The organism is Spiroplasma endosymbiont of Panorpa germanica (assembly GCF_964019765.1).
Classification (GTDB): Bacteria; Bacillota_I; Bacilli_A; order Mycoplasmatales; family Mycoplasmataceae; genus Spiroplasma_B.
In genome coordinates, this window is record NZ_OZ026461.1 from 230,686 (window position 1) to 288,356 (window position 57,671).

Here is a 57,671-nt window from a genome sequence, read left to right on the forward strand (position 1 = left end):
AGAGATTTTATCTGGTCAATTATATGATAAAAAAGGGAAACCATATAAATTAAAAGAAAATCAAAGAGCAATCTTTGACATAGATGGAAATCAATTAACAAATAAACAAGGTGCGCCGCTTATTGAAAAGTCTTTGGATTCTAAAATTGCTTCAGATGATAAAATTCTAGTTAAATTTGAAGAACCAATTGCTCCAGCAGGGACTCAGTTATTTTCAAAAAAAGGGGAACAACTATTTAACAGTGAGGGACAATTATTTGTAACCGATGGTAAACTAAATCCAATTTCTGATAAATTATTTAATGAACATGGAGATTTAGTAATTGATCCAACTAACAAGTTACAGGATGCTACTTTGTTTGATAAAAACAATAACAAAGTCTATAACGAAAATGGAGATCTTATTACAGAAGATAAATTTTTAGAGGTAAGTTCAGATAATTTAGCTAAAAAAGTTTTAGATAATGGTGATACAGTTGATGTAATTAAGAGACCAATAGTTAAAATGAATGAAAATTTATTCTTAACTGATGGAACAGAATTATTTGATGAAAACCAAAATCCAATCACTTTAAATTCAGTTAATCAAAAAGCACCTGAAAGAATTTTCTCAAAAAATGGCAGCGAAATTAAATACCCAGACAACAACAAAACTATAATTGATAGTAATGGATTAGTAGCTTTTGATAAAAAAGGTAACTTAAAATTCAATGAAATCCCATTTGAAAAAGTGGAAAGTAATAAAAATGATGTAGCTTTTGATATCGAAAAAACAAATGAAAATCTTTTTGAAGAAAAACCAAATCAGACAGTTGAAAATCAAAAATTATTTTTATTAGATGGAACAGAATTATTTGATGAAAACCAAAACCCCATTACTTTAAATTCAGTTAATCAAAAAGCACCTGAAAGAATTTTCTCAAAAAATGGTAGCGAAATTAAATACCCAGATAATAACAAAACATTAGTTGACGATTCTGGAATAGTAGCTTTTGATAAAAAAGGTAACCTAAAATTAAGTCAAAATTATTTTGATGAAACTTATGGTTTAAAAGATAACAAAAATTCTAAACAAGATGGAAATGAATCGGGTGAAATTAAAAACCAGGAACAACTAGAAGTGGTTGAAAAATTAATTAAGAAACCAATGGCCCAAGAAGGCGAACAATTATTTAATAAAAAAGGAAAACCCGTTTACAACAAGGACGGAGAAAAAATTACTTTCGATGCTATTAATGAAAAATTTGATGGGGAAATCTTTGATAAAAATGGTAAATCAATTTCAGATAAAAAAGATTCACAGTCAGATAAAACTCTTTACAATAAAAAAGGAACTAAAGTCTTTGATGAAAACGGAGATGCCATTTTTAACACTGAAGTCATTTCTATAAATCCTGATAAAATAAAAATCAAAGAGCTGGAAGATGGCAATACAATTGAAATACTTTCAGAACCATTAATTAAAAATGAAGAATTATTATTTACACAAAATGGAGAACCTGTATTTGATGAATATCATCAACAGTTAAGAACTTCTCAAGACGAAAATGATCAATCTCCTGAAACTGTTTTTGACAAAAAAGGGAGAGATATATCACATAAATTGGATAATATCCGTGTATTGTTTGATAAAAATGGTAACCCAGCTTATGACCGAAGTGGTGATCGTTTAAAAGATGAAAAAATTTTAAATGACTTAGCGGAAAACAAAACTAAATCAGATAATCTATCACAAAATATCAAACCACAAAAAGAGACAGAAGAAGTTTTAGTGACAATACAAGAACCATTGGCACCAAAAAACACGCCCCTATTTACTAAAGATAAAAAACCTTTATTCAATAGAGAGGGTGAACAAATTTTAACTGACGGAAGAATGGAAAAATTTAGTCAGCCTGTTTACAGCGAAAATGGTGAAATTGTATTTGATGCAGCGGAAGAAAACATCGATAAAACTTTATATGATGAATTTGGTAAGGAAATATTTGATAAAAATGGATCACCGATTTTATTATCTAAAAATATCAATGTAAAACCTGAGGAAGTAAAAACTAAAAAAACATCAGATGGCAGCGAAGTGAAATATATTCAAAAACCTTTAGTAAAAAATGATGAGCAACTTTATTTAACTAACAAAGAACCTGTTTACAAATCTGATGGTACACCTTTATTATTCAAAGATGATTTATCATCGGCACCTGAAGAATTATATTCACAAGATGGTAAATTATTAAATAATCTAATTGATTCAAAAACTTTAGTAAATAAAGATGGAATAATAGCGTTTAACCGAAACGGTGATTTAAATATTATTGAAACTCCAGTTGTGGCATTAGAGAAATCAATATCAAATGAAAATGTAAGTACTGATTTGGAATTAAAAGAATCAGATTACAAAAATTCATATTCACAAGATTCTTATGACAACAATCCAAATCAAGATATCACTGAAGGTCAACAAATATTTTTAGCTAACAATCAACCAGTTTATAACCGAAACGGTGATATTTTAAAAACCACAAAAGACATGGAACATTTTTCAGATGAGATGTTTGACGAAAAAGGAAATTCAATTCCCGAAGCACCCAATCAATCACTTTACATAAGTGATGGAACTAAAGTTTTAGACAGAAGAGAAAATGCTAAAAATATTAGTCCCGAAAAATCTTTTGTCGAAAAACCATCAGAAGATAAAAATTTAGAAGAAAATGTTATAGCTGAAATAAAAGTCACTTCAGTAAGCCCAGGAGCTCAGTTATATACAAAAGATAAACGCCCAGTCTTTAATTCTAAGGGTAAACAGTTGCTTAACAATGGTAAACTTTCAAAAATTAATGAGACAGTTTTTGACGAAAAAGGAAAAATAATTTTTGATCCTAAAGACGAAAATTCTGATAAATCACTTTTTGATAAAGATGGAAATCAAGCTTACAAGGAAAATGGTAAACCATTACTTAAAAACAAAGAGGTTAAGATTAAATCTGGCGATATCAAAAAAACGGTTCTCCCTTCTGGAGAAAAAATTAAATTTATTGAGAAACCTGTAGTTGATTTCAATGAACCGCTATATCTAGATGACAATACTCCAGTATTTAAATTTGATGGTAGTCCACTTATATTCAATGATGTTTTAAGTGAATCCCCAGAAAATTTCTATTCTTCTAACGGAATAAAAATCAAAAATGATGACGAAACTAAATCTTTATTTGATAAAAATGGTTTAGAGGTTTTTGATAAAAATGGTAAACTTAAAACCGTTAAAGAACCAATCGTCAAAATATTAGATAGTGAACATGAAAACAATAAATTTGAAAATAAAGAACTTGAAAACAATGAAATTGAAAACAATGAACTTGAAAACAATGAACTTGAAAACAATGAACTTGAAGATGAGCAAGAAGAAAAAAATGAGCGAGAAATTGAATCAGTTAAAGTGGAAAAAATAATAAATAGTCCAGTAGCGCCTATTGGTACTTTGTTATTCTCAAAAGATAATACTCCAATTTACGAATTAAGTGGAAAAAGATTAAAATTATCAGAAAATAAAAATCCTTGAGAAGAGGGAATTTATAATTCAAATCTTCAACCAATTTTAGAATTAGATAACAAAAATCTTTATGATGCTGAGGGTAATGAAATTTTCAACAGCGATGGTAATTTGATTTTAAAACATAAAAAAGTTCTTGTTGACAAAAAAGATATCGAAACTAAAGTTCTACCTAACGGAGAAAAAGTTGAAACAATTAAGTCTGCAAATGTGGACAAGGGACAGTTTTTATTCTTGAAAGATAACACACAAGTTTACGATAAAAATGGAAGTCCAATATTATCAACTGGTACTGATGAACCTTTAAGAGGTGATGTTTTTGATAGAAGTGGTAAAAATCTTTTCAAAGATCCAAAGTATTACGAAAACGGAAAATCACTTTTCACAAAAGAAGGCGTACCAGTTTATGATATGAGTGGTTCAGCTGTTACAAATGAAAGTCAGATTATTGACGAGGCTGATATAAATAACAATTTGGAAGCTAAAACTGCCAAAATTCCAGATTTAAAATCTGAAAAAGTGAAAGCTAAAATAAAGACTCCGATTGCAAAAGTTGGAACCCCATTATTTACAAAAGATCAAGAGCCAGTATTTACTAGCGAAGGTCAACCATTGAAATCTGATGGACAGGTTTCAAGAATAACCTCACCAGTTTTTGATAAATCAGGTAATTTGTTATTTGCATTAGATGATCAAGAAAAAGACAAATCATTGTTTGATAAAGAGGGTCGTAAATTATATTCTGAAACAGGAAAACCTGTTTTAGAAACAGTTGAGTTAGAAATTAACCCTGAAGAAGTTAAAACTAAAAAATTACCTTCAGGAGATACTGTCAACTATATTGAAAAACCTCTTGTTGAAACAGGGCAACAGTTGTTCTTGAAAGATGGAACCCCAGTTTATAAAGCTGATAAAACCCCATTAACAATGGAAGATTTTATGACCAAAACACCAGAAAAAATATTTGATATTCAAAGTCGTGAAATTGATCAAAAAGACAACAAAGCTTTATTTGATAAAAACCAACAAATGGGATTTGACGATAAGGGTAATCGTAAAACAATTAAGAGCCCAATTGTAAAACTTTTAGATGAAACTAAAAGGGAAACAGATACACCAAAAGCAAAAAATGATTCCAAAGAAGATAAAAATATTTTAAAAACTCATGAAAATGAAGAAATTATTTTATTGGAACCAACCGTTGAAGAAGGAACTTTATTATTTGATAAAAAAGGTCGTCCGGTATTTGATGTCAATGGAAATCAATTAACTCAAGGAAAAGTTAACGAAGTTGTTGCTAAAGAAATCTTTGATGTGAATGGTGAAATTCTAAATAAAGATGCTCAGGAAAAAAATATCAAACCTTACTTGTTTGATGAATCAGGTAAAAAAGCTACTGAAATCGATGGAACACCAATTGTCAAAGAGGTTTTAATTGATTTAAGTAATCCAATTCAAAAAGACAAGGAAATTGAAATTATTATCGTACCTATTGCTAAAATAGGAACTAAACTTTACACAGAAAATGGTTCACCAGTATTTTATTCTTCAGGCCAACCCGTAGTTGTAAATTATGAAATAGAAAAATATGATTTCTCAGATATTTACGACAATGATGGAGAGTTAGTAGCTGAACAAAATGAAAATCAAGAACTTTTTGATTTTGAAGGAACCCACGTTATTGAAGATGGAGAGCTTATCAAAGTTAAAAGAGCTGTTAAGAAAAACAAAGAAATCAAAAAAGACGATAAAGCAAATCGAAAAGCTAAAGTTAAAGAAAATATAGATAAGTTTAAAAATTCTCAAAAACATGCAAAGAAAGATTTAGACAATGTTTTTGATGAGGCAAATAGTAGACTTGAAAAAATCAAAGAAGAATTAAAAGAGATTACTGATAATACTCAAGCTAAACGTCAACCTAAATCAGTCTTTGATAAATTAACAGAGGAATATGAGGATGACTATGATACTGAATATGACTTATTAGAATCAAGAAGAAAACCTAATAAATCCAAATCAATAAATGATGATTTAGAGCCTTTACCAAGTATGCAACAAAGCTTTGTTCCAAAAGAAAACAATTTCTTTAATAAGATTGAGGATAGAATGAATTCAATTGAACAAATGCTAGCAATTTTAACAAATCAAGATAAAACTATGGATTCAAGCAAAATTAGAATATTAAAAGATGATATCGACAGAATCTATGCAGATATAAATAATATTAGTTCTAGCGTTCCAAGTTTTACTTATAATAATCAGTTTAATCGCAAACCTCATGATTTTGATATTTGCGGCTGCAAAAATGATTGTGGATCTTCAAAAAGAAGACACCATGTTTATAATTCTGGAAACAACTTTTCACAAAGAGGTAATGATTTTAAAGTAGCTAACTTTAGTCACCACCATAATTGTCACCACAAAAAAAATGATGGTCATCAAATTTGTGAACACTGTGGAAACAACTTTAATTATTAATTTAAATAAAATCTTTGAGTATAAATAAATGTTCGCCCGTTTATTTTATACTTAGAGATTTTTTTATTATGATTTTAAAGTGTTATAATTATTAAAAGAGGTATTTATGAAAAAAGATTTTAATTTTATTAAGTGAGATAAGGAAGGTAGACAATTTAAGGTAACAGGTAAAACAAATGATTCATTTTTAAAATCTTTTATAAATCAAGACAACTTTACAATGACAACAACCCAAGATATTGTTAATGGTTTATTTCCATATATTGACTTGAAACTAAAAGAAGAGCAAGTGCTAAATTCCATCGAAAGAGAGACTTGCGTCAAAAAAATTTTACAAGATTCAATTTCTAAAAAGACTAAAACAATTCCATTCGTTCTAAATGAATGTGAGGATAAATTTCATCAGCAAATTGCTAAAAGAATAATTACAGAGTTCAACCAAATTATCTATAAATATGATGTTAGTAAAATTGAAACAGATTTTATAAACATATTGGAAGGGGAATGCCCTTTTATCGGAATGATTCCTTTTATTTTCCAAACAAAATATGGTGATTTAATTGTTGATATTCGAGCGGGACAAACACATTTTGAAGAAAGAACTACAGCACTTTGTTTTTTGTATGAGCAGTTATGAATTAATAATACTAATTCAAAAGTAATTAAAAAAATTATTATTAACCCACGTTGAGAAAAAGCTGTTCAGGAGTTAGAAAATCCCAGCAAAAGCATCGCTTGAAAATTACTTAATTTTTGCTAAAAAAATTTGAAAATTCGAATCGCACTAAAATTACATACAAGTTAGCCCTCAAAAGAATGATACCAGGTAATTTTTTAAAAGGGGATTTTGTTTTTAATTTGACTTAAAATTTTTGTCAAATAAATGATTGTAAATTTGGGCAATAACTTGTTATATTTTGTCATCTTAAACCCGAAAAATTCCTCAAATAATCGTATAGTTATTAATAAATTTAAATATTTAAAATTTAATGTAATTATATATTGCATTCAAGTAGGTTTAATCATTTATAATTGAACTATAAGAAAGAAAAAGAGGTTCAATATGAAAAAAAGAATTTTAGGTAAAAATTTAGAAGTTAGCACCATAGGTTTGGGTTGCATGGGATTAAGCATGTCTTTCCCCCCATTTCCAGAAAAAAACGAAGCAATAAAATTTTTAAAAGAAGCATATGAGCAAGGAATAACATTTTTTGATACTGCTGAAATATATGGTCCATTTAAAAATGAAGAGCTTTTAGGAGAAGCTCTCCAAGATATTAGATCAAAAGTTATAATTGCTACTAAATTTGGTTTTAAGTATGATGGTGATAAAGTTATTGGATTGGATAGTTCTCGTGAGAACATCCTAAGAGCAATTGAGGAAAGTTTAAAAAGACTAAAAACTGACTACATCGATTTATACTATCAACACCGAGTAGATCCCAGTGTTCCCATTGAAGAAGTTGCTTTAGTAATGAAGGAATTAATTGAATCAGGAAAAATTAAACATTGAGGTTTAAGTGAGGCTTCTGCAACCACTATTAGAAAAGCTCACAAAATTTGTCCAGTCACTGCTGTTCAAAGTGAATATTCAATGTTTTGAAGAGAACCAGAGGAAAAAATATTTCCCACTTTAAAAGAATTAAACATTGGATTTGTTCCTTTCAGCCCTTTAGGAAAAGGTTTTTTAACAGGAAATGTTAAACCAGGTAAAGTATTTGGGGAAGGAGACTTTAGAAATACCATTCCTAGATTTAATAACATTGAATATTTTAAAGCTAATCTTAAATTAGTTGACTACATCAAAGAACTAAGTGTCACTAAAAACACAACTCCCGCAGCGGTAGCAATTGGATGAGTTTTAGCTCAAGGTGAATGAATTGCTCCAATACCAGGAACAAAGAATATTAACAGATTAAAACAAAATAACTTGGCTTGTGAAGTTATTTTCAGTGAAAAAGAGTTACTAGATATTAAAGAAAACCTTGATAAAATTAAAATACTTGGGAATAGATATTCTGAGGTTAACGAAAAACAAATTGATAAGTAAAATCAGACAAATAAAAATCCAGAAATATCTGGATTTTTTTTGCACTTAAACCCTATACCAATATTGTAAAAATTTGGTTTTGGTTTCTAGCTATTAGCCATTAGTTGCTACAATTGTTGAATTTGAAAACAATAAAATGCTTACTTTTTTTATTTTTTAAAATAGTTATTTAATACAAGATTATTTAGCTATTTAAATATGTTTTCTTAATAAGAAAGTGAGGGAAATATTAAATATTAATTTGATTTACCATTTTTATCAAAAAAAATTTTCAATCATGAATGATTGAAAATTTTATGTATAAATATTAATTTGATTTTTGTTTCGGAAAACCTCAAATAGCGGAAAAATCAGTGGTATAAACAGTGTTTATAAAGTCCATCCTACCTGAAACCTTAGCAAAAACTCAATCATCATTTTCATTTTCTAGAACTTCTACGTTTAATTTATCCCCCCATACCTTAAATTTATAAAATTCGTAAATAGGACCGTGATGACTACTCATAAAAGTCCCGTATGGATTACCCATATTATTAAGATCTTTTCGAATTCTTTCCTCAGCACCCCTTATATTGTCTTTTTCCAAATCTTCTGCCACTCCTTTAAAACTATCAGTAGTTTCCACAAAGCCTTTAACTCACTTAAAACGTATATTTTTATCGTTATTAATACCACCAAATCAGTATTTTAAAAATCTTTCCATGACTTTTTCGTTATCGCTTTTTTCCTTAATGGTATTTGTTTGTTTAAAATTAAACTTTAAACCATCTAGTTCAGTAATTTTAGTTCCATCAGCATCTTTAACTATTATGGGCTCGTAATTAAAACTATGATTTTCTCCGCTTTTAATATTGCCTCTCAAACCTGATTCTCTAGTCTTACTAAGATCAATATCGTAAAATTTTGCGTCTGAAAGATTTATGGTTTTTGACATTTCCTCTAGGATGGTCTCTATGAATAATGAGTTTAAAATATCTTTTGATGGTCTTTCCGGATTAAAATCCCAATCCGGATTAGTTGTTGGTTCATCGATAAAAATAAAATCTCCTTCATAAGTAAATTCTTTATTTTCAGCAAAGAATTCTTCCACATTTGCGATGTTTAATTCTAATTTTTCAACTTCGGGACTCCCGCACGATACTACACTAATTGTTGAGGTAGTTAATAGCGATAATGATCCCAATATACTTAGTAATTTTTTCATTTTGTCTCTCCTTTTAAATAATATATAATATCACCTTTGCATATTATATACTATAAATGAAAGATAATAAATATTGTGAAATCAAGAAATAACAATAAACAAAAAGTGTTAACAATAGGAATGTTGCTATTTTTATTAACCAGTTCAGCACTTTTAGTACCTCAAAAAAGTGGTTATTTTTACAATTTTGAAGGGCGAAGTTTTTCAAATCAATCACAAGTTGTTGATTATGCTATGACCAAGGCTAATAAGAAAATTGAACAAGAAGACCACTACTACTATAAATACAATAATAAAATTTACTCTTTAGAAGAAAAAAATCGTGCCCTAGAAGACATGATTAATGATGCTAAAATAAAAAAAGAGCTTACATATAGAAATCCTTCAGATCATATTATTTCAAATTCGGGGGAACTTTCTGCTCAAGTTAGACAAGCTTACAACGACAAGTTAGTTAACGTTTATAAGGGTAAAAACGGTAATTCTTATATAGATTTAGATGAAGCAGTTCAATCATATTTTGATTATGACGAAGTTTTATTAACTGAAAACCTAAATAAAGATTCAAGTGTTCCAATTGAATTCTATAATGAAAGTGAAATGATTCAGTATTTGGAAAATAACAAAAGAGAATCTTCAGAACAAGGAGAGAAAAGTGACTGCTACTTAGTTGGAGGACTTTGTCAAGATGAAAGTTCAGTTAAAAAATGATTGAAAAGTACCTCTGATTACAAATACCGTTACAAGGATTATGAATGAAGCAACTTTTTTCCTGCAGAAATAGAAAAAATTGATTTAAACACAAAAGACAAAGTTTATATAGATAATATTTTCAAGCATGATGCTAGTAAAAATGCTTATTGATTAGGTATTGATAATAAAAACAAGACATCTTTTCTTAATGAAATTTTATTTTCAGGATTAGACTAGTATTTTTTTTCGAAGATTGATCACGCCACTTAGACCACCTCTTAGTGACTGCCAACATCATATGTAAATATAAGTCCTTGATTTTTAAATCTAACTCTTTCATTCTTAATTGTTAAGCTTTTTGGATTATTTAGAAGGGGGCATTTCAATAATAAAGTAATCGTTATTATATTTTATAGTTAGTTTTTTTACTCAAATTAAACTTATTTTTAATTAAAATATCTTCATTTCATAATTTTAATTAATTCCAAAAAATATAATTTGGTTATGATACAATATAAATGTTATTAAAAAGGAGAAACATCCATGAGGAAATTATTATCAATTTTAGCTGCCCTAACTCTAGTGGGAACTTCAGCTAGTAGTGTAGTTGCTTGCGACATGTTTGGAGGCGGTGGCGAAACTACCGAACCTGAACCTGAAGAAGAAGTGGAAGAAGTGGAAGTTGACGAACCAATTGGAAGAGAATTAAACATCAAAAGTTTTGAAAGATTTTTGAGAGAAACTGAAATAAAATATGAGGGACCATATATCTTTGCTAAAAACCAGGATGAATGACTAATAAACAATAGTACTGCAAAAAGAATAATAGATCATAAATTAGAAGTTTATATTCTTGAATTATTAAATGAGCAATTTGATTTTGACTTTGACGATCGATATGAGATTGCAGTTAATATTTCCGGAGAAGATAAAAATCAAATCACTAAACAAAAACCATTTGAAGTAAATAAAGAATATAGATTTAAATATTATGCTAGCATTCGTTCAGCACAATCAACTAATTGACAAGATGCTGTAGATATATCAGATTTATATTTTACTTTCAAACAGACCAATGAACCAGAAAGAAATAATATCACAAATGAAATCCTAAATGATTCTATTAGTACTTATAAAGGTATGAACATTAATGAAGAAAACTATTTTAATTGGGATAATAAAACAAATGATAAATATTATAGAAACATAAGAGAATTAATAAAAAAAGATTTCTCTGAACAATTACGTTCAGAATTGATTTTCATAGTTGAAAATGAATTTGATGAAAATACTAAGGCTAGTCATTTTGAGTCACTACCTTATCATGAATTAAAATCTTCAAATGAAGTCACTGAAATTGAAGTTGTTGATAAACCTATGAAACACGGAGAAGTGATAATTAAAATATATAACACCTCAACCTTTTTCAACTTAGAGGATAAACCCACAATTTCTTGATCAACCTATTGAATAATTTAAAATTATCATAATTAGCAAAATTTGAATAATCCTTAAACTCTAAATAGTTTAAGGATTATTTTTATTTAATAGTAGTTCGGTCTTTTTATAAAACAAATAAGCTATTAATGACTCCTAAAGATAATAACTGGTCTAATGACACTAAATATTTTTCAAGGGGTAACGTTTTTATTTCTCAAAATTATAAAAAACACGGAAATTTTATAATTTTAAGATGTTGCTTTTAAGTGTTATTTTTTGTATAATGAAAATGGGATTAGCCCCAATAAAAGGAGTCAATATGAAAAAATAATATCTCTATTAGCTGCTTTCGGTTTAACAACTTCAGCATCAATCAGCGCTGTTGCTTGTAATACAGATTCAAAAAATCCTGGTGAACCCGGTCTACCAGATTCAGTTGAAGATGAAGCTTACTTAGAATATAAAATACCAGAAACTTTAGAAGAAATTGAGAAACTTTTATCAGAATACAACACCAAAATAAATAATGTTGTAAAGGAGTTGTGTTTAGAAGTTTATGGTCAAGAATCATTTCCAAAGGATGCAACTGCAGAACAAAACAAAACTTTCGTAAATCACGAAAATGCTCAGTTGTATTTAGCGAATCAAATTATTAAATATCACATGGAAGGTTTAAAGTTTATAATTGAGGGCAACAAGACTCAAGCTTCAAATACCGTTATTGCTATGAAAAGTTTGCCAGGAAAATTAGGATTAAATAATCCAGATGATGAAGATCAATTAATCTTATTTGTCTTTTCTGAATCAAACAAAGTTAATTTAACCAAATTAACAAACGACTTAGAAAATAGAATATCTAAAATATAGATACTAAAAACTAATAAGCGAATATATTGTTTAAAAAAGGCTTTCAACAGCCTTTTTTTATATGTTTCTTTGAGCACTTATTTTAAAATAGCTATGGTATTTTCATATGTTTATGCGATTTTGTTATTATATCTAATAATTATCACAGGTGGGGTTAATTAGGAGAAAATTATTATCAATATTAACTGCTTTTTGAGTTAGCTATATCATTTGTATTTAATGTAGCTAAGTGATGATTGTTTGAGGGTAGTGGTTAGATATTTGGATTAAAAGAAGTGAGAAAAATAGAAGAACAATTTGAAAAGAATTTAGTATTTGAGACTAGGAAATATTTTTGAGAGAAACTTAAATAAAGTTAGAGAAACCTAATGCCCTTACTAAAAAATGATGAATGAAAAATAAACTACATAAGGTTTCAGATTACAGGACAAACCTACAACTTTTTTACCCACTTATTTGATATTTTAAAATTATTTCAAACAAGAAGTTTTTAATAACCCTTAAACTATTTAGATTTTAAGGGTTATTTTTATTTAATAGAGTCGCTGACTTTGTAAAACTAATAAGTTGTTTAATATATTAACACTTAAAGTGTTAATATATTTATGGAGCTAGAATTAACTCCAGAAAAGAGGAATTTAAAGTTATGAACATTTGAGCAATTGCTGCAGCAGCTTCGCTGAGTGTAGGCACTCCTGTAAATTTTTCAAATAACTTATTAATTACAACCAGAGATAACAATAGTATTTTTATTGATAAAATGGATTTATCAAAATATCAAAATACTTTGCTAGATAATAAAGATATTATAGTAAATTTAGATGAGGACTATTCACTTAAAGGAGTCACAAATCAATTTAAAGACAAAATTTTATTTGAGATTGAAGATCTTTTAATTTCCAAAGGTAACTATGAAGCATCGGGCGCTTTTATTGACCACAAAAATGATTTTGAGTTTAAAGTACTTTATGAAGAGAATTTCAAAAATCAATATTCAAAAAAAATGATTCTTCAAATAGAGGCAAAACAAACAAATAAATACTTTTTTGAAGGGACAAGTCTAGAATTTTGATTTAATTCTAATTTTATAAATGAATCAAAAATTTCATCTCATGGATATTTGGATTTCCACTATAAACTTAAAGCAAATTGGTCTACAAAATATCAATATGATTTATCAGGATCCAAAAAAGATATCATTTATTATGAGGATTATGCTTTGGATAAAACAGACTTTCTTCGAAAATATAAAAGTGTGGCTGTATACTATAATGCATATGCAATTAACTATAAAAATGAAAGTGTTTTAAAGTATCCAAATGAGGTCAACAGAGTTCAAGGTGTTAGAAACCCAGCAAGTACTAATCCTGATGACAGCAGTTTTTTAATTGCAGATTCGGAATTAAAATCCTGAGGACTTCAAAGTGGTTATAAAATCGTTATGAGCATTCCCATTATTGTTGGAAATACATATATTTCCATAGACACAAGAGCTCGTGGTTATGTAAAAGGGTATGGGGCGCCGTGAAAAGAAATAGAAGTAGGAATTTATGTTAATTATTTTAGATTACAAACTTAGGTTAATAACATGCTAGAGATAAAAAATATAACAAAATTATTTAAAAACGGAGCTGGTATCAAAAATGTTTCGTTTCAAATCCCAGAAAAATCAATTTGTGGTTTTGTTGGTGATAATGGAATGGGTAAAACAACTACTATTAGATGTATTTTTCAAGAGTATCAAACTTCCCAGGGAGAAGTTACCTATAAAGGCAAAACTTTAAAGAGTCGTAATAATTTAATTAAAATCGGATTGTTTCCCGACACAAATTCAATCCCCTTGGACTACCAGCTAAAAGATTATGTTACCTATTTAGCGTTGCTATACAAGATTCCTCCCAAAGTTGCGATAGAAAAGCTAAGTGAATTAACAAAAATATTTAATCTTGAAGGTTATGAAAATAAAAAATTAAAAACTTTATCAGCGGGTATGCTAAAACGCGCCATGTTATTGGCTATTATGATATTGGACTTAGAAGTTATTATTTTAGATGAGCCTACAGCTAATTTAGATGTTAATAGCCGACAAGAGTTTATGGAAATTTTGTTATTTCTAAACAGTCAAGGGAAAACAATCATAATAACAAGTCATATTATTGAAGAGCTACAAGAAATAATCGACTTTTTAGTATTTATTGACAATGGGGAAATCAAATACTCAAAACCAATAGATAATAAAAAAGAGTCTATTAAGGAAATCTATAACAAATATCGCTCCCAAAATATTAGTACTAGAGTGGGGGATTTAAAAAAATATGTTAAATCAAGTCAAGAAAAATAATCAACCCCGCTTAAATAAAATTACTGAAAACTTCCCAGTATTTAGTTTTAATTGAAATTGAATCTGAAAAAGTATTACTTTGTGAATTGTCAATGCAGTTTTTGGAATCATGATTGTTATTTTTTCAATATTGTTCGCCCTAGGAATGAAACAAAATATGGTTGTCTATAATGGCGTGTACCAGGTGCACCAAAACTGAGGACAAAGTTTATGAGCTTTTCAGACCATAAAAACTAGTTTGGTTATTTTATTTATCACGGTTTGAATTGTATTATCAACTTATGAATTATTTGTAAAACAAAAAAAAGCCCTGATGTTTCAACTAGAAATTAGAACGGGAAATAGGTTATGGATTTCATATTGAAGTCGCTTTCTAATTATCTTTTTAACATTAATAATTATTATAACCTTCTTGTTAATTTGTGATTCATTTATTGCCCTTAGTTTTAAAAATTTTGGAAAACCGTTTTTTGAGGCTTTTGGATTGGCAAATTATCCGTTCTTCTATCTTTTAGCTATCGTTTTATTTAGTTTTTCATTGTTTTTCAATGCAGTTTTAAATCCCGTTCTTTCAACTCTATTTTTAATGTCGATAATGAGCTTTGTATTCATTAACCCATTTGGTTGAGTTCCAATTTTTCAAGGAGTCATGTCTGCAAAAAATGTTTACAGTTTAAATGATAAAATTAGAGGGCTGAATTTTGAGTTTAGCTTTGCTAAAAACTTTAATGATTATTTTGCAAATAAAACGGAAATTGACTATTTGCAAAAAGACTTAAAAGAAATGGACATTTACAACTATTATTGATTCTTTGAACAAGATAATATATTTGAAGCAAACGAAGAAAATATTATGGATCCTTATTTATCTGCTAAGTCTTATGAGACATTATTAAAATGAAATGATAAAATAAAATCTCCTGATAATAAAATAGCAGATTTTACTAACTTAACAAATCAATTAATTAAATCTGAAGTCGACGAAAATTTGAAAGATTTTTTAGAATTTTACAAAATTTGAGGTGAAAAATATTTGACCGCCTCAATTTTTGACGGTACATATATTCATTCAAATACAGCTAGACAAATTTTTGGACCTGGTAAATATTTTAGTTTCTTGTTAAATGTCCTTAAAAACAGTATGCAAATTAATAAAAATAACATTTTGAATTTAGATGATTATAACAAAACAATTAATTTTAACGAAAGTAATAACCACTGAAATCCGATTAATCATTTTGAATGATTAAAACGCGGCAAAATTTACAATACAGAAGACATCTTTTTAAGAGAACTTGTCTTTCCTACAATTTATGGAACAAATTGAACTATCGCCTCATTTGATTGAAACATTACTAATCAAACAGAATTTGATAAAATATTGAATAGTCAGGACTCATTGAGACAAATCAAAGATACAAGTGAGTATGAATCTGTAATTCAAATAGGGAAAGTTATTAACAACCCTTTATACGAACTATTTTATTCATTATGACTTCTAACATCGGCTTTATTCTTTGCACTAGCCTTTTTAATATTTAAAAAATTTTACTTTAACTAAGAATTAAATAATAACTACTAATTAAAATAAGTCAAAAACTAGAACTTAATACTTTTAGTAGATAAAACAAAAAAACATTCATATTGTTTAAGACAATTTGAATGTTTTTTTGATGATGAAATATCGGGTTTTTACCTATTTTTAATCTTATCTTCGTAAAACTGCTTTTTATATTCAATAAAATCAATTTGCTCTTGAATATCTTTTTGATTTTTTAAGACTACTTTTTCTTGCTTTAAAATCATTGCTTGACGTTCTGCTAAGCTTTCATCTCCAAGATCTACCAAACCTATGTATTTTATTATTTCCTTTAAGGGCATACTTGTCTTTTTTAAACAAATAATTGTTTCTACAAAACGTAAGTCATCTTCTAATAAATAACGATAGTTGTTTTCATCTCGTTTGAACTTATTAATTACGCCTTTTTCATCATAAAACCTTAGTTGTGACTCTGAAATATTGAATTTCAAAGCAATGTCTTTTAAATAATACTTTAAAATCATAGCAATCATCTCCTAAATAAATTATAAACCATTATTTGGATCTTTTAATCTGCAAATAGGGAACAAACAAAGTTGAATTTCAGCGAAAAAAAATGACTTTAAAAAGTCATTTTAAATGTTTTTTAGTTTCAGTTTGATTTACTTTTTGATGGCTTACTACTTCCAAAACTTCTTTTTGGTTTAGCTGCTCCAAAGTCGCGTTTACGACGGTCTTTTCCAGCCGCCCCTTTATCAAATGAGTTTGATTTAAAATCTCCTGATTTTGCAAATGGTTTATCAGCAGAGAAACCTTCTTTTCTTGGTCCAGAATTGCGTTCTGAACCACGATTATTATCTGAAAAACTTCTTGAGCGATTTCCATTTGAAGAACCTCTTCTAAATCCGTCGCCTCTTGAAGATCCACCACCACTACGACGTTCAACAATCGGTAGTTCTCAACTGTCAACATCCATTTTTTCAATTTCTTTGTTTTGGTATTTTTCTAAATCTTTCATATGGAAAAAGTTGTTACGATTTCCTACTAATGAAATTGAATTTCCCTTTGAACCTGCACGAGCAGTTCTACCGATTCGGTGAATGTAATATTCGTGATCATGAGGTAAGTCGTAATTGATTACATAATCAATTCCAGGAACATCAATTCCTCTAGCAGCAACATCGGTCGCTACTAATACTTTAGTTGCTGATGTTTTAAAAGCTTTTAAAGCACGATTTCTTTCGCTTTGTCTTTTGTCTCCATTGATAACAAATGATCTGACTCCATTTTTATAAAGTAGATTACTAATTTCCTCTGTTTGAGATTTTGTATTAGCAAAAATAATGCTTAATTCAGGTTTAATGTTATTATAAATTGCTACAAGCGCATCTTCTTTATTGTGAGTTTTTGTATCAATAAAGTATTGCTTAATATTAGAACCACTTAAAGCAGTTCTCTCTACTGAAATTTCTACAGGATCTTTTAGGTATTTGTTTGCTATTTCAATAACTTGTTTATTCATAGTTGCTGAAAATAAAAGTGTTTGATGTTCTTCGGGAACTACTCTAAAAAGATTGTCAATATCTTGTTTAAATCCCATTTTCAGCATTTCATCAGCTTCGTCTAATACAACAGTTCTAACTTGGTCAAGTTTCAGCACTTTTCTATTTAATAAATCAGTGATTCTTCCTGGTGTTCCAACAACAATGTTGGTTCTCTTTAAAGCTTGAATCTGGCGAGAAATATTAGCTCCCCCAGTTACACCAGTTGAGGTAATTCCCTCTAAATACATTGATAAGTCGCGTACTTTATCTAAAACCTGTAAAGATAGTTCTCTAGTTGGTGTTACGATAATTGCTTGAACAAAGTTCACATTTGGAGTGATTCTTTCAAGAATTGGTAATAAAAAAGCGGCTGTTTTTCCAGTTCCGGTTTGAGATTTTCCAATAATATCTTTATTTTCTAAGGCAACAGGAATTGTTTTTTCTTGTATTTCTGTTGCTATAGTTAAGTTGTGTTTTGCAAGAGCTTTTTGCAATTGCGGTTTTAAGTTTATTTCGTTAAAATTCATTTGAATTTCCTTTCTGTCAGTTGGAGGAATAAGGTATGACCATTTTTAAAATTTAAAAATCCTTAATACTTGAAAAAATTCTCAGACCAAACGAACAGAAATCAAGTTTTCTACAACTTATTAAGTATAGTTTATTTAACTCCTTATGTCAAATGATTAATCACCTTTTTTACAAAAAATATTGCACATAATCGACAAAAAGTTTGGAAAATATAGCTAAAAATAGTAAAATAATAATGATTTGGTTTACCAAAGATTAGATAAGAGGAAGCGAAATGAGCGATAATAAATATAAACCAGTTGATTATGCTGAGATAATTATTTCAGAAGTTGATTCAGCATACAAAAATTTTATAAAAAATAATTCTAAATTATTTGTTTTACCCGAGGAAATTGCAACTTTCATTAAAAACACTAAAAAAATCAGTGACCGTGAAAACCTAGAAAGATATACAGTTGTTTTAGAAAAGAATTTCATAAAAATTACTTGTAAGCCAGAAAAAGAAAATTTTGCTATTTTCTTAAACCACCATTTCTATTTGGTTAGAAACTCACTGATAAATATAAAATCAATTGATGCTAATTTAGAGGAGCAAAAATTAGAAACTTCAGTAATTAGCGAACCAATGGGAATGGATATTGTAGCACTTACAGCAGTTCATATGCTAGGAGCTAATGCATCTCAACTGCAAGAAACTTATAAAAAATTAGAATTGCAAAATGATGATCAATCAGTTTACAAAAGTCTAATTAAATTTCTTGAGGACACTTTGAATTTAGATGGAGAATCTGCTTTTAAAATGCTTTTAGATAACATTGCAAATTACCTACAAAAATATAATGAAGTATACAAGGTAATCTCAGATTTACCCGAAGATGAAATGAGTGCAAAGAGAATCGAAATGTTCATGTACTGCACTGATGCTTACTTCCTTTTAGGAATTATTTACAAAATTTTACTAAAAACACCATTAAATAGCGGTGTAATTGACCAAGATATTTACGATCGATTATCACCAGAACTTGATGCTTTTAAAAATATTTAAATAATCAATTAACTTCAAAGAAATTTGAAGTTTTATTTTACAAAATTTGCCAAAAATATTGCATTAACAGGGTATTAAATGTATTATATATTAGTGTAACTTCGATACACACGGTATTGTGGAAAGGAGGCTGAATATGCCAACAATTAACCAATTAGTTAGAAAACCTCGTAAAGCGAAAACTTGAAAAACAAAAGCGCCCGCTTTGAATCGTGGAGTAAATACTTTGTTAAAAAAAGTAACTAAAGTTTCTTCACCTCAAAAAAGAGGGGTTTGTACGCGTGTTGCAACAATGACACCTAAAAAACCCAACTCTGCGTTACGTAAATACGCAAGGGTTCGTTTAACAAACGGAATGGAAGTAACAGCTTATATTCCGGGAGAAGGACATAACCTACAAGAACATAGTGTTGTTTTAATCCGTGGGGGAAGAGTAAAAGACTTACCTGGGGTTCGTTACCATATCGTTCGTGGTACTTTAGATACAACTGGAGTAAACGGAAGAATGCAATCACGTTCACTATACGGAACTAAACGTCCAAAAGAGAAAAAATAAATATTAAAAAATAAATAGAAAGGGTTAAAATATGAGAAAACATCAAGCCGAAAAAAGAGATGTACTTCCAGATCCAGTTTATAATTCAAAATTAGTAACACGTGCTGTTAATAAAATTATGTTAGATGGAAAAAGAGGAACAGCTCAAGGGATTCTTTACGGAGCTTTTGACAAAATCAAAGCAAAAACTGAACAAAATCCAATCGATGTATTCAACAAAGCGATTGATAACATTCAACCACACTTAGAACTAAAAGTTCGCCGTATTGGGGGAGCTAACTATCAAGTACCTGTTGAAGTGAGCAATGAGCGTAGAGTAACATTAGCTTTACGTTGATTAGTTAACTACTCACGTTTAAGAAATGAAAAAGAAATGGTTGACCGTTTAGCTAACGAAATTATCGATGCTTCAAACGCAACTGGAGGATCTGTTAAAAAACGTGAAGATACTCACAAAATGGCAGAAGCAAATAAAGCGTTTGCTCACTACCGTTGATAGAATTTATCAATCATTTTTAAATATAAAGGAGAAAATAAAATGCCAAGACAATTTAGTCTAGAAAAAACACGTAACTTTGGTATTATGGCCCACATCGATGCGGGTAAAACCACTACCACAGAACGTATTTTATTCCATACTGGTAAAATTCATAAAATTGGTGAAACTCATGAAGGAGCTTCGCAAATGGACTGAATGGCACAAGAACAAGAACGTGGAATTACAATTACATCAGCTGCAACAACAGCTTTTTGAAGAGATTTACGTTTTAACATAATTGATACTCCTGGCCACGTGGACTTTACTGTTGAAGTAGAACGTTCATTACGTGTTTTAGATGGAGCTGTAGCTGTTTTAGATGGTCAAAGTGGGGTAGAACCTCAAACTGAAACTGTTTGAAGACAAGCAACAACTTATAAAGTACCAAGAATTGTTTTTGTTAACAAAATGGATAAAACTGGAGCAGATTTCATCTACTCTGTTAAATCAATCGGGGATAGATTGGGAGCTAAAGCTTCACCAATTCAACTACCAATCGGAGCAGAAGATGCTTTTGATGGAATTATTGATTTAGTAGAAATGAAAGCTTACCACTTTGATGGAAAAGCTGAAGAAATTGCAAAAGAAATAGAAATTCCTGCTGATTTAAAAGATCAAGCAGCACAATTGCGAAACGAGTTAATCGAATCAGCTGTTGAATATGATGAAGCTTTAATGGAAAAATTCCTTGATGGAAAAGAATTAAGTGTAGCTGAAATCAAACAAGCGATTCGTAAAGGGGTGCTTTCAGCTGAATTCTTCCCTGTATTAGCTGGTTCAGCATTTAAAAACAAAGGTGTTAAATTATTATTAGACGCTGTAACTGATTATTTACCATCACCATTAGATGTACCAGCAATTAAAGGTATTCTTCCAAATGGTCAAGAATCAGAACGTAAAGCTGATGATAAAGAACCTTTCTCAGCATTGGCTTTCAAAATTATGACTGACCCATTTGTTGGAAAATTAACTTTCTTTAGAGTTTACTCAGGAGTACTACATAAAGGAAGTTACGTATTAAACGCTACAAAAGATAAAAAAGAACGTGTTGGACGTTTATTAAAAATGCATGCCAATGACCGTGAAGAAATCGAAGAAGTTTACGCTGGGGATATCGCCGCAGCGGTTGGACTAAAAGATACTACTACTGGGGATACACTAACTGATGAAAAACATGAAATCATTTTAGAGTCAATGGTTTTCCCAGAACCAGTTATTAACCTAGCTTTAGAACCAAAAACTAAAGCTGACCAAGAAAAAATGGGAATCGCTTTGAATAAACTTTCAGAGGAGGATCCAACATTTAGAACATTTACTGATGAAGAAACTGGACAAACAATTATTGCTGGTATGGGTGAACTACACTTAGACATTATTGTTGACCGTATGCGTCGTGAATTTAAAGTAGAAACCAACGTTGGAGCTCCACAAGTTTCATACCGTGAAACTATTAAAACCCCAACTCGTGCGGAAGGTAAATATGTAAAACAATCAGGAGGACGTGGACAATATGGTCACGTTGTGATTGAATTTGAACCAAACCACGATAAAGGTTTTGAATGAGTTGATAAAATTGTTGGGGGTAAAATCTCAAAAGAATATATCAATGCTGCCAAAGCTGGACTTCAAAATGCCCTACAAAACGGGGTAATTGCTGGATATCCAATGATCGATGTTAAAGCAACAATCGTTGATGGTTCATACCATGATGTCGATTCAAATGAGATGGCATATAAAATCGCCGCTTCAATGGCTCTAAAAGAAGGTGCTAAACGTATGCAACCAGTTCTATTAGAACCAATTATGTCAGTTGAAGTAACAATTCCAGATGAATACTACGGAGATGTAATGGGTAATATTTCATCAAAACGTGGTCTAATCGAGGGAAGTGAACAAAGAGGTAATGCTCAAACTGTTAAATCAAAAGTTCCATTAAGTGAAATGTTTGGTTATGCAACAGAATTAAGATCATTTACTCAAGGACGTGGTAACTACACTATGCAATTTAGCCACTATAATGAAGCACCAAAATCAATTGCAGAAGAAATTATTAAAAAATCTGGAAAATAGAAGATATTTTTATAAAGTTAAAATACTTTATTTCCAGTGCAAAACTATTGTATTTAAATCTATTTATAATACAATTATAAATGACATTTGTCGTATTACTATAAATGAAGGGAAATTAAAAAAATGGCAAAAGAACAATTTGATCGTAGTTTGCCCCATGTTAACATCGGAACAATCGGACACGTTGACCACGGTAAAACTACATTAACAGCTGCAATTACTAAAGTATTAGCAGCAAAAGGTGGAGCAGAATTTAAAGATTATGCAAACATCGATAACGCACCAGAAGAAAGAGAACGTGGAATTACAATTAATACTTCACACGTTGAATATAAAACAGCTAAAAGACACTACGCTCACGTAGACTGTCCTGGCCACGCCGATTATGTTAAAAACATGATTACAGGAGCTGCTCAAATGGATGGAGGAATCCTTGTTGTTGCCGCAACTGATGGACCAATGCCTCAAACTAGAGAACATATCCTATTATCAAGACAAGTTGGAGTACCAAAAATCGTTGTTTTCTTAAACAAATGTGACATGGTTGATGACGAAGAACTAATCGATTTAGTTGAAATGGAAGTTAGGGACTTATTGACATCATATGAATTTGATGGAGATGGAGCACCAGTTATCCGTGGGAGTGCTTTAAAAGCACTTGAAGGTGACGCAAAATGAGAAGCTAAAATTGAAGAATTAATGAACGCAGTTGATGAATACATCCCAACTCCAGTTCGTGAAACTGATAAAACTTTATTAATGCCAGTTGAAGACGTATTTACAATTACTGGACGTGGAACTGTTGCAACAGGACGTGTTGAACGTGGAATTGTAAAAGTTAACGAAGAAGTTGAAATCGTTGGATTACATGAAGAAAGTAAAAAAACTGTTGTTACAGGATTAGAAATGTTTAGAAAATTATTAGACTTTGCTGAAGCAGGGGATAATGTTGGAGCATTACTACGTGGTGTTAACCGTGAAGATATTGAACGTGGACAAGTTATTGCTAAACCAGGATCAATCAAACCTCATACTCAACTTAAAGCACAAGTTTATGCTTTAACTCAAGAAGAAGGTGGACGTCACAAACCATTCTTTAACAAATACCGTCCTCAATTCTACTTCCGTACAACTGATGTAACTGGTGAAGTTACATTACCTGCGGGAACAGATATGGTTATGCCAGGGGATAACGTTGAATTAAACATTGAATTAATTAAACCAGTTGCCATCGAACAAGGAACTAAGTTCTCAATTCGTGAAGGTGGACGTACTATTGGTGCGGGAACTGTTGTTGAAATTACTAAATAACATTTTATAAATAGAAAAAACTGAGTTAACTCAGTTTTTTTACTTTTCATCTCAATGTAGAAAAATTATCAATAAAAGATTTTTTTGTATATTAAGTTTTTATATTATATAATATTAAAAATAGGAGAAAAATATGAAAAAATTATTAATAGTTTTATCAAGTGTGGCTATAACAGCGCCAACAGTTTCGGCTGTAGTTTCTTGTACAAACTCAAGTAACAAGACTCCAATTCCTGAAGGAAAGGTTGAAATAGGTAATCGTTGAACTGGACTTGATGATTTAGATTTAGAAACAGGATCTAAAAGATCTAAAACTAACAAAACAACAAGTGTTTTAACAGAAAATCAAGGCCAAAAAAGTCGTAGTAAACTTTCAAGTAGTGATAAGCTTTTAAGAAGTACATTAGCTGATAAAAACTTGATTGAAAAGAATCTAATTCAAAATAGTGAGGATATTAAATTTAAGCCGTATGCAGATATTGGAATTGTTGAAGATAATGTTGAATATGGTTTAAAATGACATAGTAAATCAGGAGCGAGTTATGATAAAGCTATGGAAGCTATGGGAATTAAAAACAAGGATGATGTAATTAATTACAATGATTTGGCCAAAATTAACAATGACTCTGACTTAATTAACAAAAGTAAGGGTGATGGGATTGTGCTTGGTTTCATGCAAAATGCCAGTGATAAAGGTGAGTTATCTCCGATGTGAGATGCTGCTCCAAAAGACTTTAACAATAATCAATCTGAAGAATGATTTACATCACGTTTTAACAAGTGAAAAAAAGATGGTTTAGATACTAAAAATATGACAATTTCATTTGGTCCGTTTGCAAATTCATTCTGACATACTGCCTATCAAAATAACATGTCAGAAGAAGAGTTGGCAGACCAATTGTTAGCAATTTCTAACGTATATGGAACTCGCTCGTTTGATTTCTATTTTGCAGCACCTTATTTAAGTATTAGTGGAAGTTATAAAGAATCTCAAAAATTATTAGCAGGAGCTTTAAAAGTTTTACTAGAAAGAGATAATGATATTAGCAATCCTTGAGACTTTAGACTTTCACTTGTTAGTTCAACTGAATCAGGAGTTGGGGTTTCACCAGGATTTTTAAAAACTGGTAAAGAAGAACATGTTGGGGATGAATTTTCACCACTTTATGTATTTACTAAATATTTAGGGATGAACTTCAAGCTTAACTTAGTAACAGGATATTTAACAACAGATCGAAAAGATCCTAAGGGAGATTGAGAAGCTGACATGATGAAATCAGCCATTCAGACCACTCAAGAATCGTGAAGAGCAACAAATAAAATTTTAAATGGCCAAGATATGTCAGAGAAAGACGTTTATCGTCGTATGGCTGTGACTCCTTGAGCTGGTCGTAGAGCAGAAAATGCTACCTATGATTTCACACCAAAAGATGCAGCAGAGTTAAGAAAATTTGCGATTGAAAAAGGTGTGGGAGAATTATCGATGTTTTATATCACTCGTGATCACCCATCTTTCTTTGAGAATAATGGGTTATCAGGAAATGCTCTAGCGGATAAAAACCCAATCGATCAAAACTTGCGCTCAGGTGCTGGTTTTGAAGAGTATGCTTATGCAAAAGCCTTAAATGGGAAAATGAGTTATGAAACAGCTCAAAGCTTAAAAGAAGTAACTGATAAAGAAAAAATTAAGCAATTAAAGGGTTATTTAGATCTAAAAACAATCGATGATAATAAAGCCTTTGATGATATCGAAAATGATGGTTGAGATGGAATCGGAGGGGGAGGACCTAGTACCTTACCTTGGGGAGATGGGGGTCCAACTTCTCCAATTGATCCAGGGAATCCACCAAGTAACAAAAGTCTTTATCGAGATCGTTATGAGGCTAACCCGGTTCGTACTCAAAATAATAATTGAATAACCAAAAAAACCAAAAAAACAACCTCATACTTCTCACCTTATTTAGATGCGGGTTTATGAGATGGTAATAATTTAGATGAAATCTACAACGGAGGAAACTCAGGTAAAGGTGTTAAAGGATTTAATCACTTAACTTTAGCTTTTGCTCAACAAGTGAACAAACACAATGACAGCTTAGAAATATCATTTGCTGGTTTAGAAAAAAACAACGAAGGATATTCTTACTGAGAACAAAATCAACTAAAAGGAAAAGTTTTAGATCCGATTGTTAAAAAAGGACATTTCAAAAATATTAAAGTTGCCTACGGTGGAGCTACTACTGGGGGAATGACTACTAAGAATCCTTGAAATGTAGCTTGAGAATTAAGTAACCATAATATGAATAAAGCTGTAGAAATACTAAAAGCCGGACTAATTGATTTCCAAAAAGAAATAGCAGATTTAGTAAATCAACCAATGACTAAAGCGATTGACTTTGATATTGAAGGACATGCTCAAGAAAATATCGATGAGTTAAGAGTACTAGCTAGAACCTTGGCTGAAATGAAACAAAGTGATAAAAAATGAGATTTCTCACTGACATTACCAGTGTTGCCTTCAGGTTTAACAAATGTTGGTTATAAAGTTTTAGATGTTTTTGTTGAAGAGTATCATAATGCAGGTTTAAGTTATTTAGATATTCCAATTACTAACTTGATGTTAATGGATTATGGAAATCCAATTTACCAACAAGCAATTAAAAATGGACAAACTAACTTTGACTTAGCAAAACAAGCTTTACTTGCAACTAAAAACAATATTGCAACTTCAATATTTAACAATTATGGAGAAACAATTACTATTGATAAAGTTTACCAACTTCTAGCAGCAACTCCGATGATCGGGGTAAATGATACTGTTGATGGGGTATTTACATTAGAAGATGCCAAGGAATTATATAACTGAGCTAACAATGTTGGTTTAGCATATGTTTCAATGTGATCTATGAATGATGACCGTGGTAGAAATAACAATATTAATGCGGTTAACAAAAGCTTAGTAACCCATGGTTTAGCATATCTTGAACAATATGATTTCGCTAGAGCATTTGCAGGAGACTGAACAGATAAAATTATTAAACCAAGAGATAAATGAGAAAATAATTAATAACTCAAATATTTCAAATAAATAATTTATTAGTAAAATTGATATTAATGAAAATAACTCTGCGCGAATTTCGTGTGGAGTTTTTGTTTTTTAGGTTCGAGTATATTTATAAAACTAAAGCTTCTTCTTGTCAATAGGAAAAGGATTAAAATTTGATAATTATTAATTTTTAAATTTTAAATACGTCATAAAAAGTGATTAAAAAAATAGACAGTAGTTTGCAACTGTCTATTTTTATTTATATCTATTGAATTGAAAATCATTAACTAAATAGCTGTGTTGAACCAAGAACAGCTCCGATGACTGTTCAAATTGGCATAGTTAATATTGCTGCGATTGTTGAAATCGATGTAACATTACATGCCAGTTCGGGTTCCTTATCAAAGTTAATGGCGTATACAACAATAACATTTGCCGGAGGAGTGGCTGCCATTATCAAAATCACAGAAAGCTGGATCTCATTAATAGTTCATCCCCCAGTAGCATTACCAATTAGTGCAGTAATTATTGTCAAGATTAGAGCAATAATTGGGACCACAATAATTCTTATAAATGTTGCGTATCAAACACTTTTATCCTTTAAGGCTTTTTTAATATTTCCTTTGGCCATTTTCATTCCAATTGCAATTCAAGCAAGTGGTGTACAAACAGCTGCCAGTGCAGTTAGAACATTCGCAGTTGGAGGAAATAATAAATCAATTCTGAAAGGAGAGAAGTGATCTACTCCGTTATATGTTACAAAATCAATTCCCGGAATTAGTTGAGTGGCTCAGATCGTAAAACCAATCATAGTAGCAATTAAAACTGGATTGGAAAAGATTTTCTTTAAATTAGCTTTACGCTTTTTCTTAGATTCCTTTAATCCATCAATTTTTATTTGCTTTTTAATATCTTTTTGCTCTTGTAAAAAAGTCTTCATTTCTTTTTTACTCAAGTTTTGCTTCTTAATTTTTAAATCGCCTTTACTTAATAACCTCACCTGACTATAAACGGTATTATCAGTACTCATAATTAAGAACCCCACAGAACATAAAAACACTCAATATGAAATATTGAAGTTATTGGCAGTTAGTTCCCCTGGAGCTCCAAATAATTCTTTAATTAAAGGCAATCCAAAGTAGGCTGTTGAACCTAGAGCAACACACATAGCTAAAGTATCTTGAATATCTTTTTTGTATTTTAAGAAAAAATACCTTGATATCATTGTCATTACTAAATAGAAAATAAATCCTAAAATAATAATTGAAAGTTCTGATTTGAACTGTTCCATGTCAACGTTTGCTAAGAAACTTTTTAAAACCAGTGATGGCAACCCTAAAAGCATTACAAATTTTATAAAGACTTGATCTCAATCTTTATTTAAGATTCCCTTGACTGTTAAGATGAAACCTAATGAACCATTTGCTATTTGCTATAGATTTCTATATAATTAATTTATATTAGATAATGACAGGAGTTTGAAGCATGAGAAAACTGCTAATGATTTTAGGGGCATTGAGTCTAACAATATCAATACCTTTAAATGTTGTATCTTGCAAAAAAACTATTTCTGATGATAATTTCGATTATGAAGCACTAATTAATGACTTGCAGTCAAGATCTCAAGAGATGTTTGAACTCAACATGAATGAAGACTTAGAAAAGTTTTATTACATCGACGAAGAATCAATGCAAATGCATTGAGATAGTTTTAGAATCCAAAGATTTGCTGACATTTTGGGGGAAGAGAAAACTGTCGAATTAAGTAATAATTCAGAAGAATTTAAAGAATTTAATGAATTGATTCAAGCAAATGCTAATTTAGAAAAGTTAAAGAAATCTGCTAATGAAGCCTTTTTAAGTGATATTAACTTTAAACCGATTTTAAAAGGAGGGAAAAGTCCCTTCGCTAGTTCGAGTATAAAATTAGATAAAGTAACAATCGAATCTCCATTTACAGGTTCTGAAGATGCCAGAACTAATGTTATTAAAATGAATTATATTTTATCAAGTCAAATTGAGTACTTAAATTCAAAAGGAGAATCTTCAATTTCTACAGTTTCATTCAAATCAGCCATGTATGTGTTTGAAGATGCAAATGATTCCAACGTGTTTACTGAATTTAGTCAAAAATTACATGAATTTGTTGTTTCAGATAAATACTCGAATAGCTTTTTAACGGTTAATAACTCATTTAATCATAGAAATCTTTTTTCAGAATATAGTCAAAAAAATAATTTTAGTGAAATTTATGATAATATTTTTAAAGATCCAGAATTTCAAATCAAGGGAGGGAAAAGTCGTCTAAAACTTGATACAAGTAATGCTAAATTTGATAATAACACCCCTAGATTTATTTACCATGATAATTGAATGTCTGGGGCAACCAAGTATGATTTTAACGATAATTCTTCATGGACTGTTAAATCAAAAGAAGCTTTAATTGAAGGTGGAGAAAAAATAAATGATTTAGCCAAAGAAGTTTCTGGTAATGATTCTACTATTTATATACCTACAAAAGTTCATGATTCGGTTTTAAAAAATTTAGAAAATAATCCACAATCTTCGCGTTATGTAAACTCTGAAAACGTCTTTATTAATTATAGAAGTGGCAATATTTCATACGATTTTAAAAGCCTTATTTCACGTAATGGTATCAAGGTTGATGAAAATTTAAATGGGGAAAATAAAGCCGAAGCAAACCGATTGCTTGGAATACTTGGAACCTATGTTACAAACGTTAAATTAGAATATAAATCAAGTGAAAATGACTCTGTTATGACAATGGAACTGCCCAAACAATTTTTTATTACTCGCCAATTGACATCATTTGAAAACACAACTTTGTATTATGAACAGTTAATTAGAGCGCAGCTGTTGTTTCAAAGAGAAATGTTTGGATTTACAAGAGGTCAGTGATCTAAATCTAATAATCATGCCTTTGTTTTTAAAAAACCAGACGTAATTAGTGAAAATTTTCAACCAGGAGTTTTGTATGACGTTAAGGAATTAATGAATGGTTGTTATGATGAGGCTGTAAAGAAAATTAATAGTGCTAATCTTCTAGGCAATGGTGAAAAAATTGAATATTATATTGGTGGATTTATGTTTAACTACGAACCAGAACAATTTAAAATTAATGAAGAGGGTTACATGTTTTTTTATAAATTTTTTGATAAAACTTTGGTTACAAAAGACCACTGGTTCATACTAAATCCAATAACAAGTAGAAGTGCTAATTATATTTATGGTTTACCTAATCGTTGTTTCAATTTCACTTCTTGAAGCAGAAATGATATAGTGCTAACTGATTTTAATGATGACAAAACCGCTTTTAAACTTCAACAATAAAGTTGCTGGATTATCAATAGTTAAAATTAACCATCAAAACTTAAGTTGTTGATGGTTTTTTATTTATACTGGTTTAATTAATCCATCTCAATGGTTGAAAATAGTGTAAAATAATAAAAAGAGGCAATATGAGTAAAAAAAGCAACAAAAATAGTTTAACCAAGGAAGTTGTTAATGAGAAATTTATTAACAGGTATTTTCCAGAAAATCGCGATAGAAAAAAATTCATTGACCCAAAATTTTTAATTTTTGGTAAGAGAATGAAAAAACCGATTTGAGAAATAATTTTTCTAACAATTAGCACATTCAGTGTTTTGACGATTGGGATTTTATACTTCATAAAATCTGAGAGCATTTCTAGAGTAATTAAAAATGACTATGTCTTTTTATTCATTTCTTTATCAATGACGGTTCTAATTTTGCTAAGAATTGGAAGCATTACAATTGCTAATTATCGTATTAACGAATCTTTTATTTCTGAATACTGAACAAAGAGATATTGTAAATTAGAAGATATTGCCTATAATGAATTCAAAGGTAATAAAGTTTATGATTTAATCTTTTTGGACCTAATGGATAAAATAGACCATAAAAAATTTCCTAATCTAAAGAGAATGCTGTACAGTTGTTTTTACATTTACTTCATATTCATAATACAAATCCTGGTTTTAGCAAATATGACATTTGATGAAGAAGGGACAAAATCAGTGATCGAGATTGTCATTCCAACAATTGACTCATTACTAGTAATTTACATTTCCAAAGAATATGTCAAAACATTAGCCTTGTTTTATCGCGATCAAGAGTACAAATTGATAGAATATATTAACTTTTTTGACTTAAATAACTCAATAATTGAGGAATTAACACAAATTATTGAAAATGAAAAAGATTCAAATAAAAATTTATTGCTTAATTTTGCAAACAGTTTAGGCAAACTGCGTAGATTTGAACTATATGTTGATTTATCAAATATTCTTAAAATAATGATTGATAACAACCTAACACAAGAAATGGATCTAAAGGCCTTGAAATATTATCTATTTGTTACTAATTTAGCTTTAGGAAAGATACTAATCAATGAAAATGACCGATCAGAAAACACTTATATTATGAAACTTTTCATAGATGAGGCAATAAAATAAAAAAAATTGTTTTTTTCTCAATTTATGACTATAATTAATTGTATGTAAAAAGGAGAAAAACATGAATCATAAAACTTTTAAAATTTGTTATAAACTGATTTTTGGTATTAATGGTATTTGTATTTTGCTTTGAGGTTACATTTCAGGAATGTTAAATACTGAAATGATTCAAAATAGCTATCGTGGCGATTACCAATACTTCACCGAAGAATTCATAACAACTTACACGTTTTTATCAAATATCTTAGTCTTGACTTGACTAATTTATTCAGGAATCTTTCATAGTAGAGAAAATAAAAACAAATATCAATCTCAGGGATTTGCAACAGCAATTTCTTGTTATATATCAGTAACGTTTATCGTTTACAACTTTGTATTAATTCCAGTAGAGGGTTGACCAAGTTCAGCCGCTGATCAAGCAATTACAATTATCGACCATATGGTAAATCCAATTGTAATGGTAGTATACTTAGTATTCTTAATGGAAAATAAAACTAAAATTAATTTAAAAGAATTCTTTATCAAAAAATTTATTTGAGTTTGAGCAGGAACTCTTGCTTACTGTGTATTTGCAATGTTAAGAGGAGAATTAAGAGTTAATTCTGATCCAAACTTTGAGGGTCGTTATTACCCATACTTCTTCTTGGATGTTCATTCGGGATTGGGAGTACTTTGATTCTTAATGGCATTTGTGTCAATTACAGGAATGCTGATCGGATTCTCATTCTTATACAACTACGCAAGTAATCAAATGATTGAAAAAGATTATTACAAAGCTTGAAGTGGTTTGGAAGTTGAGAAAACTAACAAAGCCGATAAAGTTGAAAAAGTAGCTGCTAAAAAAACGCCTAAAAAAACAGCTGTAAAAGAATAAAATTAAAATTTTATCACTATTTTAATAATTGTTAAGAAATTAGCAATTTATTAAAATAGTTTTTTTATGAATAATTTCAAATAATATTTAAACTTGGGTTTATTAAGGCCTCATTTTAGGTATAATTAACCTAACCAAATATTAGGAGGTTTTTATGAAAAAAATAACAGATAATTTATATTTAGGTGATCGTCACTCAGCGCCAGTGGAAAGTGATATTATTATTTCTTGTGCTCAAGAAATGTACCAAGATATAATAAAAGATGATAAAAATTATTCAAACCAAGGTGCAGGTAAACACTATTTTAATTTCGAGGACTATCCTGATGTAAAAGGTTTAGACCCACATCTAGTTTTTTTGGCAGTTAATTTAATTGAAAACAATGTTTCAGATAAACAAATTTATGTTCATTGCATTTGAGGTATTAATCGCAGCGCTTCAATAGTTTTCATTTATTTGGTTAGAAATAACTTACTGCCACAATCAGATTTCAAAACCGCACAAAAAGCATTTCAGAAGATTTACCCACCATTTAGTCCAAATCCAGGTTGACAAATATTTTTGATAAATAATTTTCCTTTTGATAAACTATGCTAAAGATTAGTTTAAAATGAGCGCAATTTCAATTAGATGAAGTTAATTACTTGATCGCTTTGAACAATAATAAGATTGTTTACCTAAATATGGGGGCTAATGCTTTTGATGATTTCAGTAGTTTCTTGAAAGTAAATAATTTTGAAGCTAATGAAGATCAAAGCTTGGAAGCTTTTGGTATCAATAAAATTAATGATTATTTTAATCATTTCAACTTGATAAGTTTAGATGATCTTGAACTTTATGGTACACCATTTCAAATAAAGGTTTGAAAAACTCTTTTTTCAGTCTCGAGGAACAAATTGCTGACTTATCAGGAATTAGCTTTTTTAGTAAATCAGCCATTGGCTAATCGAGCAGTTGGAACGGCCTTAAAAAATAACCCGATTTTGATTTTTATTCCATGTCATTTGGTTATAAGTAAATCAGGAATGATTAATTACAAAGCTGGACCAGAGTTGAAAGTCTTCGTACAATCAAAGGAAAAACTTACTTTTTAGGTTTTTTTGGTATATTATAATATAAGTAGGTGAGTTATGAGAAAAGACATTATTATTTTTAGTGATCTTGATTCAACAGCGCTACAGGATAATCATTTGTTTTCTGAAGAGACAAAAGATGTCGTTGTTGAATTATACAAAAAAGGAATTTACTTTTGCCCAGTGACTGCTAGAAGTGCTAAGGATATTTTAAAACAAGGTGAAATACTAAGCTTAGACCAACACGGAGGCATAATCGCTGGAGCCAATGGTGCTAAAATTTATGACTATAAAACTAAGAAATGAATTTTTGAAAGTTTTATTGATCGAAACGTAATTGAAACTGTTTTCAAGGAAACTTACGGAAAAATCGGAAAAATTAAGGTTCATTATTTTGCTGATGATTCTGTTTACGTTTATGGTGAAGGGGAAAATTCTAAATATTGAAGTGAATTGATGAAAATGGATTATAATATAATTAAATCAGTTGAAGAAATTGACAAGCCCATCACCCATCTAACTATTATTCTAGAAAAAGATTCAACTGACCAGAAAGCTGAGGAATTTTATAATAGTTACGTTAAAATGATTCCGGGTGTAGACATTAAAAAATATACAGCAAGAATTTTTGAAGTAATTAACAAGGGTGTTAACAAGGGCTTAGCAGTTAAAAAAATTTGTGAGTATCTAGGATTTGAAAAACAGAATTCAAAATCTTATGCCTTTGGGGATAGTTTTAATGATTTTGAAATGTTTAATAAAGTTGATGTTGGTGTGGCGATGCAAAATGCGATCCCCCAACTAATAGATATTGCAGATGATATTACATTAAATAACAACGAAAATGGGGTTTCCCATTATATAAAAACAAAAATACTTGATAAATAAAGGTTAAAGGAGAAATATTATGTCAAAAATACAGATAAAGTCTTTAGAAGAGTTTAATAATTTAATTGCAGATAAGAAAGTTTTGGTTGATTTCTATGCAGATTGATGTGGTCCATGTAAAATGATCGCCCCAATTTTAGAAGAAATTTCAAATGAACAAGAAGAAACTATAATAGCCAAAGTGGATGTTGATGATTTAGTTGATATTGCTAAGAATTATGAAGTGATGTCAATTCCAACTTTAATTTTATTTGATAAAGGTAAATTAAAAGAAAGGGTCACTGGTTTTGTTCCAAAAAATAAAATTCTGGACTTAATAAAATAGGTAATAAATATGATAAAAATGATTGTCGTTGATATTGATGGAACCCTTGCTTATAAAAAAAGTAAAGTTTCAAAGGAAAATATAGAAGCTATTAAGAAAGCTAAGGAACAAGGGATTAGTGTTGTAATTGCCACAGGGAGAAATATTAACAAAATTCAAAAAGTAGCGGAACAAATCAACTCACACGTTGACAAAAGTCCTGTTGTTTCTTTGAATGGGGGAATGATTCACCAATGAGATGAAAATGGAAATGCTGAAATCTTATTCAAAAAACCCTTTAAGCCAGATGAAAGTGAAGAAATTTTTAAAATAGCTAGCGAAAACAACGTTATTCTTTTTGCTTATACTGAAGATGACCACTTAGCTTATGTTAATAAGAAAAAAAGTATGTTCTTATTTGTTCTAAAAAGAATAAGTAAGAGAAAAACCAAACTATTTGATAAAGTTAAAGAACCATTACAGATAATGAAGTTTATCTGCTTTGGTAAAAATGACCACATAAATAAATTTAGAGAAGAAATGACTAAAAGAAAATTTGAATCTTATGCTTGAAGTTATGTTTCAAAAGGTACTACTAATTTAGAGGTTAATCCTAATTCCGTGGATAAATCAACTGCTCTAAAATTAATAGCTAAGCAAATGAATATTAAGCCTTCAGAAATTGTTTATTTTGGAGATGGAGAAAATGATTTAAAATCTATACAGTGAGCCGGTCTTGGGGTTGCGATGGAAAATGCACCTGAGGCGATTAAGTCTGAGGCGAACGAAGTTGCTCTACACCATAAAAAACATGGAGTGGCAGTTAAAATCAATGAAATCCTAGAAAATGTTAAATAGATAAAATTTTAAACTCTTCAGTTTGTTATTGGAGAGTTTTTTTCATTTGTAGTTGATCTTAATTTATTCACGATTACTCATTGGAGGTAATAACAGAGATGATTAATTTCAATAGACAAAATTTTAGTTTTAAGCTTTTGTCAAATATCCGTATAACAAATGACCTAAAATTCATTAAGAAATCTTTTAAAAATATGAATAGTATTTCGGTGATGAGTTGCTTTAATAGCAAAAAAATAAATAATTTGGGTGTAAATTTCAATAGACCTAAGGACTAAAATAATAATTTTTTTAAGCATTTAAGATAAAAAAACCGCCAGAAAGCTGGCCGTAATTTTATTTAAAAATGCTCTTTTTTATTTGCAAGCAATTTAGAATTAAGTATTCAAAATTCAAAATATTTTCTATTAATAAAAAAACTTACTTATTTTTATTAATAAGTTGATTAAATCAAGGTATAATAGAAAAAAGGAGATATTTATGAAAGAGTATAATGCAAAATGTTTTAAGTGTGTTGCTGAGCAACAAAAGGATAAAAAACCAGCTGGAGCAGCTGGAGTATTATTTTCTAAAATGCAACAAAATCTAGTTGGAAATGTTGAAGACGAAGTTTTTGTTTGTCAAAGACATAGATAGATTTAAAAATGAATATTGAAAAAGTAATAGAAAATTTAAGAATCGATTACAATCAAATTAATGATGATCAAAGGTATTCGCTTTTTAATTCGTACACAAGGTATAGAATTTTAAGGCAAGCTAAATTGAGTAATAATGAAGCTACCAACAAGTATGCTCAAGAATTTCAAAATAGATTGATTGAAAAAATTGAAAGTAATTTGAAGTCGGTTTCTTTTAAAGAAATTAAAGATAGCAAAAAATCAGTTGATTTGGGAGCTGGTGTCTACCTTATTTATTTAAAAGATAAGAAAAATAATGTTGTCTTAACTTATGTTGGAGAATCTAAACAAATTTGAACTCGTTGAAAAAGCCATCTTCGTGAAATTGATCCAAAAACTTCGCAAAAACGCAAACGACTTTACAATAAATTAAAAAAACTTTACAAGGAACAAAATTTAGATTATCGTAAAGTCCGCTTTGTTAAAATAGCTGACGAACCCGATCAAAATAACAGACTTATTTCAGAGGCTTACTTTATATATAACTTTAAGTCACCAGTAATCAATGCGAACAACAAAAATTTAAATAGTCGAGCTGTTTGTATTAATGGTCACGGCCGTATGTCTAGTTGCTTGAGTTATCAAATATTAGAATTTGAAGTAATCCCGGTGGTGCAATTTAGATGCAAAAATAAGGAATGTCGAGTTAAATTTGAGATATTCTAGCAAAATACATTATAATGAATTAGAGGAGAAATAAAATGATATTTTTAAATGACAAAAAACAGTTTGAGCTAACTCTAAAAGCTATTAAAAAAAGTGAAGTAAAAAACACTTTAGTAAATTTAGATGACGAATCAGTTACTTTAATTTCAGAAGAAAAAACTATTTATATGGTTTTTGATGAAATCAAAGGATGTACATATAAAAAGATAAGCAAAGCTTTAGCAAGCTTCTTAAAAGCTAATAAAAAAGATTTGAATATTGATGTGGACTCTTTTTTCAAAATTAACGAAAGTAAAATTGATGGAATTTTTGATGCAGTAGTTGAAACTGCAATGTTTGAAAATCACAAAATAATTTCTTACAAAGAAAAAACTGTGGATAAACCAAATATTAACTTAATTTGCAAAGCGGACAAATCAGCAAGATTTAATGAAACAGCTATTAAAATGGAATTTGTTAATTTCACCAGAGATTTACAAGATACTCCACCAAATATAGCAACAAGTGTAACTATAGCAGATAAAATTGCCACCAAAGCAAAAGAAATTAAAGGTCTAAAAGTTACTGTTTTAAACAAAAAACAAATTGAAGATTTGAAAATGGGTCTTTTACTTTCTGTTAATGCAGGAAGTTATGTGGAACCAAGAGTTGTTGTTTTAGAATATATTGGAGATCCTAAAAAAGAGAAAATTGGTCTTGTAGGAAAAGGTATTACTTTTGACTCAGGAGGTTATTCTTTAAAACCATCTAACTTTATGGAAGGTATGAAATTTGATATGTCGGGTGCCACAATCATGTTATCATCAGTAATGGCTTTAGCAAAAGCTCAAGCTAAAACTAATGTAATGGCAATTGGACTATTCACTGATAATAGAATTGGTGGTCACGCAACTTTAGTTGAATCTGTAATCACAAGTATGAACGGTAAAACTGTTGAAATCACAAACACAGATGCTGAAGGTAGATTAGTTTTAGCAGATGGAATTACTTATGCAGTTCGTGAAGCTAAAGTTGATAAAATTATCGATGCCGCTACTTTAACAGGAGCCATCGTAATAGCTTTAGGAAAATGACAAACAGGAGTTTTCTCAACTAATGACCAATGGTATGATGAAGTTGCCAAAGCAGCTCAAGCAGGTCATGAACCAATTTGAAGACAACCACTTTTAGAAGAGCACTTAAAAGCAATGCAATGTTCTCCAGTCGCTGACTTAGCAAACTCAGAACCAGGAAGAAATGCTGGAAGTTCAACTGCCGCTGCTTTCCTTGATTCATTTGCAGAAGGTAAACCATTTGTTCACTTAGATATCGCCGGAACAGCAGATGACGGTAAACGTGGCACAGGAGTAATGGTTAAAACAATTTTTGAACTATTAAATAAATAATAAAAAAACTACGAAAAATATTTCGTAGTTTTTTTATTAATCCTTTTCTAAAGCTGGGATTATTTTATCAAAATCTTCTTTTATTGAAGAAAACAGTTGAATAATTAAAGGACCTCCGCCTCCTTTAAAAGAGCTTTGATCTGCTAGATTTTTTTCATATCAATTTTTAATATTAAAATCAGCTTTTTGGTTACAAACCAAAACAACATTGCTACTTGCTTGAACTTGATTGGCAAATACAATAACATTATTTGGATTTTCGTTTGCTAGTATTGAAGCCTTTGAAATTAATAATTTATTAGTATAATTTTCATCAGCAGTTTGATAGTAGTGAAATTTGTCTTTAATTATTTTTGGTTTAAATTCTTGACTTAAAAAGTTTTTGATACTTTCTTGTTCAAGATTTTTTAGATACTTGTTAATTAAGGCGGTGATTTGTAAACCGATTTCATTTAACTCTCTAACAGCTAGATAATTTCATTGACTAGTTAATTTTTGACAAGCATCAATTTGATCTTTAAAATTGTGATTCATTCCTAAATCAACAGCTTTTTTTATTTGATTTAAAATCTCAGCAAAGCGATTAGTAAGTTTATTTTCAAAATAATTATCAGCCACTAATTTATTTGTGGTCATATCGATAATCACAGCCTTGTTATTTTTTGAGTAATTCATAAACCATACTTGTTTTAATTCTTTGGTGTTATTAGCGTGTGTACCACTACAAGGTTCGATTACAATTTTGGGAAATTCAACCATTCTAACCATTTCCCCAGGATTAATCTTGGTGAATTCAAATAAGTAATTTTTTTCATGTGCTTCTTCTTGAGTTACAAAAAAGATTTTTGATTTCACATTTTCGGGAATAATTTTTTGATTAATTTCATTAACAACTTCTAAAACTAATTGTGGAGTTATTTTATCATCATTGCAAAATTGTAATTGGTAGCGGTCGTTATTTAACTTGCTTCCTAATTCCTCAACATAATAACCAACATGATTTAAGATGGTCTGTCACGTAATGTGAAGTGCTGAATGATTCAAAGATGAGTTATAACGAAATTCCTTGTTAACTTCTAAATCAACGATATCCTCTACCTCAATACTTTGATTATTTAAATTTACTTCATGGATAAAATATCCTAAAACGATATCTTTGCGCACATCCATTATATTAAAGCGGTTTTTCTTGAAAACCATTTCTCCTTGATCGCTATCTTGTCCACCTGAAATCGCATAAAAAGGGGTTTGGTCAAAAATTACATAACCATGACCAGATAATTTTTTTACTTTTGAACCTTTTTCATCAAAGAGTCCGATTACTTTGGATTGAGAATTTAATTGCTCATAGCCCAAAAATTTTGTTTTCTCCAAGTTTGTTAAATCTATTTTATTTAATAATTCATTCATTTTTAATATTTCCTCCCATTTCTTTTATTTTAACATAACTAAAGTAATCAAAGAAATCATGAAAATAAACTCATGTATTTGATATAGGATTTTTTGGGTGTGACAAATAGCAACTACTTTTCAAATAAATGTAAATTTTAAGAGATACAGATTATTGAAACTTAATTTTTTATTAATTTATTGAGATATTTGATTTAAAATAATATAAGTAAGAGGTTAAAATATGATTTTAGAACAGATTTATAAATATAGTAAAGAAATAGATACTGCAAAAGCGCTGATTTCTAAAGCGATAATTGATGAAATTACAAATGAAAAGTCCTTTTCTTTATCAGTGGTTCAATTAGCTGACAAGAGCGGGTGTAGTCAATCAACTGTTTCCAAGTACATAAAAAACGATTTAGAAATTGAAAGTTATCGGGATTTGGTATCAATTCTAAATAAAGAAATTACTCGTTATTTTGAAGATAAATATAACAGTAATAATTTTGAGGAAAACTCTTCAGCGATAGTAGATGATTTAACACGAACATTGAAAAAATTGGATTCAACAAAGGTTAAAGAAGCGGCCCAAATGATATTTAGTGCAGAGAAAATTTGTGTTGCTGCCAATGGAGGGAATGTCGCTCTAAAATCTGAAATCGAACACAAATTATCACAAACTGGTAAATTTATTATGATAGGGACAGATTGACATCAACAATCCATAAATATTAATTTTATGAAAAAGACGGACGTGCTAATACTGATTTCTTATTCAGGTGATAAATTTGAGATGAATAAAATCATGGATAAAGCCTTAGAAAAAGGAATAACAATTATTACCTTAACTGGTCCTTTTGAATCAAAAATAAAAAGTAAATCAACTCATAATTTTCAAGTTGAATCAAAAGATCCTAAATATCGCTCATTTTCTTTCACAGCAAGAGTTTGTGCATTCGCTATATGAGAGATGATTTTTAAGGAATTTTTATCAATGGACGTAATTACAAGCGATGTTATTGACGCTTGAAAATGAGAACAAAGTAATTAGCAAATTTTTAAAAGGCAAAACCTTCCAAATGGAAGGTTTTTTTATTGAACCATATGTTATCGCTTTTTAAAAAATTTTTTTCAATTTATCTCATTAAATAGATATTCTGTTTGATTTGAACCATAAAGTTTTTTCAAAAATCTTAAATTTAAATTCCAACTTACAAAGAAAAGAATTAGAAAAAACGTAAATAAATACATATAAAATAGTATATTTTCATTTCTATTAGTGTTGTTAACAAAATTCTGATTATTTTTTGATAAGAATTTTACTGGAAAATAGGGGAAATTCCCAAGAATCATTGCATTTGTTTCAACATTAATAATGGGCATAATTTTCAATTGATTTGATGTGCTTCATCCAATATTTTTAAATATCACATTGGTAAATTGAAATACATTAAAATACTTATTTAGTTCTATTCTACTGTTTTTACTGCGTACTTCTTCAGCAAAATTATTTTCTATACTGGATTTTCCGATTACTTGTAATAAAACTGCCGGTGTTAAAACTTCTTCTAAAATTTCTGATTGATTCAATTTAACATTAAATAAATCTTTGGAATCATTTTTACCCTCGGTAATTAAAAATTCGTTCCATAATTTTTTACTTCCATAATCATATTTATCTTTATTGTTGAAAAAAGAGTCCACTAATTTGTAGTTGCTAACATCAACCACACTATCTTTAAGTGGTTGATTGAAATAATCGATTAAAGAATTATAGAATAAATACTTATAGAATAACACGAGTTGTTCCTTATCTTGTTTTGTAGGATTATAGTCTTCAAAAATAATACCATTTTTAGTTATTCGGATACTTTTGAAAAGATCTACGGTCAGGTTATCTTCATTTAGATAATAATTTTCTCCAAAAACTTCTCTTAATTGATTGAAATAATTTATAGAAAAGCTATCGTCGCTCATTTTTTTAATAATAGGTAAAACCAGCGGGTTATCATAGTTATTTACAAAAAAATCATCAGCGATAATATTTAAATTTGAAAGCTTAGTTTGATTAAAGCTGTTAATAACTTCCTCTTTTTCGTGATAGCAATAAAAATGAGGGTGATAATCATTGAATAATATTTGTGATTTTTTGGATTTACAGAAATTATTTAGAAAAAGTGATTCTTTTTCTAATTCAACGAAATCTTCATTTGGATTCCAGTTACTTCTATAAAAATAATCTTTGTAAATTTGACTTTTCTGGAATTTTAAAGCTAAGCCTATTTTTTTGTCATTTGTTTGCAAACTAATATTGGTGCTTGAGCTTAAATTAAAATTTAATTCTGTATTAATTGTATTATTATTTTTTATGTTAAATCCAAAGGAGCAAATAATTGATAAAATAAAAGTTAAAATCAAAATTGAATTTCTAGAGATGGAAAATCTAATTGTAAAAATAATGCTCATCAAAAGAATGATAAAAATTATAAAAATTATCATAACTAGGTAGATAACTAAAAAATTAATGAATAAAACTAAGTAGTAATTTCAAATCATTATTTCAAAGAAAAAGTTAGTTAATTGAATTACAAAAATTATTGCAATATAAAACAAAATTTCCTTTGTAATTCAATAAAGAAAAAAATGACTTCTCTCCCTATTGCAGTATAGATCACTTCTGATATTATAGCTGAATGTCTTTCTACTATAAAAATTTTTACAGCTTAAGAAAATAATGGGGGAAATTATAAATATGTTTGCAACAGATAAAAATATCTTATTTTTAAAACTCATGAGCTCCAATAAAAATAAGTCCTTTGACATTATTGAATTTCGCTTAAATTTGCTCATTACTATAAGCATTCCAACAAAATTTAATACTATCGTAGTTAAAGCAAAAAAAGTAATTAAAAAAATTTTAAATTTGCTTCAATTTCTAAAATTCATCTCTTTTTTTCCTTGCTATTTAGTTTTTATAGTCTTATAATAACATTTTTTTTAGATAGGAATATAAATTTATGAGAATAAAAAAAACTATTTTATCAGTAATGTCCTCTTTATCACTTGTGGCATCCTCTTTGCTAACGGTTTCTTGCTCGGGGAATAATAGTGCAAACGGTTTTGACGAAAAAGAGCAAAAATACAAATATTATGAACTGGACGGTATGAAATTTGCATCTAAAGAAGACGCAATAAGTTATGTTCTAGATAATAGTTCGGAAAGAGAAAATTTTAAAGTTCAAAAAAATCAGGTTTATTTTGGAGAGGAAAAATTTGGCTCGGTTGAACAAGTTTATGAAAAAATTGAAAAAGACTACAACATTAGAACACAAGTTTTAAACAAAAATCCACACGACTACATCGTTGATGCTAATGGGGAAGTTGACCCTCTAATTGCTAGTTCTGGTGAAAGAGCTACTGAAGTCTATAGAAATGCGGATGGATCTATTAGTTCGGATTTTGATTCCCAAATAGCATATGAAAACGCTTTAAATAGTCACTATAAATTAATTAAGAAGAATTATTTGGCGGATGGTCAAAAATTTACCAACAAGGATTCGATATTAAACTATTATAATTCTAAATATAAAAATTCAAATGACTTTCAGACTACTTCTTGTTATCAATTTTCGCAAAGTTGTTTACAAGAAGATGAGTTAAAAAATGAAATTAATAATTCGATAGTTTCCAATTATGAGCATAACGGATCTACTATTTCAGGATTCGAGTTGAATAATCCAGACAAAATAAATACTACAATGGAAGAGAGAGAATCAATAACAAGAGTTAGCAGTAGACCAGGGGTCTATTATGTTGAACAAAAAGAAGGAACCGAGGGTAGTGTTACTGGTCAGACTATGATTGAATATAATGGTGATTTTACTAATTTCATAAATAATGAGAAAAATTGAAACGTAATTAATAAGTCATCAACTGGTATATTTGATTTAGGCCTTGAAAAAGTTTTCGAATTAAACGTAATGGGTCCAATAAACGCTTATAATGATTTAATAAAATTAACTTTATTGTCAAGAGGTGATGATATTTCTGATTCAGATACAGAAAATCTTTTTCAAGGATCAGATAAAGATTTTAACTTAGAAGAGACGATTATCAAATATAGCCATCCAGGTGATGAGGCAGCTGGTTTTAAAGATTATGTAAAAATCAAAGAAATGATTTTAAAGTACCAAATCAATGGTTATTTTAACGAACAAGTGTCACAGCTAAACACTTTGCAAACATTAGATTTTGACTCAAAGGAGAAAATAGGGCTGATAAAATTAAAAGACCTATTAAGGGAGACTAATATTTCTAAGTCTGACAGTGATATGCTTGATTTAATATATTGAAATATGTTATACAACTTTAATGCATTAGATGAATGACATGAACTTATTCAACTAGTACCTTTAAACAAAGCTTCTGATTTTATGGAATCCCTATTGAATCCTTCTAGAAAAAATATAGAAAACATTTCAAGTTTAAATGATGATAAAAGATTTGAGAAAGGACTAAATAAATTTTTAACAGCTGCTAGTTTAGTGTTTGTTGAAGCTTCAGAAAATCCGGACAAAGTTGTCGAATTTATAGTTGGTACAGCGCAATTAGTTGGTTATGCAGCCCCATTTCTTGAGGCTGCCGCTCAAGTGTTGCCAATTATCACTGCGATTACAATAGCGATTAATGTTATAAATCTTATACCAATAGAAACAACCTTAACCTATGAACTTGTTGTACCAACAAACAAAGACAGAATCACCTATGAAGTGAGCAAGTGATTTTGACAAAAACATGACTTTAAACCTTCCAAGATATTTAACACTTTTGAAATAAAAAAAACACAGAGTGTAGACAAATTCCTGATTTATAATAGATATTATAATTCCTATGAATCTGCAGAGAGGTATTTAAAAGAGTTGATACTTGAGGACTTAAAAAAATCAAAACCAGATTTTTATACAACACCTTATTTGGAGTCTAAGAATTTTAGTTCAAAAGACAAACTAGTTGATGGTGTTTTTGAAGAATACAAAAAAAACGAATTAAAATTATATTCGGATAAATTTGGTAATACTTTTAAAAGTCAAGATGAGGCCTTCAATAGCTATATTAATAAATTAAACAATAGCAAATTTTTGGAAGAATATTATTACATCGCACCAAATTCAGATCAAGCATTTTATGCAAATTCATATGAGGAAGTTCAAAGACACATTAAAGATAATATTCAAATCGAGAGTAAAATAGTTGATTGAACGGACCTATTTCAAGAAAATGATTTTGATAAAATAACTGATTTAAATGAAGCTAAATACTTGGTCTATTTTGTAGAGGTTAAAGGCATAAAGCACTATTTCGCCAACTTAGATGACTTGTACGCCTTTATTATGATAGAGAATAACTACCAAAATAGGTTTTATTATGACTTACAAACGACTTTTATTTACGATGAAAAATTATTTGAAAGTCAAGAAGAGTTATTGAATTACTTATTAGAAAAAATCGAGGTTGTATATACTGATCAGCCCAACGAAAGTGAAAGGAGAATTTAGAAATGATTCTTAAGAAAACACTGGTATCACTTCTGAGTTTAACTCTTATGTCAAATTCAATTGTTTTAAGTCAAGCCAGATCGATAGATTATCTCAATTTGGATGATGAGACCTTTATTAAGGAAACGGAGAGCAGAATTGAAAACTACTCTCAGTTCTACAGCAATGATAGAATATACAATTATCAAAACCAAGACTATAGAAGTGTAAATTCTATTTACGATAAATTACTTGAAGAAAATCCAATTGAACAAGTTAAGACCACTAGTAATCCAAATAAAATAATCAGTAATTATGAGTATGGACTTTTAAATGCGGATAAAATATATGACACGAACATGGCAAATTATGTAAAGGTTTATAAAAATGCCGTGGGAAAAGTTGTATTACCAACTTGTGGAAAAGGACAGTCATCAGATGGGTGTGTAATTAGTTCTAAATCAGCTGAAGATAGGGCCATGGATAGTTATGTCAATCCAGGACTTACAAAAAAGAAATATAGTTACTTAATGGGTGATGATGTAAATTGGTTTGACACTTTAGAAGAAGCTGAAAGAGATTATTTGAATAAATCTTTTTATGTAAAAGAAGGTTTATTTTATGAGTACAATGGAAAATATTTTAACGCCTTTAATCAAAATGACTTTGAAAAATTAAAAAATATTTTACCTAATAAAGGATTATATGCCGATGGAGAAAATCTTCCGTCAAATGCCCAAAACGAAATTAAAAATCCGTTGTTTGGAGAAACTGAAGAATTCAAAAAACAATTTAAGGAAGAAATTAGAACAGCTTTTTACGAAAATATTGATGAAATGTTTGGAGGTTATAAACCCAATATTAAAATTAAACTTAATGCCGGTAAAGATGGAAATTTGCAACAAACCTTTAATAGAATAGAGTTTTTAGGTAATTTCAAAGTGGCAACAAACGAATATGATAAAAGTGAGATGACCATTGATATTAAAGACGATTTAAGAGAAACCGGATTTGATTTAAATTCTTTGATTTATAAAATGCAAGACATAAACAGTTATGGTAAACCATAATTAACTGTTAATCGTGGAGTTTGTGCGTTTTTTGCCGATGATAATAAGCATAATAACTACGACTTTGAATATAAAACTCTTTCGGGAGATCTTATTAGATATACAATCAAAACTGAAGATGATGCTTGATGTAAGGGTGGTTATAACAAAGTTAATCTAAGCAAAATTCAGGTGGATTATGAATATGATAAAATTTTGAAGACAAATTTTGAAACTAATAATATATTTTTGAAAAATTTAAATAGTAATAATCCATATCTAGAAAGCATGAAAAATATAAATGTAGATGTTATGTTGAGTGAAATATATGCCAAAACAAGAGTAGATAAGGAAAGATTACTAGAAAACATTTTAAATAAAAAGAATCCATCAAACTGAGATAGAGAAGTACAAGAGCAGTTATTTGAAATGTACTATGAAAAGTGCGCTCAAAAAATTTATGGAGTGGGTTATAATGACTTAATTGAAGACGACTGAGTTTATGGTAGTAAAAAACAATTTTCAGTAGTCGAAAGTCAAAATTATTATAAAAACAATATTTTATACAAACAAATATTGCCTATGGAAAACCAAGACGATGAAATAGAGTATTTAACATCAGCAGGTAACTTCAAAACGTCTTGAAAAAATTGAAGAGACAACTTCTTTTATTTAAAAAACGAAATTAATAACCCTGATTTAAATTTAGAAAAAATGTATTATCTTTCAAATGATAATGATAATGATTTAAACAATTTCTCAGACTTAAAGGGTGATAATTTGGGAAACACAATGCAAGAGGCTAGAAAAAAACAGTCTAATCGCGAAGAAAAGCATATAAGAACAAGACTGTTTATATATAATATCGATGGGGAGTTGGTAACCTCAGATGATGATGAGGAAAATGCATATTTCGAACTAAGAAAAAAAATAAATTTAGAGTCTAAATTCATTTCAGATAGAGAAGCTGCTAATATTAGAAATTTAGAAACTCAGTGAAATGAACTTATTTCTGATGGAATATATAACGTTTATCGATTTAAAACAAAAGATAACATCTACTTATATTTCTCTTCTTTTTCAAATGCATTTAGCTACTATGAAAAACAGTATTCAATAACAAGTAACATTTCTCAAAGAGACGAGCTGGTATATCGTTATAGCTTTAAAATGAATAACAAAGAATATGAATATTTCTGAAAAAATAAATCAGAAATCAAAGAAATAGCTGTAGAAATTAACCAGCTAAGAAAATTAAATTAGAAGAGGTATTTTAAAATGAAAAAATTATTAGCATCAATTGCATCAGTTTCATTGTTAACAACTCCTGTTGTTAATGTTGTCTCTTGCGCCTGAGGAGATCCAAATAAAAAAGTGGAATTAGATTTATGAGATTCACAGAGATATGCAGAAGAATTAAGTGATTTGAAATATGAGATAATCGATAATGGTCAAAGTTATAAATTAACTTCTGAAAAAGTTGGATTAAATATCACAATCAAAGAGCATGAGATGTCTGAAAAAAGATATGCACTGTCAAATAAATCTATTAGAATTGATAATGTTGACATTAACAATTACAGCGATTCGGATGCAGTAGATTACTTCGCCGCATTCTCAGTAGTTGAATCAGAACTACCAAGTAAAAAGGACCTCTCTCAAGATAAATATGAGGAGGGTTATTTCAAAACTACACTTGGGATTGTTGAGGCAGAACTTATAGATGCAAATGGAACACCACAAATAGGTGATCCTTTGTTCAAAAAAAATTTCTATTTTTCCTTTGACGAGATATCGGTTGGTTCATACATGAAAATTATTTTTACCAACGCAGAATTATATTTTTATAGAGAAGAACATAAGTATATATATGATGAACCCAAACCAGTAGGAGAGTTACAAGAAATGCTTTGAGAAGAAGTTATCGCAAGAAGCCTTGATCTTATGACAAATAACGAAAAACAAAGGCAAGAAATTGAATCACATTTTGAAAAATATTTAACAATTGAGATGGATGAAACATATGATCCTTTAGACTGAAAAGGTAATGAAAACAATGATTGATATCAAGCATTAGCAAATAAGTTGGTATACTCATTTAACAAAAAAACTTTCGAGGTTCGATGAGATTTAGACGTTAAAACTAATCAAAAAGTATTGAATAATTCAAAAAACTAAATTCAAAAAAAACTAAATATTAACCAAAATGACGAAACAAAGTTTAAACTTTGTTTCGTTTTTTTATTAATTAGTAAAAAACATTTTTTGCACAAAAGCACCGCCTCTAAAAGTCCTGATAAACACTAATTTTTGAAAATTCATTGCATAATTACTCTAAAAACCCCTTAATGCTTTAAAATTTATTTATAATTTTTAGCATTTAATAGCAAATAATATGGAAATTATATTCTAACTCTGAATATAAAAAAGTATAATAATTTTGGAAAGAAAGATAGTAAAGAGATAGAAAATAATGTTTTTAAAAAAGAATACATTTTTTAATCATGATTTTATTCTCAACAACAAGTTTTTGATTTTATTACTTCACAAGCTGTAAAAAACAAAATTGTAAGTGATGAAAAAGCTTTGATTAATGGTTTTTAAACGAGAGTCTGAGTGTTCGACTGGATTTTAATATGTTTTTGCCATCCCGCATGCACGAATAAAACAAGTGAACAAGTGATCATCTAAAATAAAGTAGACAGTAAAAAAAACTACTTTATTTTAGATACTCATTTTTGAAGGCTTTTTTATTGGACAATATGTTATCTATGCTTCAATAAAATTTAATATTATTTTAGTAAAGGCCAAAAAATAATTAAATTTTCTAATCCACTCAATTTTTTAATTAATTTCTTTTTTTTCTTGCTATTTATTTTTTATAGTATTAAAATATCATTGTCTTAGAATGGAATATATTTATAAGAGTTAAAAAAACTATTTTATCAGTAACCACATATTTATCACTTGGGTCTTGCTCTGTAATCTCGGTTTCTTCCCGGGGATTAATAAAGCAAACGTTTTTGATGTTAAGGAGACACTACTAGAGAACATTTTAAGTAAAACAAATCCACTAAATTAAGTTAGATAACCCGCTAATATTAGAAATTTAGATACTCAGTGAAATGAACTTATTTCTGATGGAATATATAACGTTTATCGGTTTAAAACAAAAGATAACATCTGCTTATATTTCTCTTCTTTTTCAAATGCATTTAGCTACTATGAAAAACAGTATTCAATAACAAGTAACATTTCTCAAAAAGACGAGCTAGTATATCGTTATAGCTTTAAAATGAATAACAAAGAATATGAATATTTCTGAAAAAATAAATCAGAAATCAAAGAAATAGCTGTAGAAATTAACCAGCTAAGAAAATTAAATTAGAAGAGGTATTTTAAAATGAAAAAATTATTAGCATCAATTGCATCAGTTTCATTGCTAACAACTCCTGTTGTTAATGTTGTCTCGTGCACCTGAGGAGATCCAAATAAAAAAGTGGAATTAGATTTATGAGATTCACAGAGATATGCAGAAGAATTAAGTGATTTGAAATATGAGATAATCGAAAATGGTGAATCAGAAAATCAAAGTTACAAATTAACTTCTGAAAAAGTTGGATTAAATTTTACAATCAAAGAGCAGAAGAGGTCTGGAAAACGATATGAACTGTCAAATAAATCTATTAGAATTGATAATGTTGACATTAACAATTACAGCGATTCGGATGCAGTAGATTACTTCGCCGCATTTTCGGTAGTCGAATCAGAACTACCAGACTCAGATGACTTATATGATGATAAATATGAGGAAACTTTTTCCAAACGAACATTAGGGTTAGTGGAGGCAGAACTTATAGATGCAGAAGGAGTACCACAAACAGAAAATCCCTTGTTCAAAAAAAACTTCTATTTCGCCTTTGGTGAGGTCTCGGTCGATTGATACATACAAAATACTCTATCCCACGCAGAATCATATTTTTCAAAAGAAGAGAAAAGGTATATATATCAAGAACCCAAACCAATAGAAGAGTTACAAGAAATGCTTTGAGAAGAAGTTATCACAAGAAGCCTTGATCTTATGACAAATAACGAAAAACAAAGGCAAGAAATTAAATCACATTTTGAAAAATATTTAACAATTGAGATGGACAAAACCTATGACCCTTTTGACTGAAAAGGTAATGAAAACAGAGATTGATTTCAAGTGTTAGAAAATCATTTGGTATATTCATTTAACAAAAAAACTTTTGAAGTGCGATGAGATTTATACGTTAAAACTAATCAAAAAGAATTGAATAATTCAAAAAAATAAATATTAACCATAATAACGAAGCAAAGTTTAAACTTTGCTTCGTTTTTTTATTAATTAGTAAAAAACATTTTTTGCGCAAAACGATCATTTCTAAAAGTCCTAATAAAAAATAATTTTTGAAAATTTATTGCAAAATTAATATGAAAAACCCCTTTAGTGCTTTCAAATTTATTTCCAATTTTTACCGTGTAATAGCAAATAATATGGAAATTATATTCCAATTTGGAATATAAAAGAGTATAATAATTTTGGAAAGAAGGATAGAAAAGAAATGGAAAATAATGTTTTTAAAAAAGAATACATTTTTTTAAATCAAGATTTTGAATCTCAACAACAAGTTTTTGATTTTATTGCTTCACAAGCTGTAAAAAACAAAATTGTAAGTGATGAAAAAGCTTTGATTAAGGGTTTTCTTAAACGAGAGTCTGAGGGTTCGACTGGGTTTGAAGATGGTTTTGCCATCCCGCATGCGCGAATAAAACAAGTGAACCAAGCCGCTGTTTTTGTCATTAGAACTAAAAAATCGGTTGACTGAAACTCAATGGATGGTAAACCAACAAATGTTATTATTGCCTTATTGGTTCCAGAAGGACCAAGCGGAGATGAGCACTTAAGTATTTTAAGCGAAATTGCTACAAAATTGATGAATGATGATTTCAAAAATAAAATGAATTTAGCTAAAACAGAAAGTGCAGTTTTAACCTTATTAAATTCAAAGAATAGTTCGAAGACTTTAAAAACAAAACAGGATTCAACCGGAGTTAAAGTTGTGGCCATCACTGCTTGTATAACTGGTATTGCCCACACCTATATGGCAGAAGAAAAATTGTTAGAACAGTTACCAAAAAATGGTTATCAAATTCGAGTAGAAACTCAAGGATCAAAGGGAGTGGGAACTCCTTTAACTCAAAGCGAAATTCAAGAAGCTGATATAGTTATTTTTGCAACTGATACAAATGTTGATAAAAGTCGTTTTTTTGGTAAAAAATGCTATCAAACAAAAGTTGCTAAAGCGATGAAAGACCCACTAGGAACTGTTCAAGCGGCCCTAGAACTAGGAGCGGTTTTACAAGGAAAAACTAGTTTTGATAAAAAAACAGCCAAAGAACGTGAAGGTGTCATGTCTCATATCATGGCAGGGATTTCTTACATGATTCCCGTTATTGTTTTAGGGGGAATTTGTTTAGCGTTCTCAATTGGAATTGCTAAAGCCATTTGAGGACCAAGTGCAGGAACTGATGGACCTAATGGTGAATATAAATGAGGTATTTTAAATACAATGAGCATCGTGGGGGGGGCAGCCTTCGCCATGATGATTCCAATCCTTGCAGGATTTATAGGAAATTCAATTGCTGGAAGAGCTGCTATAGCCCCAGCAATGGTAGGGGCGTTTTTAGGTAATAATGCTGATAACTTTATGCCACTACCAGGTATTGATGCAGTAGCAACCCCAGCTGGATTTCTTGGAGCGATAGCTGCTGGATTAATGGCTGGATATGCTGTTAAGTGAATTAACACATGAAGAGTACCACGTACTCTACAAGCAGCTATGCCAATATTCTTTATACCAATTGTTGTTGGTTTAGGAATTGGATTACTATTTATTTATGTAATTGGGGGACCAATTGGATGATTAATGGATCAAATTTCAAAAGGATTTTCAAATGCCTATCAATCTAAACTAGGAGTATTTGCTGGTTTAGGACTTGGTATGGCGCTTGGAGCTATGGCTGGTTTTGATATGGGGGGACCTGTGAACAAGATTGCCTTTATCACAGGTTCAGCTCTAATAACTGCTGGTATTTATGAACCAATGGGAGCAGTTGCAGCAGCTATTCCAGTGGCCCCATTAGGAATGGGAATTACCACAATCGTTGTGCCGAGATTTTTTGATAAAGATACTAGAAACTTAGGAATTGCTGCTATCATTATGGGAACAATTGGAATTTCAGAAGGAGCGATTCCGTTTGCAATTCGTGATCCAAAAAGAGCTGTAGTATCAAATGTTTTGGGATCAGCTGTGGCTGGTGCAATAGCAGGTTCTTTAATGGTTACAAACGCAGCCGCTCATGGTGGTCCGATTGTAGCGATTTTGGGAGCAGTTCCTTATGGAATTCAAACTCTATATTTCTTTTTAGCAATCGCTGTTGGGGTAGCTACTACCACATTGGTATATTCATCATGATTATTGCATGATGCTGGAAAACCAGGATCTGTTAAAGAAGCTCATGTAGCTTGAATCGAAGAATTAAACTTAAACTGTAAAAACAAAGTTATGGATTTAAAAAATCAAATTAGTAAAATAAAAAATGAAGGTAGACAAGAAGCTAGAGTAGCTAAACTATCAAATCAACCAAATGAAGAGATAAAAAAACAATATGCTACAAAAATTCAAGGTTTAAAAGAACAAATTATTGAAACTAAAAAAATAAATCAAACCCAAAAAGAGAAAGCTAAAGAAGCTTTCAAAGTGGTTAAAAAAGATGAAAGTTTATTTTTAAAAGATAAAACAGCAGAGTTTAAACAATATTTAAAAGATTCTAAAGTAAATCGTGATTCAAAAATGGATAATTTAAAAGATCAGTATCAAGTTCAAACACAAGATGCAAATAAATTAGAAGTTCAAAATTTTAAAGAAAATTACTCAAATCACAAAGATGAGCTAAAAGATGAATTTAAAAAAGAGGTTCACAACTATCAAGTAGAAATGCTTCAACCATTTGTTGATAAATACAAAAAATTAGTTTAAAACATATTATTTAAAAATGACTCTAGAGTCATTTTTTCATTCTAAGTTTTTGGTAGGTTTTTTTAAGAACAAATAAAGTAAAGCTAATAGAAATATTGTTTTTTAAAATAAAAACGTAATCTTAAAAATTAAAAAGCAGTTGTTATAAAATAACAACTGCTTTTTAATTAGTATTAACTTTTTTGAAAATAAGATAGCTAAGATAAATCATTGCCGAACCAATAATCAACCATAGTATGTAAAATAGTTCATAAAATGGATTGTTTACCAATTTTCCAATTGCAATTACAGATTCATAGTCACTTTGTTTTGGGACTAATCGAAAATCGTAATATTCTCTATCAGCTTTAATTTCATTAAATGCTTCTTGATCCAAAATAGTTCATTCATAATGAACACTATTTAGACTTGAATAGTTTTGAATTTTATTGATAAATTGTTTATATGTTGGGTTGCTATATTTTTTACCACGATACATTCAATTAAAAGATGAGAAGGGGTCAAACATGTTTTTGTTTTGAGAATATTTATTAATTGAATTATACTCATTTAAATCCATTAAAATTTCTTCATTAAATTGCACGCTTGTTCTTAAAATATTTAAGAAGCTTCATAAGGCACTTCTACCACCAAATAAACCCTGAAAATCTTTTTGGATAAATCTATTGCCAATAATATCAAATCCACCAGCTAGATTATCGATTACCATCGCTTCATAGGCTGTTTTTTCAATTTGATCGAGTAGTGCTATTAAGTCCTGATCGGTTTCTTGTTTTTTAATTTCCAAAATGATATCACTCAAACTCATTTCCGACATATTGTGCTTTGGAAAAAATGAATTTCACCTTTCCAATATTTTAAAAGATTTACTTTCCTCATAACTATTTTCGCTATAATTTTGGTAGTCATCTTCGGGCATCAGAATACCATTTAGAAATAATCTTTCATAATTTTCCTTATTAATCAGACTTAAATCACTAATTAAATAATTTATTTTTTCATGTTCCTTAAAAAATGCGTTATAATCTTTGCTGATTTGAAAGTTATAAGTCAACTTTTGAATCTTCAAATCTTTTGACATTTTTTCACTAACTTTGTCGTTAGTATTTAAAACTGTTAATTCAAAAACCGGAATCATGCTAAGTCAAAAGCTTAAAATCAAAGCTAAAATAGCTGTAACAACGGGATTGAATATTAAATTTAATATTAGATAAAAACCCAATAGTAAAAAAAATATTAAGTAAATGAAACCAAAGGCAGTTATATTTTGATTATTAAATGGGGGTGTTGAAAACTGCAGAAAACCAAATGTTAAAAAAACATTTATTATAAAAAAGATTGTTATGTTCATAATCCCAATTACAAAAAAGGGTATAACTCTTGATAAATATGAATTGTAGAGTTTATTACCAGTTCTTTTTTCCAATTCAAATAGTTGAGCTTGTCTTTGACGATAAAATAAATCATAACCCGCCACAATAATTCATACAGATAAATATATAATGAAAACTCCAAGGTACATTGATTCAACAAAAGTTGTTGCAGGAGTGTCTGAAATATTAAAATCTTTGAAACTTTTTGAAAAATTCATTAAGACAAAACTCACAACTCTTAGAGAAATAATTGCAACTCCAAAGGAAATGCTTATAACTCAAAGAGTAATACTTTTCAGCAAATTTAAAAAATTAAATTTCATGATTGGAAATGAAGCAATTTTATCATTTTTATTTGTAATCTTTGCTTGCAACATATTTTTTTAACTCCTCAACTCTATTTGTATGAGAACTTGTGCGATACTTATTGTAGATATCACTAATTTTCTCTTTCTTATTATTTATTTTTTTTGCATATTTAATTTCTCCATCATCAATGAAAATCAAAAAATCAACTATTTCTTGCAACTCTTCGATTATATGACTTGTTATAATAATGGTTTTTCCTTGTTCATTTAACCATTTTAAAATATTTAAAAACTCCTTACGGCTATCCACATCTAGGTTTGCGGTAGGTTCATCTAAAATTAAATATTCACTATCGGTAATCATTGCACAAATAAGCATTGCACGCTTTAACATTCCAGCAGATAATTGCTTTAACTTCTTTTTCTCATATCCTTCTAGTTCGAAAATTTTTACAAACTCTTTAAAACGAGTGGTTACTATATTTCTTGGTATTTTGTATAGCATAGTTTGGTAATATGCATAATCTCTTAAGCGATAATTCAACGGAATAGCATTTGAATCAGGAAAAAGACTGAAATTCAACAAATTATTAGAGCCACTTATTTCTTCGTCTTTATACAAAATTTTTCCTTCATCTATTTTGTACTCTTGAAAAATACACTTGATAGTTGTTGTTTTACCCATTCCGTTATCACCAACAAATCCACAAATTGATCCTTGAGGAATTTCAAATGATACTTTATTTATTCCCTTACCACCTTTGAATTTTTTTGTTACGTTTTCTAACTTTAACATAAATCTCCTAACTCAATAATTTAACACCATAAATGGTGATGCTTGACTCCACGCTTTTTTTGGGTGCTCCCGCAGCATATACAAATCCCTTTGTTCTGCACTCTATGAAAATACCCTCGTTGTTTACAATTGGTCTAATTAAAGATATAATTTGCCAGCTACCAGCTACTTTTTGGTTAGCAATTTCAAAAACAGGATCTCATCAATTAAGTCCTTCAATTTCTCGAATTCTATAATTTCTTATAGTTTCGTTTTTATTTTTAAGAACATTTTGTCCTTTTTTATTTACTGCTTTCGCGCTATATCTTATTTGTATTGTTTTATATTTTCTAAAAAAATCCTTTTTGTCGAAAGCGTAGTCTTCATAATAGATTGCATAGTTAATAGAACTAGAAACATCAAAATGATTTTTTTGAGATCAATTTGCGTAAGTTTTTTGTTTAACATCTACAGATGAATTCGGATGCAATTCATCTACAAATAAAAAATTACTAATAAATCAAAAGTCCATAGTAGTTCCTTCAAAAAAATGACTATTACCTGTTTTAGCAATTAATCTTATCTTCATATTTTTAGAATATTTATTTTTATAGTTTTCCTCGCGAATTAATTCAAATTCGAAAAAATCTTTATTCTTTATAAAAACACCAGATCACTGATACTGGTTCTCGTTAATTAAAATTTCTTCAATCCTTGTTAGTATTAAATCCTTAAAATTATTTGAGAATTTTCCAGTTTCATAACCTTCTTGTAAATTTATAATCGTTTCTGGATTTTTTAATACATATTTTTGTAATTCAAACAAATCGCTTTTATTATTTGGTTCATAAAGCTCTTCTTTTATCTCCCTGACATTTTCAACTGCCAATAAGTTGTTCGATAAAGAAAATGCTGGGCCTGAGCAAATCGCCATTACTCCAATAATATTAAATATTTTCATATTTTTCTCCTCTGCCGTGTGGCTAAAATAATTATACTCCCATTTTTTGTATATTTATATTTAATATATAAAATTTATTTATTAAAATAAGATACGTATAAGTCTTTTCATAAATATTTTTAAAATAAAGCTAGCATTTTTTAATCAGGAACTCTATAATTTAGCAATTCCAAAATAAGTTTTAATAAAATCATGATAGTAATAAGGACTTTTCTAACTTTAAAATTTATTTTAATCTTTTTAACATTTTCTGAATCTATTGATTAAATATGTGCTACTATTTTTTAATGAGATATATTTATTGCAAAATATTTATCTTTAAAATTTTTTAACTTAAAAGAAGAAATTTCAGTTTAAAGGAATATAATGAAGGTGTAAAATTATAAGTTTACAAGCATAGAATATTTTGAAGAATATTTATGAAAAAAGTAATTCCATTAATTGCCATAATGGCGATGACATCACCAGCTGTTGTGAATGTTGTAAAAACAAAGTCACCACAGCAAAGTGCCGTATCAACTTATCAAGAAGAAGATGTATCTTCTCGGGCTCGTGCCTTGGCCCTGCCTTTTAGCCTGCAAATCCATGAATCAGTTACTTCTGGATGAAATAACGATATTAACAATCGAGGTAATAGAAATGTTGCCAATTTATCAAATTGAGCCAGAAACCAATCAGAACTAGTTAACATGTTTCCTACTTTTTCTTTTGCAAGAGAAAGATCTTTTGGTAATGTTTTGAGCATACCAAGAGAAGGACAAACTGATATTAATTTCAGATTTTCAACTAGTTTGCTGTTCAGTAGTGAATTTCGCCCAATATTAGAGGTAGAAGATCGCAGTGGTCTTGCATGACAACAAATTGGTTCTTTTGTGAGATATAGTATGAATCCCCAAACTATGGACTTGAATGTTTCTTGGGACTTATGAGCAGGTAGCAGAGCCACAACAAGTAGCGCATGAGTTACTTACGAGGTTTCTAGAATTTACTTCTGAGAGAATTAATGTTCATTACTTAAAAATTGAATAATTATAGGATAATTTATATGAAAAAATTACTACCAATTATCGGAGTCTTAGGCTTAAGTGCTCCAACAGCTATTAATTCTGTAAAACCTGAAGTTCAAACTCCAAGAAACTACAGTACAAATAACAATTTAGAGTTAAAAAATTTTAACGGTTCTTTGGTTTTGCCAGTG

General features: G+C 29.3%; 45 protein-coding genes (2 of these 45 only partly in view). 36 read left to right on the forward strand and 9 right to left on the reverse strand.

Features of this window, described 5'->3' with window-relative positions:
* The 3 genes from AACK87_RS01100 to AACK87_RS01110 all read left to right on the forward strand — a co-directional run.
* Positions 1-6,025 carry the 3' portion of a hypothetical protein gene (locus AACK87_RS01100; protein WP_338972712.1) on the forward strand. It extends 3,311 nt beyond the left edge of the window, so the window shows 6,025 of its 9,336 coding nt (coding positions 3,312-9,336); the start codon falls outside the window, past its left edge; the stop codon is at positions 6,023-6,025.
* A 106-nt stretch (positions 6,026-6,131) separates the two neighbouring features.
* Entirely contained in the window at positions 6,132-6,785 is a 654-nt protein-coding gene (locus tag AACK87_RS01105) for a hypothetical protein (RefSeq protein ID WP_338972714.1), read from the forward strand.
* 303 nt (positions 6,786-7,088) lie between these two features.
* Entirely contained in the window at positions 7,089-8,075 is a 987-nt protein-coding gene (locus AACK87_RS01110) for an aldo/keto reductase (protein ID WP_338972715.1), read from the forward strand.
* Between the two features lie 307 nt (positions 8,076-8,382).
* Here AACK87_RS01110 and AACK87_RS01115 read toward each other — a convergent pair whose 3' ends face one another.
* Positions 8,383-9,279, reverse strand: coding sequence for a lipoprotein (locus AACK87_RS01115; RefSeq protein ID WP_338972717.1), 897 nt, complete (start codon positions 9,277-9,279; stop codon positions 8,383-8,385).
* Between the two features lie 75 nt (positions 9,280-9,354).
* Here AACK87_RS01115 and AACK87_RS01120 point away from each other — a divergent pair, with 75 nt between their 5' ends.
* The 7 genes from AACK87_RS01120 to AACK87_RS01150 all read left to right on the forward strand — a co-directional run bounded on the left by AACK87_RS01120 (position 9,355) and on the right by AACK87_RS01150 (position 16,181).
* Complete coding sequence (locus AACK87_RS01120) at positions 9,355-10,209, forward strand: hypothetical protein (protein ID WP_338972718.1); 855 nt, start codon at positions 9,355-9,357, stop codon at positions 10,207-10,209.
* Between the two features lie 306 nt (positions 10,210-10,515).
* Positions 10,516-11,451 carry a lipoprotein gene (locus AACK87_RS01125; protein WP_338972720.1) on the forward strand — a complete coding sequence of 312 codons (936 nt, stop codon included), beginning with the start codon at positions 10,516-10,518 and terminating at the stop codon, positions 11,449-11,451.
* A 237-nt stretch (positions 11,452-11,688) separates the two neighbouring features.
* Positions 11,689-12,279: a hypothetical protein gene (locus tag AACK87_RS01130; protein ID WP_338972722.1), complete on the forward strand. Its 591-nt coding sequence runs from the start codon at positions 11,689-11,691 to the stop codon at positions 12,277-12,279.
* 368 nt (positions 12,280-12,647) lie between these two features.
* Positions 12,648-12,773: a hypothetical protein gene (locus AACK87_RS01135; protein ID WP_338972723.1), complete on the forward strand. Its 126-nt coding sequence runs from the start codon at positions 12,648-12,650 to the stop codon at positions 12,771-12,773.
* 152 nt (positions 12,774-12,925) lie between these two features.
* Positions 12,926-13,858 (forward strand): hypothetical protein, encoded by a 933-nt coding sequence (locus AACK87_RS01140; protein ID WP_338972725.1) that lies wholly within the window; start codon positions 12,926-12,928, stop codon positions 13,856-13,858.
* Between the two features lie 9 nt (positions 13,859-13,867).
* The gene (locus tag AACK87_RS01145; protein WP_338972727.1) at positions 13,868-14,620 is read left to right on the forward strand and encodes an ABC transporter ATP-binding protein; all 753 of its coding nucleotides are present in this window, start codon (positions 13,868-13,870) and stop codon (positions 14,618-14,620) included.
* A complete protein-coding gene (locus AACK87_RS01150; RefSeq protein WP_338972729.1) occupies positions 14,595-16,181 on the forward strand; it encodes a hypothetical protein in 1,587 nt (528 codons plus the stop codon). The genes AACK87_RS01145 and AACK87_RS01150 overlap by 26 nt, the downstream gene beginning before the upstream one ends.
* Positions 16,182-16,312: 131 nt before the next feature.
* Here AACK87_RS01150 and AACK87_RS01155 read toward each other — a convergent pair whose 3' ends face one another.
* Positions 16,313-16,684, reverse strand: a complete 372-nt coding sequence (locus AACK87_RS01155; protein WP_338972731.1) for a MerR family transcriptional regulator — start codon at positions 16,682-16,684, stop codon at positions 16,313-16,315.
* A gap of 122 nt (positions 16,685-16,806) precedes the next feature.
* On the reverse strand, positions 16,807-18,231 hold the full coding sequence (locus AACK87_RS01160; RefSeq protein ID WP_338972732.1) for a DEAD/DEAH box helicase: 1,425 nt from the start codon (positions 18,229-18,231) through the stop codon (positions 16,807-16,809).
* 275 nt (positions 18,232-18,506) lie between these two features.
* On the opposite strand from AACK87_RS01160, the gene AACK87_RS01165 reads away from it, so the two are divergent.
* The 6 genes from AACK87_RS01165 to AACK87_RS01190 all read left to right on the forward strand — a co-directional run bounded on the left by AACK87_RS01165 (position 18,507) and on the right by AACK87_RS01190 (position 26,816).
* A complete protein-coding gene (locus tag AACK87_RS01165) occupies positions 18,507-19,277 on the forward strand; it encodes a hypothetical protein (protein ID WP_338972734.1) in 771 nt (256 codons plus the stop codon).
* Between the two features lie 136 nt (positions 19,278-19,413).
* Positions 19,414-19,833, forward strand: coding sequence for a 30S ribosomal protein S12 (gene rpsL / locus AACK87_RS01170; protein ID WP_025250723.1), 420 nt, complete (start codon positions 19,414-19,416; stop codon positions 19,831-19,833).
* A gap of 31 nt (positions 19,834-19,864) precedes the next feature.
* A complete protein-coding gene (gene rpsG / locus AACK87_RS01175) occupies positions 19,865-20,332 on the forward strand; it encodes a 30S ribosomal protein S7 (RefSeq protein WP_115557859.1) in 468 nt (155 codons plus the stop codon).
* A gap of 39 nt (positions 20,333-20,371) precedes the next feature.
* Positions 20,372-22,441, forward strand: coding sequence for an elongation factor G (fusA, locus tag AACK87_RS01180; RefSeq protein ID WP_338972743.1), 2,070 nt, complete (start codon positions 20,372-20,374; stop codon positions 22,439-22,441).
* Between the two features lie 123 nt (positions 22,442-22,564).
* Positions 22,565-23,752, forward strand: coding sequence for an elongation factor Tu (gene tuf / locus AACK87_RS01185; RefSeq protein ID WP_115557861.1), 1,188 nt, complete (start codon positions 22,565-22,567; stop codon positions 23,750-23,752).
* A gap of 133 nt (positions 23,753-23,885) precedes the next feature.
* Positions 23,886-26,816, forward strand: coding sequence for a lipoprotein (locus AACK87_RS01190; protein ID WP_338972746.1), 2,931 nt, complete (start codon positions 23,886-23,888; stop codon positions 26,814-26,816).
* A 262-nt stretch (positions 26,817-27,078) separates the two neighbouring features.
* On the opposite strand, the gene AACK87_RS01195 is transcribed toward AACK87_RS01190, so the two are convergent.
* On the reverse strand, positions 27,079-28,224 hold the full coding sequence (locus AACK87_RS01195; RefSeq protein ID WP_338973128.1) for an AEC family transporter: 1,146 nt from the start codon (positions 28,222-28,224) through the stop codon (positions 27,079-27,081).
* Positions 28,225-28,280: 56 nt separating this feature from the next.
* Here AACK87_RS01195 and AACK87_RS01200 point away from each other — a divergent pair, with 56 nt between their 5' ends.
* The 11 genes from AACK87_RS01200 (at position 28,281) to AACK87_RS01250 (ending at position 38,017) form a co-directional block, all read left to right on the forward strand.
* On the forward strand, positions 28,281-30,146 hold the full coding sequence (locus AACK87_RS01200; RefSeq protein WP_338972748.1) for a hypothetical protein: 1,866 nt from the start codon (positions 28,281-28,283) through the stop codon (positions 30,144-30,146).
* A 128-nt stretch (positions 30,147-30,274) separates the two neighbouring features.
* Positions 30,275-31,291, forward strand: coding sequence for a hypothetical protein (locus AACK87_RS01205; protein ID WP_338972750.1), 1,017 nt, complete (start codon positions 30,275-30,277; stop codon positions 31,289-31,291).
* 61 nt (positions 31,292-31,352) lie between these two features.
* A complete protein-coding gene (locus tag AACK87_RS01210; RefSeq protein ID WP_338972751.1) occupies positions 31,353-32,165 on the forward strand; it encodes a Pr6Pr family membrane protein in 813 nt (270 codons plus the stop codon).
* A gap of 154 nt (positions 32,166-32,319) precedes the next feature.
* Positions 32,320-32,763 (forward strand): dual specificity protein phosphatase, encoded by a 444-nt coding sequence (locus AACK87_RS01215; RefSeq protein ID WP_338972753.1) that lies wholly within the window; start codon positions 32,320-32,322, stop codon positions 32,761-32,763.
* Positions 32,757-33,260 (forward strand): methylated-DNA--[protein]-cysteine S-methyltransferase, encoded by a 504-nt coding sequence (locus AACK87_RS01220; protein WP_338972755.1) that lies wholly within the window; start codon positions 32,757-32,759, stop codon positions 33,258-33,260. Before AACK87_RS01215 ends, AACK87_RS01220 begins: the two co-directional genes overlap by 7 nt.
* 36 nt (positions 33,261-33,296) lie before the next feature.
* Positions 33,297-34,127 (forward strand): Cof-type HAD-IIB family hydrolase, encoded by an 831-nt coding sequence (locus AACK87_RS01225; RefSeq protein WP_338972757.1) that lies wholly within the window; start codon positions 33,297-33,299, stop codon positions 34,125-34,127.
* 19 nt (positions 34,128-34,146) lie between these two features.
* On the forward strand, positions 34,147-34,452 hold the full coding sequence (trxA, locus tag AACK87_RS01230) for a thioredoxin (RefSeq protein ID WP_338972759.1): 306 nt from the start codon (positions 34,147-34,149) through the stop codon (positions 34,450-34,452).
* A 9-nt stretch (positions 34,453-34,461) separates the two neighbouring features.
* Positions 34,462-35,289 (forward strand): Cof-type HAD-IIB family hydrolase, encoded by an 828-nt coding sequence (locus AACK87_RS01235; protein WP_338972761.1) that lies wholly within the window; start codon positions 34,462-34,464, stop codon positions 35,287-35,289.
* 480 nt (positions 35,290-35,769) lie between these two features.
* Positions 35,770-35,925, forward strand: a complete 156-nt coding sequence (locus AACK87_RS01240; RefSeq protein ID WP_338972763.1) for a hypothetical protein — start codon at positions 35,770-35,772, stop codon at positions 35,923-35,925.
* A gap of 8 nt (positions 35,926-35,933) precedes the next feature.
* Complete coding sequence (locus AACK87_RS01245) at positions 35,934-36,632, forward strand: GIY-YIG nuclease family protein (RefSeq protein ID WP_338972764.1); 699 nt, start codon at positions 35,934-35,936, stop codon at positions 36,630-36,632.
* Positions 36,633-36,667: 35 nt separating this feature from the next.
* Positions 36,668-38,017 carry a M17 family metallopeptidase gene (locus AACK87_RS01250; RefSeq protein WP_338972766.1) on the forward strand — a complete coding sequence of 450 codons (1,350 nt, stop codon included), beginning with the start codon at positions 36,668-36,670 and terminating at the stop codon, positions 38,015-38,017.
* A gap of 36 nt (positions 38,018-38,053) precedes the next feature.
* Here the strand turns inward: AACK87_RS01250 and AACK87_RS01255 are convergent, their stop codons facing one another.
* On the reverse strand, positions 38,054-39,427 hold the full coding sequence (locus AACK87_RS01255) for an alanine--tRNA ligase-related protein (RefSeq protein WP_338972768.1): 1,374 nt from the start codon (positions 39,425-39,427) through the stop codon (positions 38,054-38,056).
* Positions 39,428-39,650: 223 nt separating this feature from the next.
* Between AACK87_RS01255 and AACK87_RS01260 the strand changes: the two genes are divergently transcribed.
* On the forward strand, positions 39,651-40,460 hold the full coding sequence (locus AACK87_RS01260) for a MurR/RpiR family transcriptional regulator (protein ID WP_338972770.1): 810 nt from the start codon (positions 39,651-39,653) through the stop codon (positions 40,458-40,460).
* A gap of 56 nt (positions 40,461-40,516) precedes the next feature.
* On the opposite strand, the gene AACK87_RS01265 is transcribed toward AACK87_RS01260, so the two are convergent.
* Positions 40,517-41,875, reverse strand: coding sequence for a hypothetical protein (locus tag AACK87_RS01265; RefSeq protein WP_338972771.1), 1,359 nt, complete (start codon positions 41,873-41,875; stop codon positions 40,517-40,519).
* 551 nt (positions 41,876-42,426) lie between these two features.
* On the opposite strand from AACK87_RS01265, the gene AACK87_RS01270 reads away from it, so the two are divergent.
* From AACK87_RS01270 to AACK87_RS01295, 6 genes are all read left to right on the forward strand, one after another.
* Positions 42,427-44,964, forward strand: a complete 2,538-nt coding sequence (locus AACK87_RS01270; protein ID WP_338972772.1) for a hypothetical protein — start codon at positions 42,427-42,429, stop codon at positions 44,962-44,964.
* 2 nt (positions 44,965-44,966) lie between these two features.
* Positions 44,967-46,013: a hypothetical protein gene (locus AACK87_RS01275; RefSeq protein ID WP_338972774.1), complete on the forward strand. Its 1,047-nt coding sequence runs from the start codon at positions 44,967-44,969 to the stop codon at positions 46,011-46,013.
* A 195-nt stretch (positions 46,014-46,208) separates the two neighbouring features.
* Positions 46,209-47,255 carry a hypothetical protein gene (locus AACK87_RS01280; protein WP_338972775.1) on the forward strand — a complete coding sequence of 349 codons (1,047 nt, stop codon included), beginning with the start codon at positions 46,209-46,211 and terminating at the stop codon, positions 47,253-47,255.
* A 15-nt stretch (positions 47,256-47,270) separates the two neighbouring features.
* The gene (locus tag AACK87_RS01285; protein ID WP_338972776.1) at positions 47,271-48,170 is read left to right on the forward strand and encodes a lipoprotein; all 900 of its coding nucleotides are present in this window, start codon (positions 47,271-47,273) and stop codon (positions 48,168-48,170) included.
* A gap of 1,225 nt (positions 48,171-49,395) precedes the next feature.
* Positions 49,396-50,307, forward strand: a complete 912-nt coding sequence (locus AACK87_RS01290) for a lipoprotein (RefSeq protein WP_338972778.1) — start codon at positions 49,396-49,398, stop codon at positions 50,305-50,307.
* Between the two features lie 271 nt (positions 50,308-50,578).
* Positions 50,579-53,056 carry a fructose-specific PTS transporter subunit EIIC gene (locus AACK87_RS01295; RefSeq protein WP_338972779.1) on the forward strand — a complete coding sequence of 826 codons (2,478 nt, stop codon included), beginning with the start codon at positions 50,579-50,581 and terminating at the stop codon, positions 53,054-53,056.
* A 163-nt stretch (positions 53,057-53,219) separates the two neighbouring features.
* Here AACK87_RS01295 and AACK87_RS01300 read toward each other — a convergent pair whose 3' ends face one another.
* The 3 genes from AACK87_RS01300 to AACK87_RS01310 are packed head-to-tail and all read right to left on the reverse strand — an operon-like array spanning position 53,220 to position 56,473.
* Entirely contained in the window at positions 53,220-54,806 is a 1,587-nt protein-coding gene (locus AACK87_RS01300) for a hypothetical protein (RefSeq protein WP_338972780.1), read from the reverse strand.
* Positions 54,781-55,533: an ABC transporter ATP-binding protein gene (locus AACK87_RS01305; RefSeq protein WP_338972781.1), complete on the reverse strand. Its 753-nt coding sequence runs from the start codon at positions 55,531-55,533 to the stop codon at positions 54,781-54,783. The genes AACK87_RS01300 and AACK87_RS01305 overlap by 26 nt, the downstream gene beginning before the upstream one ends.
* A gap of 7 nt (positions 55,534-55,540) precedes the next feature.
* Positions 55,541-56,473, reverse strand: coding sequence for a hypothetical protein (locus AACK87_RS01310; RefSeq protein WP_338972782.1), 933 nt, complete (start codon positions 56,471-56,473; stop codon positions 55,541-55,543).
* 419 nt (positions 56,474-56,892) lie between these two features.
* Here AACK87_RS01310 and AACK87_RS01315 point away from each other — a divergent pair, with 419 nt between their 5' ends.
* Together AACK87_RS01315 and AACK87_RS01320 are read left to right on the forward strand one after the other, a co-directional pair.
* On the forward strand, positions 56,893-57,477 hold the full coding sequence (locus AACK87_RS01315) for a hypothetical protein (protein ID WP_338972783.1): 585 nt from the start codon (positions 56,893-56,895) through the stop codon (positions 57,475-57,477).
* Positions 57,478-57,518: 41 nt separating this feature from the next.
* Positions 57,519-57,671: the 5' portion of a hypothetical protein gene (locus AACK87_RS01320; RefSeq protein ID WP_338972784.1), read on the forward strand. The gene runs 432 nt beyond the window's last position; the window shows 153 of its 585 coding nt (coding positions 1-153); its start codon is at positions 57,519-57,521; its stop codon lies beyond the right edge, outside the window.